The 56,563-nt window shown below is 57.9% G+C and carries 52 protein-coding genes and 4 pseudogenes (2 of these 56 running past the window's edge); 25 read left to right on the forward strand and 31 right to left on the reverse strand.

Annotated features, from left to right (window positions below; all coding sequences use genetic code 11):
* The 4 genes from ACZ1HE_RS09050 to ACZ1HE_RS09065 all read right to left on the reverse strand — a co-directional run.
* Positions 1-170: the 5' portion of a glycosyltransferase family 2 protein gene (locus tag ACZ1HE_RS09050; protein ID WP_472620463.1), read on the reverse strand. 2,212 nt of this gene lie to the left of the window's left edge; 170 of the gene's 2,382 nt are visible here — the first part of the coding sequence; the start codon lies at positions 168-170; its stop codon lies beyond the left edge, outside the window.
* Complete coding sequence (locus ACZ1HE_RS09055) at positions 170-835, reverse strand: sulfotransferase (protein ID WP_472620464.1); 666 nt, start codon at positions 833-835, stop codon at positions 170-172. Before ACZ1HE_RS09055 ends, ACZ1HE_RS09050 begins: the two co-directional genes overlap by 1 nt.
* Positions 832-1,863, reverse strand: coding sequence for a glycosyltransferase family 2 protein (locus ACZ1HE_RS09060; RefSeq protein WP_472620465.1), 1,032 nt, complete (start codon positions 1,861-1,863; stop codon positions 832-834). Before ACZ1HE_RS09060 ends, ACZ1HE_RS09055 begins: the two co-directional genes overlap by 4 nt.
* A 482-nt stretch (positions 1,864-2,345) precedes the next feature.
* Positions 2,346-4,103: an amidohydrolase gene (locus tag ACZ1HE_RS09065; RefSeq protein WP_472620466.1), complete on the reverse strand. Its 1,758-nt coding sequence runs from the start codon at positions 4,101-4,103 to the stop codon at positions 2,346-2,348.
* 511 nt (positions 4,104-4,614) lie between these two features.
* Between ACZ1HE_RS09065 and ACZ1HE_RS09070 the strand changes: the two genes are divergently transcribed.
* The 3 genes and pseudogenes from ACZ1HE_RS09070 to ACZ1HE_RS09080 all read left to right on the forward strand — a co-directional run bounded on the left by ACZ1HE_RS09070 (position 4,615) and on the right by ACZ1HE_RS09080 (position 7,322).
* Positions 4,615-5,523 carry an AAA family ATPase gene (locus ACZ1HE_RS09070; protein WP_472620467.1) on the forward strand — a complete coding sequence of 303 codons (909 nt, stop codon included), beginning with the start codon at positions 4,615-4,617 and terminating at the stop codon, positions 5,521-5,523.
* Positions 5,520-6,074 (forward strand): P-loop nucleotide/nucleoside kinase family protein, encoded by a 555-nt coding sequence (locus ACZ1HE_RS09075; RefSeq protein ID WP_472620468.1) that lies wholly within the window; start codon positions 5,520-5,522, stop codon positions 6,072-6,074. Before ACZ1HE_RS09070 ends, ACZ1HE_RS09075 begins: the two co-directional genes overlap by 4 nt.
* Positions 6,067-7,322: pseudogene (locus tag ACZ1HE_RS09080) on the forward strand (vWA domain-containing protein). The gene ACZ1HE_RS09075 and the pseudogene ACZ1HE_RS09080 overlap by 8 nt, the downstream one beginning before the upstream one ends.
* A 7-nt stretch (positions 7,323-7,329) precedes the next feature.
* Here ACZ1HE_RS09080 and ACZ1HE_RS09085 read toward each other — a convergent pair.
* Positions 7,330-7,833, reverse strand: coding sequence for a hypothetical protein (locus ACZ1HE_RS09085; RefSeq protein WP_472620469.1), 504 nt, complete (start codon positions 7,831-7,833; stop codon positions 7,330-7,332).
* Between the two features lie 301 nt (positions 7,834-8,134).
* Between ACZ1HE_RS09085 and ACZ1HE_RS09090 the strand changes: the two are divergent.
* The 6 genes and pseudogenes from ACZ1HE_RS09090 to ACZ1HE_RS09115 all read left to right on the forward strand — a co-directional run bounded on the left by ACZ1HE_RS09090 (position 8,135) and on the right by ACZ1HE_RS09115 (position 14,557).
* Positions 8,135-9,104 (forward strand): annotated as a pseudogene (locus tag ACZ1HE_RS09090) (XdhC family protein).
* Complete coding sequence (locus ACZ1HE_RS09095) at positions 9,101-10,102, forward strand: molybdopterin-binding protein (protein ID WP_472620470.1); 1,002 nt, start codon at positions 9,101-9,103, stop codon at positions 10,100-10,102. The pseudogene ACZ1HE_RS09090 and the gene ACZ1HE_RS09095 overlap by 4 nt, the downstream one beginning before the upstream one ends.
* Positions 10,103-10,264: 162 nt before the next feature.
* The gene (locus tag ACZ1HE_RS09100) at positions 10,265-10,750 is read left to right on the forward strand and encodes a (2Fe-2S)-binding protein (protein ID WP_108785530.1); all 486 of its coding nucleotides are present in this window, start codon (positions 10,265-10,267) and stop codon (positions 10,748-10,750) included.
* A 104-nt stretch (positions 10,751-10,854) separates the two neighbouring features.
* Positions 10,855-13,218, forward strand: coding sequence for a xanthine dehydrogenase family protein molybdopterin-binding subunit (locus ACZ1HE_RS09105; RefSeq protein ID WP_472620471.1), 2,364 nt, complete (start codon positions 10,855-10,857; stop codon positions 13,216-13,218).
* Positions 13,219-13,316: 98 nt separating this feature from the next.
* Complete coding sequence (locus tag ACZ1HE_RS09110) at positions 13,317-14,105, forward strand: FAD binding domain-containing protein (RefSeq protein WP_472620472.1); 789 nt, start codon at positions 13,317-13,319, stop codon at positions 14,103-14,105.
* Positions 14,106-14,155: 50 nt separating this feature from the next.
* Positions 14,156-14,557, forward strand: coding sequence for a hypothetical protein (locus tag ACZ1HE_RS09115; RefSeq protein ID WP_472620473.1), 402 nt, complete (start codon positions 14,156-14,158; stop codon positions 14,555-14,557).
* Here the strand turns inward: ACZ1HE_RS09115 and ACZ1HE_RS09120 are convergent.
* The 12 genes from ACZ1HE_RS09120 to cobA form a co-directional block, all read right to left on the reverse strand.
* Entirely contained in the window at positions 14,554-15,210 is a 657-nt protein-coding gene (locus ACZ1HE_RS09120; protein ID WP_472620474.1) for a hypothetical protein, read from the reverse strand. The two genes, ACZ1HE_RS09115 and ACZ1HE_RS09120, sit on opposite strands and share 4 nt — an antisense overlap.
* A 15-nt stretch (positions 15,211-15,225) precedes the next feature.
* Positions 15,226-16,626 carry a selenium-binding protein SBP56-related protein gene (locus ACZ1HE_RS09125; RefSeq protein ID WP_472620475.1) on the reverse strand — a complete coding sequence of 467 codons (1,401 nt, stop codon included), beginning with the start codon at positions 16,624-16,626 and terminating at the stop codon, positions 15,226-15,228.
* A gap of 145 nt (positions 16,627-16,771) precedes the next feature.
* Entirely contained in the window at positions 16,772-17,680 is a 909-nt protein-coding gene (locus tag ACZ1HE_RS09130; RefSeq protein ID WP_472620476.1) for a DUF2950 domain-containing protein, read from the reverse strand.
* Positions 17,681-17,683: 3 nt separating this feature from the next.
* Positions 17,684-18,916: a DUF3300 domain-containing protein gene (locus ACZ1HE_RS09135; protein WP_472620477.1), complete on the reverse strand. Its 1,233-nt coding sequence runs from the start codon at positions 18,914-18,916 to the stop codon at positions 17,684-17,686.
* 136 nt (positions 18,917-19,052) lie between these two features.
* Positions 19,053-19,643 carry a translation initiation factor IF-3 gene (infC, locus tag ACZ1HE_RS09140; protein WP_472624421.1) on the reverse strand — a complete coding sequence of 197 codons (591 nt, stop codon included), beginning with the start codon at positions 19,641-19,643 and terminating at the stop codon, positions 19,053-19,055.
* Between the two features lie 71 nt (positions 19,644-19,714).
* Positions 19,715-21,082 (reverse strand): alpha/beta fold hydrolase, encoded by a 1,368-nt coding sequence (locus ACZ1HE_RS09145; protein ID WP_472620478.1) that lies wholly within the window; start codon positions 21,080-21,082, stop codon positions 19,715-19,717.
* A 134-nt stretch (positions 21,083-21,216) separates the two neighbouring features.
* Entirely contained in the window at positions 21,217-22,047 is an 831-nt protein-coding gene (locus tag ACZ1HE_RS09150; protein WP_472620479.1) for a ferredoxin--NADP reductase, read from the reverse strand.
* A gap of 110 nt (positions 22,048-22,157) precedes the next feature.
* Complete coding sequence (locus tag ACZ1HE_RS09155; protein WP_472620480.1) at positions 22,158-22,565, reverse strand: DUF934 domain-containing protein; 408 nt, start codon at positions 22,563-22,565, stop codon at positions 22,158-22,160.
* Positions 22,562-23,323 (reverse strand): phosphoadenylyl-sulfate reductase, encoded by a 762-nt coding sequence (locus tag ACZ1HE_RS09160; RefSeq protein ID WP_472620481.1) that lies wholly within the window; start codon positions 23,321-23,323, stop codon positions 22,562-22,564. The genes ACZ1HE_RS09155 and ACZ1HE_RS09160 overlap by 4 nt, the downstream gene beginning before the upstream one ends.
* Positions 23,313-24,977, reverse strand: a complete 1,665-nt coding sequence (locus ACZ1HE_RS09165) for a nitrite/sulfite reductase (RefSeq protein WP_472620482.1) — start codon at positions 24,975-24,977, stop codon at positions 23,313-23,315. The genes ACZ1HE_RS09160 and ACZ1HE_RS09165 overlap by 11 nt, the downstream gene beginning before the upstream one ends.
* A gap of 63 nt (positions 24,978-25,040) precedes the next feature.
* Entirely contained in the window at positions 25,041-25,355 is a 315-nt protein-coding gene (locus ACZ1HE_RS09170) for a DUF2849 domain-containing protein (protein ID WP_472620483.1), read from the reverse strand.
* A complete protein-coding gene (gene cobA / locus ACZ1HE_RS09175; RefSeq protein ID WP_472620484.1) occupies positions 25,355-26,131 on the reverse strand; it encodes a uroporphyrinogen-III C-methyltransferase in 777 nt (258 codons plus the stop codon). Before cobA ends, ACZ1HE_RS09170 begins: the two co-directional genes overlap by 1 nt.
* 144 nt (positions 26,132-26,275) lie before the next feature.
* Here cobA and ACZ1HE_RS09180 point away from each other — a divergent pair, with 144 nt between their 5' ends.
* A complete protein-coding gene (locus ACZ1HE_RS09180) occupies positions 26,276-26,737 on the forward strand; it encodes an Lrp/AsnC family transcriptional regulator (RefSeq protein ID WP_472620485.1) in 462 nt (153 codons plus the stop codon).
* A gap of 264 nt (positions 26,738-27,001) precedes the next feature.
* On the opposite strand, the gene ACZ1HE_RS09185 is transcribed toward ACZ1HE_RS09180, so the two are convergent.
* The 5 genes from ACZ1HE_RS09185 to ACZ1HE_RS09205 all read right to left on the reverse strand — a co-directional run bounded on the left by ACZ1HE_RS09185 (position 27,002) and on the right by ACZ1HE_RS09205 (position 31,910).
* A complete protein-coding gene (locus ACZ1HE_RS09185; RefSeq protein ID WP_472620486.1) occupies positions 27,002-28,159 on the reverse strand; it encodes an MFS transporter in 1,158 nt (385 codons plus the stop codon).
* Between the two features lie 94 nt (positions 28,160-28,253).
* Entirely contained in the window at positions 28,254-29,363 is a 1,110-nt protein-coding gene (locus ACZ1HE_RS09190; protein WP_472620487.1) for an HlyD family secretion protein, read from the reverse strand.
* A 202-nt stretch (positions 29,364-29,565) separates the two neighbouring features.
* A complete protein-coding gene (gntH, locus tag ACZ1HE_RS09195; protein ID WP_472620488.1) occupies positions 29,566-30,894 on the reverse strand; it encodes a guanitoxin biosynthesis MBL fold metallo-hydrolase GntH in 1,329 nt (442 codons plus the stop codon).
* Positions 30,895-30,961: 67 nt separating this feature from the next.
* Positions 30,962-31,615 carry a DUF3299 domain-containing protein gene (locus ACZ1HE_RS09200; protein ID WP_472620489.1) on the reverse strand — a complete coding sequence of 218 codons (654 nt, stop codon included), beginning with the start codon at positions 31,613-31,615 and terminating at the stop codon, positions 30,962-30,964.
* Between the two features lie 52 nt (positions 31,616-31,667).
* On the reverse strand, positions 31,668-31,910 hold the full coding sequence (locus ACZ1HE_RS09205) for a hypothetical protein (RefSeq protein ID WP_472620490.1): 243 nt from the start codon (positions 31,908-31,910) through the stop codon (positions 31,668-31,670).
* A gap of 145 nt (positions 31,911-32,055) precedes the next feature.
* On the opposite strand from ACZ1HE_RS09205, the gene ACZ1HE_RS09210 reads away from it, so the two are divergent.
* Complete coding sequence (locus tag ACZ1HE_RS09210; protein WP_472620491.1) at positions 32,056-32,424, forward strand: hypothetical protein; 369 nt, start codon at positions 32,056-32,058, stop codon at positions 32,422-32,424.
* Between the two features lie 20 nt (positions 32,425-32,444).
* On the forward strand, positions 32,445-33,344 hold the full coding sequence (locus ACZ1HE_RS09215) for a tetratricopeptide repeat protein (protein WP_472620492.1): 900 nt from the start codon (positions 32,445-32,447) through the stop codon (positions 33,342-33,344).
* 275 nt (positions 33,345-33,619) lie between these two features.
* On the opposite strand, the gene ACZ1HE_RS09220 is transcribed toward ACZ1HE_RS09215, so the two are convergent.
* Positions 33,620-35,266 carry an acetolactate synthase large subunit gene (locus ACZ1HE_RS09220; protein ID WP_472620493.1) on the reverse strand — a complete coding sequence of 549 codons (1,647 nt, stop codon included), beginning with the start codon at positions 35,264-35,266 and terminating at the stop codon, positions 33,620-33,622.
* A gap of 526 nt (positions 35,267-35,792) precedes the next feature.
* Between ACZ1HE_RS09220 and ACZ1HE_RS09225 the strand changes: the two genes are divergently transcribed.
* Together ACZ1HE_RS09225 and ACZ1HE_RS09230 are read left to right on the forward strand one after the other, a co-directional pair.
* Positions 35,793-36,002 carry a DMT family transporter gene (locus ACZ1HE_RS09225; RefSeq protein ID WP_472624423.1) on the forward strand — a complete coding sequence of 70 codons (210 nt, stop codon included), beginning with the start codon at positions 35,793-35,795 and terminating at the stop codon, positions 36,000-36,002.
* Between the two features lie 18 nt (positions 36,003-36,020).
* Positions 36,021-36,653 (forward strand): cysteine hydrolase family protein, encoded by a 633-nt coding sequence (locus tag ACZ1HE_RS09230; RefSeq protein WP_472620494.1) that lies wholly within the window; start codon positions 36,021-36,023, stop codon positions 36,651-36,653.
* 460 nt (positions 36,654-37,113) lie between these two features.
* Here ACZ1HE_RS09230 and ACZ1HE_RS09235 read toward each other — a convergent pair whose 3' ends face one another.
* On the reverse strand, positions 37,114-38,292 hold the full coding sequence (locus ACZ1HE_RS09235; RefSeq protein ID WP_472620495.1) for a cytochrome P450: 1,179 nt from the start codon (positions 38,290-38,292) through the stop codon (positions 37,114-37,116).
* Between the two features lie 60 nt (positions 38,293-38,352).
* Here ACZ1HE_RS09235 and ACZ1HE_RS09240 point away from each other — a divergent pair, with 60 nt between their 5' ends.
* The 5 genes from ACZ1HE_RS09240 (at position 38,353) to ACZ1HE_RS09260 (ending at position 44,880) form a co-directional block, all read left to right on the forward strand.
* A complete protein-coding gene (locus tag ACZ1HE_RS09240) occupies positions 38,353-40,104 on the forward strand; it encodes a sensor histidine kinase (protein ID WP_472620496.1) in 1,752 nt (583 codons plus the stop codon).
* Entirely contained in the window at positions 40,101-41,330 is a 1,230-nt protein-coding gene (locus ACZ1HE_RS09245) for a sigma-54-dependent transcriptional regulator (RefSeq protein ID WP_472620497.1), read from the forward strand. The genes ACZ1HE_RS09240 and ACZ1HE_RS09245 overlap by 4 nt, the downstream gene beginning before the upstream one ends.
* A 380-nt stretch (positions 41,331-41,710) precedes the next feature.
* Entirely contained in the window at positions 41,711-42,712 is a 1,002-nt protein-coding gene (locus tag ACZ1HE_RS09250) for a DctP family TRAP transporter solute-binding subunit (RefSeq protein WP_472620498.1), read from the forward strand.
* 114 nt (positions 42,713-42,826) lie between these two features.
* Entirely contained in the window at positions 42,827-43,504 is a 678-nt protein-coding gene (locus ACZ1HE_RS09255) for a TRAP transporter small permease (protein ID WP_472620499.1), read from the forward strand.
* Positions 43,504-44,880 carry a TRAP transporter large permease gene (locus ACZ1HE_RS09260; protein WP_472620500.1) on the forward strand — a complete coding sequence of 459 codons (1,377 nt, stop codon included), beginning with the start codon at positions 43,504-43,506 and terminating at the stop codon, positions 44,878-44,880. Before ACZ1HE_RS09255 ends, ACZ1HE_RS09260 begins: the two co-directional genes overlap by 1 nt.
* 53 nt (positions 44,881-44,933) lie before the next feature.
* Here the strand turns inward: ACZ1HE_RS09260 and ACZ1HE_RS09265 are convergent, their stop codons facing one another.
* Positions 44,934-45,191: a hypothetical protein gene (locus ACZ1HE_RS09265; RefSeq protein ID WP_472620501.1), complete on the reverse strand. Its 258-nt coding sequence runs from the start codon at positions 45,189-45,191 to the stop codon at positions 44,934-44,936.
* Between the two features lie 133 nt (positions 45,192-45,324).
* The gene (gene tpiA / locus ACZ1HE_RS09270; RefSeq protein WP_472620502.1) at positions 45,325-46,074 is read right to left on the reverse strand and encodes a triose-phosphate isomerase; all 750 of its coding nucleotides are present in this window, start codon (positions 46,072-46,074) and stop codon (positions 45,325-45,327) included.
* Between the two features lie 128 nt (positions 46,075-46,202).
* On the opposite strand from tpiA, the gene ACZ1HE_RS09275 reads away from it, so the two are divergent.
* Positions 46,203-47,147: an isopenicillin N synthase family dioxygenase gene (locus ACZ1HE_RS09275; RefSeq protein WP_472620503.1), complete on the forward strand. Its 945-nt coding sequence runs from the start codon at positions 46,203-46,205 to the stop codon at positions 47,145-47,147.
* Between the two features lie 287 nt (positions 47,148-47,434).
* Here ACZ1HE_RS09275 and ACZ1HE_RS09280 read toward each other — a convergent pair whose 3' ends face one another.
* From ACZ1HE_RS09280 to ACZ1HE_RS09290, 3 genes are all read right to left on the reverse strand, one after another.
* Positions 47,435-47,806 carry a HesB/IscA family protein gene (locus ACZ1HE_RS09280; RefSeq protein ID WP_472620504.1) on the reverse strand — a complete coding sequence of 124 codons (372 nt, stop codon included), beginning with the start codon at positions 47,804-47,806 and terminating at the stop codon, positions 47,435-47,437.
* Between the two features lie 133 nt (positions 47,807-47,939).
* Positions 47,940-49,169 carry a glycerophosphodiester phosphodiesterase family protein gene (locus ACZ1HE_RS09285; protein ID WP_472620505.1) on the reverse strand — a complete coding sequence of 410 codons (1,230 nt, stop codon included), beginning with the start codon at positions 49,167-49,169 and terminating at the stop codon, positions 47,940-47,942.
* A 139-nt stretch (positions 49,170-49,308) separates the two neighbouring features.
* Positions 49,309-49,650: an SUF system Fe-S cluster assembly protein gene (locus ACZ1HE_RS09290; protein ID WP_472620506.1), complete on the reverse strand. Its 342-nt coding sequence runs from the start codon at positions 49,648-49,650 to the stop codon at positions 49,309-49,311.
* 814 nt (positions 49,651-50,464) lie between these two features.
* Here ACZ1HE_RS09290 and ACZ1HE_RS09295 point away from each other — a divergent pair.
* Complete coding sequence (locus ACZ1HE_RS09295; RefSeq protein ID WP_472620507.1) at positions 50,465-51,337, forward strand: alpha/beta fold hydrolase; 873 nt, start codon at positions 50,465-50,467, stop codon at positions 51,335-51,337.
* 58 nt (positions 51,338-51,395) lie between these two features.
* Here the strand turns inward: ACZ1HE_RS09295 and ACZ1HE_RS09300 are convergent, their stop codons facing one another.
* Together ACZ1HE_RS09300 and ACZ1HE_RS09305 are read right to left on the reverse strand one after the other, a co-directional pair.
* Positions 51,396-51,671 (reverse strand): NfeD family protein, encoded by a 276-nt coding sequence (locus tag ACZ1HE_RS09300; RefSeq protein ID WP_472620508.1) that lies wholly within the window; start codon positions 51,669-51,671, stop codon positions 51,396-51,398.
* The gene (locus ACZ1HE_RS09305) at positions 51,671-52,561 is read right to left on the reverse strand and encodes an SPFH domain-containing protein (protein WP_472620509.1); all 891 of its coding nucleotides are present in this window, start codon (positions 52,559-52,561) and stop codon (positions 51,671-51,673) included. The genes ACZ1HE_RS09300 and ACZ1HE_RS09305 overlap by 1 nt, the downstream gene beginning before the upstream one ends.
* Positions 52,562-52,729: 168 nt before the next feature.
* Here ACZ1HE_RS09305 and ACZ1HE_RS09310 point away from each other — a divergent pair, with 168 nt between their 5' ends.
* The 4 genes and pseudogenes from ACZ1HE_RS09310 to lon all read left to right on the forward strand — a co-directional run.
* Positions 52,730-53,641, forward strand: coding sequence for a nucleoside hydrolase (locus tag ACZ1HE_RS09310; RefSeq protein ID WP_472620510.1), 912 nt, complete (start codon positions 52,730-52,732; stop codon positions 53,639-53,641).
* Positions 53,642-53,719: 78 nt separating this feature from the next.
* Positions 53,720-54,849, forward strand: a pseudogene (gene tgt, locus ACZ1HE_RS09315) (tRNA guanosine(34) transglycosylase Tgt).
* A 173-nt stretch (positions 54,850-55,022) separates the two neighbouring features.
* On the forward strand, positions 55,023-55,442 hold the full coding sequence (locus tag ACZ1HE_RS09320; RefSeq protein ID WP_472620511.1) for a DUF6636 domain-containing protein: 420 nt from the start codon (positions 55,023-55,025) through the stop codon (positions 55,440-55,442).
* 272 nt (positions 55,443-55,714) lie between these two features.
* Positions 55,715-56,563: pseudogene (lon, locus tag ACZ1HE_RS09325) on the forward strand (endopeptidase La); it runs 1,564 nt beyond the window's last position.

The following is a 56,563-nucleotide window of genomic DNA, read 5'->3' on the forward strand; positions in this document are numbered from 1 at the left end:
ATGTGGTCGGGACTTGTCACGGCCATGAAAACCTTGGTGTGGCTGACGTTGCCGATTTTTCGAGGATAGAGAACGCCCTTCGACAGCAGTTGATCCCGCTTGGCAGACAGCGTTTTTTGCAGCGCTGCGGCTCCGGCAACTTCAGGGCCGATGTGCAGATAAATTCGCATTAACTGTCCTGTTCGATCATCTGGTCCTGCGCGTCTGCGTCAGCCTTGCGGTTTTCGTTGGTGTTGGCCTTGCCCCACCAGGTAATTTCCATCCCCAAAAAGGCCCCGATCTTGTTGGGCGCGTCAGGGTCAAGGATGTCGTATTCCAGAAAGGCGTCGCTTCCTGCAAAAACCCGGTGACAGAATTTTCGATGCCCTTCGACCCAACGGACAAGTTCGTCATATTCAAACCCGTATCCCGCAGGTAGGCCGGGCACTGAAAATTTTGGCAACCGCCGCCGACCAAGGTTGGACCACCGCAACATGCTGTCGACCAACTTGTCAGCGGGGCGGCTGCTGTAGAGAAACTTTGCACCCGGGTGATGGTCCAGTATTGCACTCAATAAACCCCAGTCGGTTTGGGGCCATTCATTGTGACCGCGCGAGGCAACACTGATCTCGGTAAACGCGTCGAACTCGTCCATGTAGTGCAGCGGATCACCTGTTTTGAAATACCCTCGATACATCGTCCGACCCACAAAATTTCCGGCGATATCGCGGTTTTCCGACTGTCCGCGCCGAATGCGCCAATCCGCCACCTTCAGACCGGATTCCTTGAGAGCCACGCCAAGTGTCGTGGTGCCTGACTTTGGCAAGCCCAAATTAATTACCCGCAAACGGCTCATAACGTAGCCCCCAATTCCAGCAGCAGACGCTCTTCGGCAGGGGGCAGGGTTGACGCCTCACGCAACTGGTGGCGCATTGCCTGATATTCTGGCTTGGCCATTAGTTCGTCGCGTTTGGCGCGGTGCAGGCTCACAGCTTCTTGGTGCAAGGCATTGATCTCAACGTCCTGGCGAAGTGTGTCCATCTCGCGTCTTAGGTCCGGTAGATAACGCTGAATGCTCAGATCCTGCCATGCCGGGTCATTTCGGTCTCGCCAATAGCTGTCGTCGAAATTGCGATGCTCGCGGTTGACGTCGCCGCGATCGTTCTTGACCAGGTAGCTGTCGAGGCTGCGTAGAGCGTAGTGGTTCAGTGTTGCCAGGTCTCGGGAACCGCGGGCCGGAAATTTGCGAATGCGGCGCGGATTGGCCGCGATTTTGAATCGGAACGGCACGTCCCGACCTGATCCATCTGTCCAACTGGGGCGGTTGGCCTGAGCCAGCTTCTTGGGAAAGAAAGGGCGATGCGCGCCATAATACTGCAACGGAAAGTCTTTGCGGGTCAGTGTTTTAACCTCGGCAGCGCTTTCACCGCCCCACATGTCGGGATTATGCGAGCGGGTGAACTGTTCGATCACCGGCCTGTCTTCGAATGTCTCGATCCCATCATTGGCAAAGAACTGAAACGAGACGCTGATGGCCTGTGGGTTTTTGCACGCATCAATCAGTGCGGGGATTGTGCGGTCTCCCACGTGGATGTTCAGAAACTCATCCACGTCCGCGATCCAGACCCAATCGGCCTGTTTCACGATGTCTTCGTGTGCAGCGGCCTTAAGCGCCTCCATCTGGTAATTGCGCCCCTGAGCCGGGTTGGGCAGGTGTCGCACGATACCGCGATCCTGCAAGGCATCGAGTAGCCTGTCAGTCGCATCCGAGCAATCGTTGGAATAAAACAGAAAGTCAGTGACCCCGATCAGACGGTTAAAGGCGATCCATTCCAGCAGAAAGGGCCCTTCGTTTTTGACGCAGGTTACAGCCGTGATTTTCATGTCCGGCGCTCCTCCGGTCGCGATGCCGGTTCATTCTTCGCCACGTCTGCCCCGATCCATACCTTTTGCGCGCCATTCTTTGGGCGTTGATTGTTTCCCAAGTCATGACATTAGTGGGCGAATCCGTCAACATTTCGCAAACTCTTGGCGGGGAAGACAAGACGGTTTTGGCCTTTACGTCACAACGCTGATGGGCATCAGAAAAACCGGCATTGCAGATCTTGGCATGGATCGCAGCGCAGGTCTCGAAAGAGCCCTTTGGGGCTGATGCTGTGGATTGCATCAGCAGCTCCTTTTAGGCGTTACAGACGCTAGCAAACGAGCCGCAGAAAACCCTGTCTCGTGGAAAAGTGTCCACGCGGATCAAAGTGAATCCGAAGTTGGCGATGACTGCCGCCAGTTGATGACTAGCCTGAAAACCCGCCTTGCCGTGCAAATCAAACAAAGACGATCACAACCAAGCGGTTTTCAGGAGCAATCACTCAAGGTTCGGATTGATAGGTGTAGGTTCCACCTTTCATCGTGGCGAGTATTTTCACATTTGCGATCTCTGAGGGCAGAACCGAGAAAAGATCTTTTTCCAGGACAACGAGGTCTGCGTATTTCCCAAACTCCAGACTTCCGACCTTATCCTCCAATCGCGCCTCATAGGCCCCTCCCATGGTTGCTGCGTAGAGGCATTGCTCAAGGGTGATTGCCTGGTAAACCGGCGGAAAGACACGATCATCTTCGGGGTTTGATGGGTCTCTGCGCGTGACGCCTGCTTCGCACAAAGTCAACGCGCCCATCAACTGGGGGTCTGTGCTCGGCACGTCCGCTCCGATGCTGACGGGGGCTCCTGCATCCATCAAAGTCCGGATGCGCTGAAATTGCGCGACGGTGAGATGGCGCCCCATGATCGTCAAAGCACCATCAAGCCCACCACCCCAGGTCGTTGCCCAAATCGGGGTGATGTTTGCAAGGATGTCGTGTTCTATGATGTTTGCGATGTCATCCGGATGCGCAAAAGCAAGGTGTTGCAACGAGTTGCGCGCGTCAGTGTACCCAGCTTTCTTGGAGCTGATGAATGAATTGACTGTTTCCCGGACGGTTTTGCTGCCGTCGACGTGAACAGACACGTCAAGCCCTGCGGCATTCGCCTTTTGCACGATCTCATCGGTCAACTGGGCAGAAACCCCGCGCACTGCTGTCTTCTCAGGCTGATCCTTCCAGGGATCGAGCATGATAGAAGCGTGGCTTGTATGAACGCCTTCCGGGTGAATTTTTATGCCGAGCACCCGGACGTCATCGCTGTCGAACGCCTCTCTTAGTTCCAGCGTATTCGCGACGGCTTCATCTGCGTCGAAGTCATCGCCCTTGACCAGTGTCATCAACATCGTGCGCAGTTTGAGCGAACCCTCATCTGCCTGAGACCGCAGAATGTCTAGGGCAACCTTGTTGTCTTCGTGATGCTTGGACTGAGACTTGATGTTTGGCGTCACAAGTCCCTGGTTGATATAGCTTGTATATCCAAAGCTCGCAGCCAGATCGTAGAGCGTTTGTTGGCTTTCCGGGATCATCGTGTCCGGCTGCCAGGCACCGGATGTTACATATGCTCCCATCCAGGCGAATTCCTTTGCATATCCTGTTGGGGCACCGTCGGCGTCTCTCACCCAATAGATCAGCCCGGGAACCGGATCGGGGGTGTTGGCGTCAACACCGCCCATTTCCATCGCTTTGGAGTTCAGCCATGCGTCGTGAATTGTATAGTCCTGTAAGAAAACAGGCCGGTCGGGAACGACTGCGTCAAGGTCTGCTGCCGTGAACTCCCCACCCATCAAAGTCGCATTCCAACCGATGCCGCGGATATACGCCTCGTCAGGATTGGCGTCTGCATATTCCTTGATCAGCTTGAGGTAATCCTCCTTGGATTGTCCCGAACCAAGCTGGACGCCGAGTTGCGTCCATCCGGAAGCGATTAAATGCTCGTGACCGCTGATGAAGCCCGGAAGCACCATCTTGCCGTCAAGATCCACGACGTTCGTTCCGTCGCCTATCAGAGATCGCACTCCATTGTCTGAACCCACGAAAGAAATCTGTTTGCCAGAAATAGCAAGCGCTTGCGCGGTGGGCCTGGACTCGTCCATCGTGTAAATATTGCCGTTGAGGAATACCGTATCGGCGCTCTGGGCGAGGGTTAACGTCGGTAAGAGGCCAACTGCCGAGATGATAGCCGCCGTCGTTGAAATAATACGGGCCATGAAACTGCTCCTCTGAACCTCGTTGTCACTGAATATTAGGGGGCACTAACGATAGCCCGTCAACGGCAATCATTCTCAGCCACGCGTGAAACTGCAAGTGACCAGAAGAACTTATTGGCACGCCCTCAGGCCGCAGTCACTTCGATGAGATCCTTCGATGCCTCATCCGTACAGGGTTACTCGGGCTAAACGGCGATGCTCCGGGCGCGTGATCATCAAACATTACGACTGGCAGCGATGCGCAGTGAGCAGCCGATGGGGTCGAGCGGACGAATGGTGGCTTTGTCCGCGTCTGGATCGTTCAAACCTGCGCGCTGAATTGTTGCTTTAAGGTGGAAATGCCTGACGTTCGCGGCAGGATTGCGTGACGCGGGGCATTCAGTCAGAGGTCTGTGACGTTCCAAACTTGGACAGCATGCCACTGCGACCTAAGTAGCCTTGAAATGCGACGGCAAGGGTGGTTGACGGCAGGCGCTCGCTCGTGCCCTCTACAACGTCAAGGGGAGAGAGCATGACAGTTCCAAATTCGATCGATGCGGTGCAAGAGATGTTGACCGCTCAAGGCTATGTTTGTGGCAGGGCGTTGGCGACGGTGGTTTTCCTGTCGCTCAAACTTGGGCGGCCGCTGTTTCTGGAAGGCGAAGCGGGCGTTGGTAAGACCGAAATAGCCAAAGCGTTGAGTGCGGCCCTGGGGCGACGCTTGATCCGGTTGCAGTGTTACGAGGGGCTTGATGCCTCGTCTGCGGTTTATGAATGGAACTTTCCGGCACAGATGGTTGCGATCCGTACTGCCGAAGCCTCGGGCGGGGCGGATCGTAAGGCGCTGCAGACCGAGCTTTTTTCTGATGAGTTCCTTGTTGAACGTCCGCTGCTTGAAGCGATGCGCCCCGATGAAAACGGCGCGCCGGTGCTGCTGATTGACGAGTTGGACCGCACCGATGAACCGTTCGAGGCATTTCTGCTTGAAGCACTCAGCGATTTTCAGGTCACGATCCCCGAACTGGGCACCATCAAGGCACCGGAACCGCCGGTGGTGATCCTGACCTCGAACCGCACGCGCGAGGTGCATGATGCCCTCAAACGCCGCTGCCTCTATCACTGGGTCGACTACCCGGATTTCGAACGCGAGGTGGAAATCCTGCACGCTCGCGCGCCCGAGGCGGCAGAAAACTTGTCCCGAGAAATCGTAGCCTTTGTCCAGCAATTGAGGACCGAGGATCTGTTCAAGAAACCTGGCGTGGCGGAAACTATCGATTGGGCAAAGTGCCTGTTGGCGCTGGATGTCATCAACCTGAGCCCTGAGGTGATCGCAGATACATTGGGAGCGATCCTTAAGTACCAGGATGATATCCAAAAGATGCAAGGCTCCGAGGCCAAGCGTATTCTTGATCAAGCCCACGCCAGTCTGGAGCCGGCATGAGCTCTACGCCGCTGGTCATCCACATCTGCGGCTGGCCGGGATCAGGGAAACAGACAATAGGGCAGGCGCTCGCGGCAAAAATCGGGGGGCGGTTGATCGACAATCATCTGATGATTGGCCCCGCCAGTGCAGTCTACGAGCGTGGGCAGTCAGGGCATTTGGAACTCAGACGGCAAGTGCAACGAGCGATATTCGATCACGCGTTGCAGTTGCCTGGGGACGTTGCGATCATCTTCACCAATGCCTTGGCGGATAGGCCGGATGATCACGCGCTTTACTCACCTTTTGCGGAATTTGTCTCAAAGCGTGGTGCGCGAATGGTGGCCGTGACATTGGAAATTTCCGAGCAAGAGAATGTCGCACGGTTGACGGACCCCAAGCGAGTCGGGCGGGGCAAGCTGATGGACACGGGTATTCTGCGCTCTCATCGGGCCAAACTGGAATTGCTTCGACCGGAAGGTGCGATTGACGTGCCTGTGGATGGCCTAACGGCAGAGAAGGTCGCTGACCGGATTGCAGCGCTTTGCGACTGCGAGGTGTCCTGTGGCTGAACAGATCCCACTGGATATCCCTGACAGCCCCAAGCTGGCGCAGAATATCACCCATTTTGCGCGTGCGTTGCGCAAGGCTGGGCTGCCCATCGGGCCGGGGCGGGTGATTGACGCCATTTATGCGGTCGAGGCAGCGGGGTTCACCGAAAAGCGCGATTTCTACTGGACGCTGCACGCCTGTTTCGTGAACAAGCCCGAGCACCGCGAGGTCTTTGCCCAGATCTTTCGCCTCTACTGGCGAGACCCGCGTTATCTGGAGCAGATGATGGCCGCGATGCTGCCCGCCATTCGTGGCGTACAAGAGGATCGCGAGGCCCAAGCCGCCGAGCGCCGCGCCGCCGAGGCATTGCTGGACGGTGTCGAGCGGGACGCGCCGCCACAGGAAGACGGCGGCGAAGAAGAAAGTGAGATCGAGATCGACGCCTCGCGCACGATGTCGGGCGAAGAACGGCTGCGGAGCCTGGATTTCGAGCTGATGAGCACCGATGAGATTGCGCAAGCCAAGCGGATGCTGGCGCAGCTGTCGTTGCCAGTAAAACCGATCCCCTCGCGGCGCGGCATGGCCAGCCTGCGGGGCAGCCGCGTGGATTGGCGGCGCACGCTGCGTGCATCGATGCGTCAGGGGGCGAAATTCACGACATCGCCCGGCTTACCCCGCGGCCACGCTGGCCCAATCTGGTCGTGCTTTGCGATATTTCAGGGTCGATGAGTCAATACAGCCGCGTCATCTTGCATTTTCTGCACGCTGTCAGCAACGCAAAGGGCGCGGGTTGGGCCAAGGTGCATGCCTTTACCTTTGGCACTCGGCTCACCAACATCACCCGCCATCTGGCGCAGCGGGACGTCGATGCAGCACTTAAATCCGCAGGTGCTGAGGCGCAGGATTGGGAAGGCGGTACGCGGATCGGTTCGTGCCTGCATGATTTCAACCGCGATTGGTCGCGGCGGGTCATGGGGCAGGGGGCGGTGGTGCTGTTAATCACAGACGGGCTGGACCGCGACGACCCTGATCAGCTGAGCCTGGAGATGCAGCGCCTGCAGTTGTCATCCCGGCGGTTGATCTGGCTGAATCCGCTGCTGCGGTGGGAGGGTTTTGCCCCAAAAGCGCAAGGTATTGCTGCGATGCTGCCCCATGTGGACAGTTTCCGAGCAGGTCATTCCATCGCGTCGTTGCAAGACTTGGCGCAGGTCATTTCACGTCCTGATGACGTGGGTGAGAAAGCGCGGCTCATGTCCGCGCTTCCATGAGAGATGTCTACTGAAGTTGCTCTTCATTACATTTTGCGGCCGCTTCAATGGCTTTGTACGTGCCTTTGAGGTTCACAACGAAACCATAAGCCTTTTCAGGAAAGACTGTCATGACGTGCTCTTTTGCAACGGCTTCAACCACCGATGGGTCATCAGTCAGTACGTAGCCGCCTGAATAGCCTTTGGTGATATTGCCACGCATTCCGGTTGCTTCGCCGACATAAACCTTGTCACCCAACCCGATCACCACGGCTTGTTTGTCACCTTTCTTGATGTCAGTCTCAGCCTGTGTGAAGACACCGATGTATGCCACCCCTCGGTCGGCGGTCAGGCCCATCTGAACGACATTGCCAAGGTCATCCTTGCTTTCGATCATGCAGGACTTCTTTTCTGTGTCTGCGTAGACGTTCCAGCCTTCGACCGAGCCGTATGGCTCGAACTGTTCAGCGATGGCCGTGGATGTCAAAGACAGAACGGCAGCTGTCGTAAACGCGGCAAGGGATTTGAACATAGGGCACTCCTGTTCGAAAATATGGAAAATTAATCGGCGCCCAAGTCGGGTACTTCACAACTCATGGGCAGTTCGCCAGCAACCTAGATCGCGTTAAGGTATCTTTCAATGTCATTGCATCGAATAAATCCTGTTTCTCAATGCGTGAGAATGCCGCCGTCAGACGCGCAGAAAATTGGGCACATTTGGGGTTCCCCTGCCATTCTGTTTCCTAAGGGCTGCTTTTCTTTGCTCAAATCCTCCTTATGTTGTGCGCAACTTACACGCCCAATGATACACGGCCAGGCCATGAGGAGCCTTCATGGAGAGATTTGACAACAGCCCCGAGACCGCCTTGGACTGGCATCGCAAGGGAATTGGCGCGGCCTTGGCCACCGTGGTTCAAACCTGGGGTAGCGCACCGCGGCGGGTTGGTTCGCAATTGGTGATCGGCGGCGATGGCCGGATCGAAGGTTCGGTATCGGGTGGCTGTGTCGAAGGCGCGGTGATCGTCGAGGCGATCGAAGCCATCGAAGAGGGCGAAGCGCGGCTTTTGGAATTTGGTGTCAGCGACGAGGATGCTTTTGCCGTTGGGCTGGCCTGTGGTGGTACGATCCGGATTTTGATCGAACCGGTTGGAAAAGTGTTGAGCGAAGAGATGCTTGCCGAGATGGTCCAGATCCGGGCCGGGCGTGATGCGGTTGCCTATGAAGTCAATATTGCCACTGGCAAGCGGCGGTTGGTGCCTGATGGTTATGGCGAGCGGATGCGCATGGACCGGTCCGGGTTCGAAGAGGACGGTGAGACGTTTGTGGCAGTGCACAACCCGCCACTGCGCCTGATCGTGGTGGGAGCGGTCCACATCGCACAGGCGCTTGTGCCGATGGCGCGAATTGCAGGATATGATCCGGTGATCGTCGACCCGCGCGAGGCGTTTGCTTCAGACCGGAGGTTTCCGGGCGAGCAGATCCTGCATGACTGGCCAGACGAAGCGGTGGCAAAGCTGGGCCTTGATTCTGCGCACGGCGCTGGTGCTGTTGACACATGATCCGAAACTGGACGATCCAGCGTTGCAGGCGGCTTTGGCTGCGGATGTGTTTTACATCGGCGCGCTTGGGTCGACGCGTACACACGCCAAGCGGGTTGAGCGGATGCAGGCCGTTGGCTTCACCTCCGAACAGATCGGGCGCATTCACGGGCCAGTTGGCCTCGACATCGGGGCGGCGGGACCGTCCGAGATCGCAGTGGCGATCCTCGCACAGATGACAGCCGTGCTGCGGGGCAAGGCATGAAATTCGGACCCGTCCCGCTGGAGCAGGCTCAAGGGGCCATTCTGGCGCATTCGGTGACGACGACGAAACGGAAACTCCGCAAGGGGATCTGGCTAGAGGCCGATCATCTGGCGGAACTGCGCGCCGCCGGGATCAATAAGGTCACGGTTGCCCGGCTGGAACAGGGCGATCTGCACGAGGATGAAGCGGCGGGGCGTTTGGCAGCGGCCTTGGCCAGCGATCTGCAAGCCGCAGGTCTGCGTGTGACAGCCCCTTTCACCGGGCGGGTCAATCTGTTGGCAGATGGGCCGGGTGTGGTCGAACTCGACGTGTCGGCGATCGAGGCGTTCAACCGGGTGCATCCGATGATCACCGTCGCCACAGTGCCACAAATGCAGCAGATGACCAGTGGCGGCATGGTGGCGACGATCAAGGTGATCTCCTACGCTGTCCCTGAGGCGGATGTGACCGCGGCCTGCAATGCGGCGCGTGATGCGGTGCGGTTGATCGCGCCGACGTACAGGACCGCTGGGCTGGTGGTGACTGACATCCCGGGCGGGCCACCCAACGAAAAGGGTATTCAGGCCATCCGGGGCAGGGTCGAGGCCTTGGGGATGGACCTTTGTGATGTACAGATCGTACGGCATCACACGGATGAGCTGGCGCAAGCCGTGGCGCGCGTCGAGGGCGAGATTGCGATGATCTTGACCGGTTCGGCCACGTCGGATGTGAATGACGTGGCCCCCAGTGCGGTGCGCGCGGCTGGCGGTCAGGTGGATCGGTTCGGAATGCCCGTTGATCCCGGCAACCTGTTGTTTTCCGGTCGGATCGGCGCGCGACCGGTCATCGGCCTGCCAGGGTGCGCGCGGTCCCCCGCGCTGAACGGTGCGGATTGGGTTCTCAGCCGTGTGGCGTGTGGAATCACCGTCACGGGCGATGACATTGCTGCGATGGGGGTGGGGGGATTGCTCAAGGAAATCCCGACGCGGCCACAGCCTCGCGCAGGAAAACGCAAGTGACGCTGGGTTGAAACCCAGACAGGCTTGCCCGGTGATAACTCTGCTCTAGGTATAGAAAACTTTCATTTTGACCTAAACCAAACGGTCAAAAATTTTAGTTCTCAAATGCTTGGACCCGTGTTTAACTCTTCCCCAGCTAAAAGCCAAAAAGGGGAGAGACGAATGACACAGGTCACGATGACCGTGAATGGCCGGACTGCCAGCGGTGAGGTCGAAGGCCGCACGCTGCTGTCGAGCTTTCTGCGGGATCACCTGTCACTGACCGGTACACATGTGGGATGCGACACGGCGCAATGCGGTGCTTGCATGGTCCATGTGAACGGCGAGGCGGTGAAATCCTGCAACATGCTGGCGATGGAGGCGAACGGTGCCGAGGTTGCCACGATCGAGGGGCAGGCGGCCCCGGATGGAACGCTGAACACGATCCAGCAGGCGTTCCAGGACCACCACGGCCTTCAGTGCGGATTCTGCACGCCCGGCATGGTGATGTCGGCAGCCGCGCTGCTGAAGGACAACCCCAAGCCGACCGAGGCCGAGGTGCGCGCGCATCTTGAAGGCAACATCTGCCGTTGCACGGGCTACCACAACATCGTCAAGGCGATCATGGCCGCATCCGGTCAGGACGTGGGCGCAATTGCCGCCGAATAAGCAAGACGCGAATTTCCGGCACGGGCGAATTTGAGGAGATGCGCCCGGAGCTATGACCGGTGGGCTATGGTGCCCGACCCGGTATCCAGGGAGGAGAACAAGCTATGCCCAAAGACAGTGGCATCGGAGCCAGTTCAAAGCGCCGCGAAGACGTGCGCTTTTTGACCGGCGAGGGTAATTATACCGACGACATCAACGTACATGGTCAGGCCCATGTGTATTTCCTGCGCTCTGACGTGGCGCATGGAACCATCAACAGCATCGGAACCGAGGCCGCCGCTGGCATGCCCGGCGTCGTGCGCATCTTTACCGGCGCCGATTTCGAAGGCGTGGGCGGCATCCCCTGCGGCTGGCAGGTGACAGACCGCAATGGCGAGCCGATGCAAGAGCCGCCGCACCCGATCCTGGCGCAAGGCAAGGTCCGCCACGTGGGCGATCCGATTGCGGCTGTTGTGGCCGAGACGCTGGAACAGGCGCGCGATGCGGCCGAAGCGATTGAACTCGACATTGCTGAACTGCCCGCAGTTGTGGACATGAAGGCCGCGGCCGCCGAAGGATCGACCAAGGTTCACGACGATCTGACGTCCAACGTCTGTTATGACTGGGTGCTGGGTGAGACTGATGAACAGGTCGTGTCCGACACCTTCGCCAATGCAGCGCATGTGACGACTCTGGATTTGGTGAACAACCGTTTGGTTGCCAACCCGATGGAGCCGCGCGTTGCCGTGGGTGATTACAGCCGTGGCACAGATGAGCACACGCTCTACACCACCTCGCAGAACCCCCATGTGATCCGCCTGCTGATGTGCGCCTTTGTTCTAGGCCTGCCCGAGCACAAGGTTCGCGTTGTGGCCCCGGATGTGGGTGGCGGCTTTGGCACCAAGATCTTCCACTACGCGGAAGAGGCGTTCGTGACCTTTGCGGCCAAGGCCTGCAACCGTCCGGTCAAATGGACAGCCAGCCGGTCCGAGGCGTTCATGTCGGATGCCCATGGTCGCGATCATGTGACCACCATCGAACTGGCGTTGGATGCGGACAACAACTTTGTCGGTCTGCGCACCAATACGCATGCCAACATGGGCGCGTATCTGTCGACCTTCTCCAGCTCGGTTCCGACCTGGTTGCACGGCACGCTGATGGCGGGGAACTACAAGACCCCGATGATTCAGGTGAACGTGAAGGCGATGTTCACCAACACGGTTCCGGTTGACGCCTATCGCGGCGCAGGCCGCCCTGAGGCGACGTTCCAGCTGGAGCGGGTGATCGATAAGGCCGCGCGTGAATTGGGCGCCGACCCAATCGCATTGCGTCGTCAGAACTTCATCACCGAGTTCCCCTATGACACGCCTGTGGCGCTGACCTATGACACCGGCGACTACAATGGCACCATGGATAAGCTGGAAACCGCTGCCGACATCGCAGGCTTTGCCGCACGGCGCGCGGAAAGCGAGGCCAATGGCAAGCTGCGGGGTCTGGGCGTCAACTGCTACATCGAGGCGTGCGGCATCGCGCCGTCGAACATCGTGGGCATGTTGGGTGCGCGTGCGGGTCTGTATGACGCCGCAACTGTGCGGGTGAACGCCACCGGCTCGATCAGCGTGATGGTTGGTGCGCACAGCCACGGTCAGGGACATGAGACTGCGTTCCCGCAAGTCGTGGCCGAGATGATCGGGATTGATGAAAGTCAGGTCGAGATCGTGCATGGTGACACCTCGAAAATCCCGTTTGGCATGGGCACCTATGGCTCGCGTTCGCTGGCGGTCTGTGGATCGGCCATGGTTCGGGCAACCGAGAAGATCATCAACAAGGCCAAGAAGATCGCGGCGCACCTGCTCGAAGCATCTGATGCAGATATAGAGCTGAAGGACGGTCAGTTCACCGTTGCAGGCACCGACAAATCGGTCGCTTGGGGCGATGTCACGCTGACGGCCTATGTCCCCCACAACTTCCCGCTCGAAGACATCGAACCGGGGTTGGAGGAAACCGCGTTCTATGATCCGGCGAACTTCACCTACCCGGCAGGCGCTTATGCCTGTGAGGTCGAAGTTGATCCGGAGACCGGGAAGGTCACCATCGAACGGTTTGCGGCGGCGGACGACTTTGGCAACATCGTCAACCCGATGATCGTGGACGGTCAGGTGCATGGCGGGATCGGTCAGGGCATCGGTCAGGCGCTGCTGGAAAACTGCGTCTATGACGACAACGGCCAGCTGCTGAGCGCATCCTACATGGATTACGCGATGCCGCGTGCTGATGACGTGCCGTTCTACACCGTGGATCATTCCAGCCAGACGCCGTGTACCCACAACCCGTTGGGGGTCAAGGGCTGCGGCGAGGCCGGTGCGATTGGCTCACCGCCTGCGGTGGTGAATGCAGTCATCGACGCGATGCAGTCGGGCGGCAAGGATATCGGTCATATCGATATGCCAGTGTCACCGTCCCGTGTTTGGGCCGCGATGAACGGTTGAGTTGAGAGAGTGGGTGCAAGGGGTCAGCCCCTCGCACCCCTCGGAATTTTTCAGCAAGAAGAAGGGGCGTTTCCCGAGCTTCTTGAAGGAGGACCGAAATGTATAATTTCGACTATGAACAGCCCGGCACGATCGCAGATGCGGTTGCGGCACTTGGGGCTGAAGATGCGCAGGCTTTGGGGGGTGGGCAGACCCTGATCCCCACGATGAAACAGCGGTTGGCATCGCCCAGCAAACTGGTGTCGCTGGCAGCGATTGCCGAGATGAAGGGTGTCTGTGCCGAGGATGGCGCAGTCGTCATTGGCGGTGGAACCACCCATGCCACTGTCGCAGCCGAAGCTGGCGCCCATTACCCCGCACTGGCAGATCTGGCGAGCCATATCGGTGACCCGGCCGTGCGCAACCGTGGCACCATTGGTGGCTCGCTGGCCAACAATGACCCATCGGCGTGCTACCCGGCCGCAGCTTTGGGGTCAGGCGCCACGATCGTTACCAACGCACGCGAGATCGCGGCGGATGACTATTTCCAGGGCATGTTCACAACTGCGCTGAATGAGGGAGAGATCGTAACCTCGGTCAGCTTCCCGATCCCCGAGGCGGCGAACTATCAGAAGTTCGTCCAGCCTGCCTCGCGCTTTGCGCTTGTGGGTGTCTATGTCGCCAAATACGCCGACGGCGCGCGGGTGGCTGTGACCGGTGCGTCCGAGGATGGCGTATTCCGCTGGTCCGAGGCCGAAGAGGCGCTGAACAAGAACTTCAGCGGCGATGCGCTGATGGATTTGAGCATCAACCCCGCCAATATGATTGGGGATCTGCACGGCTCGAAAGAATACCGCGCGCATCTGGTGGCCGTTATGACCAAACGGGCGGTGGCCGCCTGCGGGTAAGCCTTGCCGAAGTTGAAGAAAGCCGCGCGGGAAACTGCGCGGCTTTTGCCATGAGAGAGCGTGCCATGATCACCGAAATCTGGGCCAGTTTTCGCAGGCTCCCCGTGTGGGTACAGATCTGGGTTGGGGTGATCCTGATGCCAGTGAACCTGCTGCCGCTGGCGTTTCTGGGGCAACCGGGCGCGGGGCTGATTGCCGTTTTGGCAATTGGGGGGATGGTTTTGAATCTGCCGATTTTGCTGTTCGAACGGGGTTTTTCGAAAGCTATGGCTTTTCCTCATTTCCTGCTTTGGACACCCCTTTTGGGAGTGATTTCTGGGCAGCTGCAAGGCGGGGTTAGTGGCGGTTATCTTCAGGCTTTGGTTTTGCTTGTGATCGTCGACTTGATCTCTTTGCTGTTTGACTATGTCGATGCCATTAAGTGGTGGCAGGGCGATCGTGGGATCGCCTAGGCGGGCAGGGCGGTATAGATGCCGATGCCGCCCACCAGGATCAAACTGAGGGCCCAGATGGTTTCCAAGTCGAACCAAGTGCGAGACAGGAATTGCAGGCCCAACCAACGATACACAGCCACGGCCAACCCGCCGCCGGCGATGATCATTGCAGCCGTGTGAACTACAGCCACGCCCAGTGTCAGCAGCATATTGCGTCCCATCAAGTCCGCAGCGGCGCGGTGGCCTGCGTCAAGCTCTTCGATCCGGCAAAGGCCAAGGTAGATGGGCACCAGCATAAGGGCGGCACCATGAACCAGCGCCACAAGGAACGACCATAGCGCCAGTTGCGTGGGCGGGATGCGGGACAGAAACCTTGGATGTCTACGCGTGATCAGCAGCCAGAGGCCAAGGGCCACAACGATGATGCCCGCCCCAAGTCGGAGTTGGCGTTCGTAATCTAAAAGAAGCGTCATCAGCGAAAACGGTAGCAGGATCACCAGCATCGCCATGAAATGCCCACCCGCCAACGCTCCTAACGCGCCATAAAGCGCGCGGGGGCGTTGCTCCATTAGGGCCGAGGAGACCGCCAAGGGCCAACCCATACCGGGATTCAGCCCGTGATAAAGCCCGCTCAGAACAACGGCCAGCCACAGGCCAGCCGTTGTACTCATCAGCGTTTCCAATGTTTACACCGACGGGTAGCAGAAGCTGTCGGTCGAGCAGTCTCCGCCCTCGAGCCGGATCTGGTGTGAACGATATCCATCAGGGAACTCGACCCAAAAGTTTTCGTCCAGGGTCAACCCGCCGCCTGCGCCAACGTTGGCCATGACCATCGCAGCACCGCGTTCGCCGGGATAGAACTGATCGTCCCATGTGGAATAGAGCGAGTTGGTCCAATAGACGCGTTTGCCATCGCGGCTGATTTCGACCATCTGCGGGCCATAGCCAAAGTCCTGACCATTGGGATGCTTGGTTTTCTTGACGATACCGCCGATGTCGACCTTGCCCGCCAGTGTTGGGTTCATCGGGTCCGAGACATCGTATTGATGCATCTCGCCGGTGCCCCAGCACGCGACATAGAGGTATTTGTCATCCAGGCTCAGGTCGATGTCAGTGACCAGGGGCGGCACGGCCGAGAACCCTTTGAGCAACTCGGGCAGGTCATCGGGATCGGCCGGTTGCGGGTCGATGGTGATGGTCTTCTTAGCCTCAAACGTGCCATCGTCCTTGCGCCACCAGGTAAAGATGGCGCCTTGCAGGTTGGTTGTGTCGACAACCACGCCACAGAATCCGTATTGTTTGACGGGGTCATGGGCAGGTCGGATTTCCAGAGCCATCTGGTGATTTTCACCTAGGTCGATGGTCTGGACATTCTTGCGCGCGCGCAGGTCCCAGAAATGGATCGAATGACCGTATTTGTTGCTCAGCAGATCTTCGGCGACGATGCCGTTTTCGAACTGCGGAGGCAGGCCCCATTCAGAGCTGACCATGTAGTCGCGCGGAAGGTTCCACCAGAAGTCATAGTGTTTGTCTTGCACACCACGGTCCATTTCATATCGGCCAATGATATCAAACGTTTCGCAGTCCATGATGAAGATGCCTGGCGGGCCGTCAGTGCCGTCAGGTCCACCGCCACCCAGTGTCGAGACATAGATGCCTTCGGGGCCGCAATGGATGGTGTGGGGGCGGGAATAGCCGGTCTTGGCAAAGACCTCTTCGGGTTCGATTATTTTGTGAATCTTCGCCTTTAGCGGCTCCTTGACGTCGATCACATAGATGCGCGACGAACGAATGCCGGGGATGATCAGGTAACGCCGTTCCAGAAACGCGTGACCGGTCAAAGGCGACAGGGCCGAAGAGCAGGCGTTCCAGCCAAAATGATGAAACTCATCGCCCTTGTTTGGCATCATCACCTTGTGAACGATTTTGCCATAGTCGTCCGACTTGGGGTCCACATTCACTACGGCCAACCCATCAGGTTGCGAGAAATCCGGACTGAGCATCAAGGTGAACGCCAGCGTCTCGGGCGGGGCTTCCATCGCGAGTTTGGGCGAGGGGTGAAACGTCGGATCAGGTCTTAAATTCATTTGCGGTCCTCCCATGCAAAATCACCGGGGCGGAACAATGTTCTAAATTTTTGTAGTGGGTCGCAATTTTCTCCCGGCCCGACTATCGTTCACGGGCTGATCGTTTGGGTCAAGTCAAACCTGCATGTCGGGCGTATCTTCGCCGCTACTCCAGAGGTGCCCAATCGGGACCAGGGTCGAATAAGGTCAGGGTGTGCGCGCCTTCCAGCGTGTCCTCGCCCAGGTCGGCCTCGTAGATGGCGCCGTTTTCACCCACCATGAAGCTGGTGATGCCGCTGTTGCCATAGTCTGCAGGTACTGCCAGCATCGCGTGTCCGGCGACCATGTGCCCGTTGATTTGATAATCCATCGCGCCGCCGGGGGCGTTATCGGTCTGCCCGGTCAAGATGCGATAGTAGTAGCCACCAAAAGGCTCGGGCGCTTGGTCTTCTTCGCCATCGTTGTAGCCGTCCAGCGAGGCGAGAGCTATCCGTTCGCCCAGGGGGCTGTCAGCATCAGCCCAAAACAGACCATCGCGGCCTTGTGGCGACGACAAAAGTGCGCTTGCAAACTCCATCACCCCGTCGCCGTCGTGATCGGTCAGCCGGTATTCGGCTTGAATGTCCACATAGGCCTGCAGCATCTCGATGGTTTCAAGCTCGTTTAGGCCGATGCGGCGGGCGTGGGTCTCTTCCTCGCCTGCGACGATGTCAAAGGCCCATCCCACATCCGTCCGTGTTAGCGGGATAGGGAACGGCCAGCCGTCTTCGCCAAGCAAGAGCGTGACTTGCCCTTCGCCAGAAGGAAGGAAACGATAGCCCGCGGCATACATGCCAAGGATCTCCTGACGGTTTGCATTGTCCCGATCCGGGTTGCCGGTCGAGAGCAACTCTTCGGCGTCGTTGCCGAATACAGTCAGCATGGCTTGGGTGTCCTGCGCTGACGCCGCCGTCATCATCGCATCAAGCGCGTCTTGCGGGGTGTCATAGGTCGCCGGGGATTCTGCGGCTTGCAAAGGCAGGGCAAGGATCAAAGCCGTCGAACAAAGAGCGGAGGAAAGCGATTGATATTTCATGGTTTATCTCCTCCGTCCGCCACCGCGCGACGCGTGTCCACGTGCAGCCCCGGCATTAGCCCGCTGGCCAGAAGAGGCACGCCGTTGCATGGCAGCACCCCGGTTACCGTTCCCCTGCGCCTTTGGGGCAGGGCGTGAAGCTTGTTTGGGGCGCGACTGAACCTTGGCCTTGGCCTTTGGTTTCGGAGCGTTCGGCGCCTTGGCCTTGGTTCGATCCACCGCGTCGCGGCGGGCATCGGGGCGTTGAACATCGCGGTCTGCACCGGGTCGCGAAATGTCGGCCGCCCCGGTTTCCTTGGACAGGCGCTGGCGCATTTCGTCACCGCGATCGGGTTTCTTGACCGGCATCGTAGTTGCACCATCACCGCGCCGCTGACCGATCTCGTCACGGGCTTTGTCACGGCGGTCATCGTCAGGCTTCCAGCCGATGTTGTCGCGGTCGCCGATGTTTACATCACCGTCGATATCAATGTCGATGTCCGGGTTGCGGATGATCGGGTTGCCATGCCAGCCGCCGCAATTCCGGCAGCCCCAATAGTCATACCAGTCGTCGTCATCATCAAAAATCTCGGCGATCAGGGCCACCGTGGCAAAGGTGATCACACCTGCAGCAACGGCGTCACCCACGTCCGAGCCATCGTCGACATAGACCGTTTCGGGCTCATACTGCGGGACATAGATGACTTCAGGATCGGTGGGTTGGATGATGATGGTTTCCTCGCCTGCGTCCTGTGTGACCTCCACCGTTTGTTCATCGCCACTGGTCAGCGTGCCGGCATCCTCGGCGATCTTGCGCATGTCCTGAACGGCGGCCATCACGTCATCGTCTTGGGCCAGCATCGCTGTGCCGATGGTTTCGGTCCATTCAACATGCACGGCCATGTCGGTCAGTACATCCGGAAAGGCGGTGGCCAGCACTGCGACGCTTTCATCCCAGCCTTGTGCCTCAATCTGGGCTTCCAAATCGTCAGCGTCCTTGTTGTCCTGCACAAAACGGTCGGCTTTGACCACTTCAAGCGGGAAGGTCGCCGCCACCAGAATCTGAATGAGTAGAGTGTCAGGATAGAGGGCCACTGGGCCGACCAGCTCTTGCAGCTCTTCTTTCGTCAACAGGTTCTGAGTTTCCTGATCTGTCGGCGCCTCAGTCGTGGCCGCGTCTGACGTGTCTTGGGCTATCAGGGGCTGCGTGCCAAATACGGCGCACAACATCGCCGCAGAAATTATGCGGTAGGTCATCCGGTCTCCCCTCCGGCTGTGAATAACGAAAGCCTAGGGGAAAGAGCCTTTGAAACCAAATGGTTTTCTGATGTGAAACGAAAAGCGCCCCGTCGCGGATGCAACGGGGCGCCTGAATTCGATTTCGGTCTGTCGCCTATTTTTGCGGCAGTGGGCCGATCATCATGATCATCTGACGGCCTTCCATCTTCGGCATGTTTTCGATCTTGCCGATTTCCTTGACGTCTGCGGCCACACGTTCCAACAGCTCGCGGCCAAGGTTCTGGTGCGCCATTTCACGACCACGGAAGCGCAGGGTCACTTTGACCTTGTCGCCGTTTTCCAAGAACTTGAACACATTGCGCATCTTCACTTCATAATCATGCGTGTCGGTGTTGGGCCGGAATTTGACCTCTTTCACCTCGATGATCTTCTGTTTCTTGCGCGCTTCGCTTTCGCGTTTCTGCTGTTCATACTTGAACTTGCCAAAGTCCATGATCTTGCAGACCGGAGGGTTGGCATTGGGCGAAATCTCAACAAGGTCCAGACCTGCATCAGCAGCCATTTGCATGGCTCTGGCGGGTTGAACCACACCGACGTTATCGCCATCGGCGCCGATCAGGCGGATTTCGGTGGCACGGATTTTGTCGTTGACGCGTGGGCCTGTGTCGCGTTGCGGCGGCGCGTTGTGTGGTCTGCGGGCTATGGGATCATTCCTTTGGTAATGGCAGATTTTCGATGTCGGAATTTAGACTGCGACGCGCGGCACTGCAAGCGGGATCATCGCGGAAATCGGCCGAAATCATGTATGTTTTTCGGTCATTCAGGGTGCTCTGCCAGGAATTGGCGGAAACTGCGACAGAAACTGTCGTAAGCAGGCGTTCCCGGCAGCAGCATGTGATTGTCGCCGGGCAAGGTTTGAAAGCGTGCGCCCGGGATCAGCGCAGCCAGTCTGCGGCCTTCCTCGACGGGGACGCGCTTGTCCCCTTCGGAATGCAAAACCAGCACCGGAACCTGCACTTGCCGTGCCAGGTCACTGACATCGCAGCGGGCATTCATCTCGTTGATCCGCGCGGCATTTTCCGCCGGAGAGGCCACTCGCTGCAACTCGTCAAAGCTGTCCTTTTGCGCAGGGCTGGCCTTGGGGATCATCATCTCGGTGAACATGTGCCGAAAGGCGGGCGTGACTGAGCCCCAACCGGCACGGATGACCTGTGTTGTGGCCTCGTGAAGGGCTTCTTGGTCGGGGTGGCCGCGCATCAGGCTGCCGCGCGCATAGCCGCCGTACATCACGATGCAGCGCACCCGTTCGGGGTGGGTCACAGCATAACGCACGGCGATGGCGCAGCCCTGCGAGGCGGCAAAGACGGCGAACCGGTCCAGACCCGAGGCCTCGACGACGGTTTCTACGTCCCGGGCCATGGCGTCGTCCGAGATCTCGTCCACCTCCCAATCCGACAGGCCATTGCCGCGTTGGTCGAACCGCACAAAGTGATGGTCGCGGGCCATGTCCTGCAGCAGGGGACCCCAGATCGGACTGAGCCAGTCGTGTTCCAGATGGTTGAGCCAATTGGGCATCTTGAACACCGCTGGACCCGAGCCGACCGAGGCATAGGCCAGTTGCACCCCATTTGGCGTAATGCAGAATTCGATCTGCTGGGTACGGGACAGGGCGGTCTGGTCGTCGAACCGCTCGCGTGCTTTTGGCGTCCACTGCCAGACCCGGATCGGGCGCGAGATGTTCTTGACGTTTTGTGACCCTAGATCGGCAAAGGCGGCGTCCAGGTGACTGTGAACGAGTTGGTGCAGCGCGTCCGAGATGCAGACACCACCCGGTTCCGCCATCTGTTCAAGGCGCGCAGCCACGTTGATATCATCGCCAAACAGATCCCCGTCTTCGTCCAGCACATCGCCAATGTTGATCCCGATGCGATATTGGATGCGGGTGTCGGGCGGATGATCGCCTTCGTGTTTTTCCATGCCGGACTGGATTGCCAAAGCACAGGTGACAGCGGCACGGGGGCTGGAAAATTCGGCCATCATTCCGTCGCCGGTGGTTTTGATGACGCGGCCGTGCACTTCGGCAATCGCGGGGTCGATCAGGGTTTTGCGGTAGGTGCGCTGGCGAGCAAGGATACCATCTTCATCCGCCTCGATTAAGCGGCTGTATCCGGCCATGTCGGCCATCAGGATGGTGGTCAGGCGGCGTTGAATGTCACTGGCCCTGCTAAATCTTCAAAGAATAGGGGCAGTATACATATAAAACGGCCCCGGACGAATATTTCGTTCCGAGGCCGTTTTGATTTCAAGTTGTGAGAGGCTTAGCCAACAAAGGCTTTTTCAACCACAAACTGCTTGGGATCCGAGTTTGCGCCTTCTTCCAAGCCGAACCCTTCGAGGATTTCGGTAATGTCCTTGTTGAAGGCCAGGCTACCGCAGACCATGCCGCGATCGGTTTCCGGGTTGATCGGGTCGATGCCCAGATCCTTGAACACGGTGCCATCGGTCAGCAGATCGGTGATCCGGCCCATCTTGGGGCTCTCTTCGCGGGTGGTGGTCGGATAATAGCGGATCTTGTCGGCAAACCCTTCGCCGATCAATTCTGCCAGCATTTCGTCCTGTTTGATGCTTTCAATCAGCTGACGACCATACTCCAACTCGGCCACTTCGCGGCAGGTGTGGGTGATCACGACCTCGTCGTAGTCCTCATAAGTCTGCGGTTCACGCAGCAGCGACGCAAAAGGCGCAAAGCCGGTGCCAGTGGCAAAGAACCACAGGCGCTTGCCGGGCAGCAGGGCGTCGTGCACCAGCGTGCCGACGGGCTTGGGCCGCAAGATGATCTGATCACCCGCTTTGATGTGTTGCAGTTTCGAGGTCAGCGGTCCTTCTTGCACCTTGATCGAATAGAACTCCAGCTCTTCGTCCCAGGACGGCGAGGCGATGGAATAGGCGCGCAGCAGCGGCTTGCCGTTGTCACCCAAGAGGCCGATCATCACGAACTCTCCCGAGCGGAAGCGCAATGAGGCAGGGCGCGACACCTTGAAAGAGAACAGGCTGTCGGTCCAGTGCTTCACATCAGTGACGGTCTGGGCGTCGGGGAGAACGGGGGCCTTGGTGGTGGGGGCGTCGGTCACGGATTTCATCTCTGTCATCGTTATATCTGCCGGTGCTCTACACCGACAACTCCGTTTAAGCGTTGATCCAAGTCAGGAAAAGGGGGCAATCGGCCCCCTTTGGTTCACAAGCTGGCTATGACGCAGGATTATCCGCGCAGGCGGGCCTGATAGTTGTGGTCTTTCCAGTTCGCGCGGGCCAGCCATTGATCCTCGGGCTGACGGGCGGCCAGGGCATCGTCAATCTCGACCTCGTCAAAGCCGCTGCGGCGCGCCATGGCGTATTGGTCGGCCAGAACATGGCCTTTGGCGCGCAGACGCCCTGTGAAGCCTTTCAGGCGCAGGGTGCGCGCGATGGTAAAGCCGCGTCCATCCGCAAAGGAGGGGAAATCCACTCGCACCATCTTGGCCGCGCCGAGGCGGTCAATCAGTTCGTCGGGGTTGGTGTCGGACGGCACGTCCAGCGCCACCACGTCATTTGCGGCATCGTCCAGGGTGACAAAGCCGTCGGTCCAGTCGTCAGGCTGAAAGCCTTCGTCGCTTACGATCACGTTCATGTCTTTTCTCCTACGCGCACCATCTTGCCGTCGACAAAATGGATGCCGCATTCTTCCTTGTTCTGATCGCGCCAGCGTCCGGCGCGAGGATCTTCTCCGGGTTTGACCTTCGAGGTGCACGGCGCACAGCCGATCGAAGGGTACCCTTGGGCTACCAGCGGATGCCGGGGCAGGCGGTTTTCTTCCATGTAGGCGCGCACATCTTCGGGCGCCCAATGGGCCAGTGGATTGACCTTGATCCGGCCAGTGCCGTCCTCGACCTCGAAAAAGTCGAGCGCGGCGCGGGTGCCCGCCTGAAACCGCTTGCGACCGGTGATCCAGCCATCAAAACCATTCAGGGCGCGCTGCAACGGGATCGTCTTGCGCAGCGTGCAGCAGGCGTCGGTGTCGCTCAGGTTCAGGGCACCGTAAGGGTCCTGCTTGGCTATGTCGTCTTCATGGGCGCGGATGATGCGAACATCTTTCAACCCCAGTCGTTCTGCCACCTCAGCCTGATAAACCAGCGTCTCGGCAAACAGCATCTGAGTATCCACAAACAACACTGGCACCGATTGGTCGATCACCGCCGCCATGTGCAGCAGAACCACCGATTCCGCGCCAAAACTGGACACCAGAGCGATGTTCCCCGCCTGCGTCAGCGCCCCGTGCATGACATCGGTGGCGCTGTGGTGGCGGTAGCGGGTGTTCAGGGCCTCGACCTTTTCGGTCAGGGCATGACGATCCGCTCCCAGTTCCGTCTGGATCTCGTCAAGCGGCATCGGCCTGTGCCTCAGGGTAAAGAGCCGCTTTGAACGGCGCCAAACCAAGGCGACGATAGGCCTGCAGGAACGTCTCATCCTTGCTGTTGCGCAGATCGAGGTAGGCGTAAACCAGACGTTCGACGGCAGGTACGATCTCGTCATACGAGAAGCCGGGGCCAGCACGCTCGCCGATGGAGGCGTTTTCCGAACCGTCGCCACCCAGAGTGATCTGGTAGTTTTCGACGCCAGCCCGGTCCAGGCCCAGGATGCCGATGTGACCCACGTGGTGGTGCCCACAAGCGTTGATGCAGCCCGAAATCTTGACTTTCAGGTGACCGATGTTGTGTTCCAGTTTCAGCTCGTCAAATCGGGTCGCGATGGTTTCGGCAACCGGGATCGAACGGGCCGTGGCCAGCGCACAGTAGTCCATGCCGGGGCAGGCGATGATGTCGCTGATCAGGCCGATATTGGCGGTGGCCAGTTCGTGCTTTTTCAGACGTGCATGGATCGCAGGCAGGTCCGATTTGTGGACATGCGGAAGGATCACGTTCTGCTCGTGGCTGATGCGCAGTTCGTCATAGCCGAACTCCTGCGCCAGATCCGCCATCACGCGCATCTGTTCCGCTGTCGCATCACCCGGTGTGTTGCCGTGCTTCTTGATCGAGATCGTGACGATCGCGTGGTCCGCGTTCTTGTGCGGCGCGATGTTGGTGTCGACCCACGAGCGGAAGACCGGATCATTGGTGTACGCACCTTCGAACGTGGCCACGGATGCCTCGCGGAAGACGGGCAGGGCAAAGTGCGTCTTGATCTCGTCCAACAGCGTCATGTCGACACCTTTGAACTGCGGGCGCACTTGGGCGTAACGCTCGTCCACGCGGGAGCGGATGTCGTCGATGCCGTGCTCGTGCACGGTGATCTTGATACGGGCCTTATACTTGTTGTCGCGGCGGCCGATCTGGTTCCAGACTGAAACGGTGGCTTCCAGATAGGCTAACAGATCGTCGAACGCGATGAATTCGTTCAAGGTTTTGCCGATCATCGGTGTCCGGCCCAGGCCACCACCCACGATGACCTTGGCACCCAGAACGCCCTCACGCTCGACCAGTTGCAGGCCGATGTCATGCGCCTTGATCACGGCGCGGTCATTTTCCGAGCCGGTGATGGCGATCTTGAACTTGCGCGGCATGAACTGGAATTCCGGGTGGTCGGTCGACCACTGGCGCAGCAGCTCGGCATAGGGGCGCGGATCGGCAACCTCATCAGCCGCAGCACCGGCAAAGTGGTCGGCGGTCACGTTGCGGATGGTGTTGCCCGACGTTTGAATGGCGTGCATGCCAACTTCGGCCAGCGCGTCCAGCATATCCGGCACGTCATTCAGCTTGGGCCAGTTGTACTGGATGTTCTGGCGCGTGGTGAAATGGCCGTAACCCTTGTCCCACTTCTCGGCCAACAGGGCCAGCTGGCGCATCTGTGCGCTGTTGAGCGTGCCATAGGGAATGGCAACCCGCAGCATATAGGCGTGCAGCTGCAGATACAGGCCGTTCATCAGGCGGAGCGGCTTGAATTCATCCTCGGTCAGCGAGCCGTCGATGCGGCGTTCGACCTGGGCGCGGAACTGAGCGTTGCGTTCAGCAAGAAAGGCTGTGTCAAACTCGGAGTAGCGATACATGGTTTGCTGTCCTTGTTGCAGCCCCGGACATGGGGCCTTTTGAGGGGAGAGAGAAGGGGCCGATCAGGCCCGGGGCTGCGGAGAGGTTTCCTGCTTGCCGTGCACGTAGTTCGACGGCCCGGTGCGGCGGAAATCCTCTCTAAAGTGGGTGGGTTCGGGGCCGTTGTCGCCGACCACCGCATCGGCCAGATAGGCCCCCACGATCACGTTTGCCTGCCGCGAGGCATCCAGCAGCCGCAGCTGCGCATGTGCCTCGTCGGTGATCAGCTCAGCCTCGGAAATATGGCGCGACCAGCGATCATCGGCGGTTTGATAAATCACGTCACCTTCCAGCAGGTGGTTGGCAGTGACGATCTTGGGGGAAAAGGCACGGGCCATCAGGCAAATTCCTTGTGCAATTGGGTCAGTGCCTGCGCCGCGTCACGGGGCGCGAGGCCATAAAGGGTCAGGGCGGGGCCATCCATTTCGGCGGCCGCCAGATCGGTGGGCAGCTTGTCCAGCGTGGTGGCCAGGACGCGCTGATCAGGGCGCGAGGCGTTTTCGACCAGCGTGACCGGAGTTGCGCGATCGGCACCGTGCATGATCAGACGGCCCTGCACGAACCGGGCTGACTTCTTGCCCATGTAGATCGCGGCAACCTCGCCCGAGCGCGCCAAAGCGGCCCAGTCGTGATCGGCAAAGCCCTTCATGTCGTGGCCGGTCAGGAACCGGACCGAGGAATTGCGGCCACGGCGCGTCAGGCTTTGGCCAATACCGGCCACAGCCGCCGAGGCGGCAGTCAGGCCGGGCACGATGCGCCAAGTGACGCCAGCGGCCTCAACCGCTTCGATCTCTTCGTCCAGGCGACCAAACACGGTGGGGTCGCCGGACTTGAGCCGGACCACACGCGCACCGGTCAGGGCGGTCTCGACCAGCAGCGCGTCGATGTCCGATTGCTTCCACGAGGGGCCAAAGCCTGCCTTGCCCACATCGACCAGACGCGCGGTCTTGCCAGCAAGCGCCAGGATATCGTCGCTGATCAGACGATCGTGCATGACCACATCCGCCATCTCAAACGCGCGCATGGCTTTCAGCGTCAGCAGTTCGGGATCACCTGGACCTGCACCGACAAAGTCGACGTGGCCGTGTGGCTTGTGTTGTGTGGTCGTGGACATTGCTGGTCCCTGTAGTGTGTTTGACTTGGCGTCCAATATAGGAAATATTCCCGCCAATACGCCATATTGGCGATCAAATAAGGACAAAAGTTTTCGGTAGCCGGTAAAGTGGAACGCTGGTTTCGAATGAGAGGGAAAACAGGAATGTCGGTACGAATAGATGACACAGATCGGAAAATTCTGGCTGAGCTGCAACGCGACGCCAGCCAATCACTGGACGAAATCGCCGGTCGCGTAGGGTCATCGAAGACACCCGTGTGGAATCGCATCCGCAAGCTGCGCGGGGCCGGAGTGATTGGCCAGCAGACAGTGCAATTGGATGCCGAGGCGCTTGGATTTGAGGCCTGTTTCTTTGTTCTGATCCGCACTTCAGAACATGAAGCGGACTGGCAGAGAGCGTTTCTCAAGGCCCTGCGCGATCGCCCAGAAGTGCAAGAGGCACACAGGCTTGCCGGGGACATCGATTACATCCTGAAAGTGCGGGTGCAGAACGCGCGGGCCTATGACGCGTTTTATCAGGCGCTGATTTCCGAGGTGCGGGTGCACAACGTCACGGCGCTCTTGTCGATGGAAGAAATCAAGTCGACAACCATGTTGCCACTTTAGATCGGGGAGGGGGCGCTGCCCTTAACCTACTCGAAAGTTGCGCTTTCAGTTGCGGTCGAGAAATGCTTGCCTCAAGTGCGAACGTTGCCTCGGCCCGTAGCCGACATTCTTTGAATTGTGGAGAGCGTCCGCTTAAGATCAACTCAACCTCGCCTGACCGACAACCGAAGCCAAGAGTGAGGAGCGGGTACTCGTTACACATAAAAAATTGGTCACCTAAAGACGGTAATTTTCAACCAATTTCCCAGCGGCATTGGTACTTTCTCATGAAACTTTCATCCGACTTGCCAACGCAAAGGCCAACGCTGCCAGCGCCGCAAGGACAAGAAACGACAGTCGCATACCTATTCCCTGGGCAACGAAGCCAATGATCGGCGGGCCGAGCAACATGCCGCCGTACCCAAGAGTGGCAACGCTTGCAATGGCAGGACCTGCTGGAATTTGCGGGTCAGCCGCAGCACGCGAAAACACAAGCGGCATTACGATGGCATATCCAACTCCCATTAGGGCAAAACCAATCAACGCAGCATGAAAGGACCCACCAAAGATCGCGGCCATAAGCCCAGTAAATGCAATACCCGCACTAGCGCGCGTTGTCGTGACGGGGCCCAAACCCTCAACAATTCTTCCGCCAGCTAGTCTTGTAAGCACCATCATGACGCAAAAAACCGCGTAACCGAGAGCGGCCTGCGCCTCATCCGCTTCTGTCACAAGACGCAAGAAAACCGCACTCCAGTCAGCCATTGCACCTTCCCCCATCGAGATCGAAAAGGCGATGAGGCCGACCAACAGAAGCGAACGGGATGGCAGAAACAGAGATGGCGTTTTGCGGGATGTGGACTTCGCAGGGGCGGTTGGAGCCTTGGCCTTGGCCATGACCCGGACAGTAAAGACACCTCCCGTCACGGCGACGACAAGGAAATGCCAAAACGGATTAACTTCGAGGCTGGCAGCAATAAATCCGCTGGCAGCTCCGATCCCAGCCCCAAGGCTGAACATGGCGTGGAAAGTCGACATGGTGCTACGGCCAAGGCGATCCTCGACCTGTGCGCCCCACCCATTCATTGCCACGTCCATGGCACCATGGAACGCACCGAAGAAGAACAAGCCTACCCCAAGTGCCAGTCCCGTTGGAGCCATCGCTAGTAGCACCAGAGAAGGCGCATAAAACCAAGAGCACAGAACAGTCAGCCGCTCCGCACCCCAGCGTTCGGACAGCCCACCGGCCAAAGGAAAGGACACGATGGCCCCACTGGCCAGCGCCAGAAGCAAGGTGCCCAGGACTGACGGCTCTAAGGCAAAATCCTCCTTGAATGCCGGAACGCGTGAAGCCCAGGAACCAAACAACAACCCATTAAGAACGAATGCAGCAACAACAGCCCGCCAATTCGCATCCTTGAACAATCTGAGAGGTTCAGACATTCAATACCTCAGCTGATTAGTACGAACATCAACATAGTGAACTGACCACGGATCGCTTCTTTCAGCTGAACCCTTTCCCAATTCGAACCTAGACCTAAAGAAAGTTCATCATCTTTGCGATCCAGAAAAGAACGTTGGCAAGTACCGCAATGGCTCCAGCATCCTCGGTAATCACCAGCCCTGTGCCAGAGGTGCCCAGATGCAGGTAAGACGATGGCAAGTGATTTGGGATCTCCATTCTGACAATGTACCTGGCGCCGCCGCTGATCTCCCGGATAGAGGGAAGGCCGTTTCGGGGTGCAAATTCGCCTTCCGAAGTGCCAATGGGGATCGCTGAAATCGGCACCGCGATCTCTTGCCCTGGCATTGTGCGCAGAGCGATCCGGATTTCGTCCCCAACGGAAACTTTGGCGCGGCTGGATTGGGGAAGCGACGCTACAAAAACCCTGTCGTAAACTGAGATGAAGCTCATCGCGCCCCCTGCTGGAGAAACCCTGTCGCCGACTCTGAGCGCCAGCGCAGTGACCTCGCCATCCGATGGTGCAAGCACTGTTGTCTGCTTTAGCGCCCAACGGGCCTTTGCGAGTCTTTCGGACGCTTCGACGATACCGACATCCACGTTGTCAACCTGCGCCGCAATGCGGGTTTCCAAGCTGGCCTTTCTGGCCTCAGCCCCGCGAATGCCAGCCGAGAGCTGGTCTATTGTGGACACCGCTTCTTGCATCTGAAAGCCTGTTGAGGCACCGCGTTCTTCCAGCCGGACGATGTCATCCCGTCGCTGAATACCGAACGCCAATTGCACCTTCAGACCTTCAATCTCAGCCTCGACTGCTGCCAGATCGGACTGAAGCTGCTGCGCTGCTGCCTTGGCGGCTTCCAGCCCAGCTTCGGCAATGGCGACATCGGCGCGCTGAGTTTCGGAGTCGATTGAAAATAGCACGTCGCCCTCGCGTACGGGCTCGTTCGGCTGGACGGCGATGCTTGTGACAGTTCCCCCCACATTCGGCTTGACCTGGATCACCGCCCCCTGAACCGAGACCGCGCCCGTGGGCGTCGTATGGTTCAGCGCGCCGATCACGACCAGCGCAATGAGCAGGGCTATGCCGTAAATCACCGATTTCCAGAACCCGCTCCAAGGCAGCAGTTTCAGTTTAGAAAAGACCAGCCAGACGACACCGAAATAGGCACCAAGCACGATAAGCATGTCGAATTTCCTGTGAAAAGATGGGGGCAGACTGTTAGGTCAGAGCGAACGGAGCCCCGTTAAGGGCTCCATTCTGATCGTGGGTCGGGTTTAGAACTTGCCCATTTCCTTTAGGATCGCACGGTTGCGTTCGCGGTGTTCCCACGCAGCGCCCATGCTGTTCTTGAGCGTTTCTGGCATCATCTCCATGGGCACAACGAGATCACCTTCGACGGGCCAAACCGGGAGAAGCTCGGGCTTGTAACCTTCCGGGTAGTAAAGATCCGGGTCGATCTCGGTTGCGCGAGATCTCTGGGTTCTGGATGTCCTCTCGAGCATGCGGCGGTGCGGGCACCACCAATTGACCATTTGTGAAATCAAACTGCGGCGCGCGCACGTTGGGGAACTCGGGCAGGATACCTTCGCGTACCCAGATCTGATCCTTCGTGACGTTCACAACGATCCCATCCGGTGCGCCAAAGTGGAACGGCCCTTTCCAGTGTTCGCGGATCTCGGCCACTGACTCCTCCAGGAGATACTTGTCGTAGCTCATATGGGTCGTCATGAACAAACGCGGTTGGATGAGATTGGCCACATATCCGGCCGCGTAGGTCGGCGTATGGTGAGTGTCGATTGTGTACCGTGCGAGGAAAGGCGGAACACCCTGAACACCCGAGTTGATCTCGACCACTTCCTGCTGCTGTTCTGTGATGTAGACGTCACACCCCTTGGCGTACTCCACATCAAGCATGTTGGGGCGACCATCGCCAGTCCAGACGAAACACAGGTCGTTCCAGTCAAGACGATAGGCCGTAGCACCATCCTTGGCGTGGCTGCGTTGCCAGTGACGGACAGTCACGCCGTTCTCGTCGTAGATGATCCCACCATTATCTGCGAAATCGAACTCATTGACCTCAATGTCCCACCCGGTGCCTGCGGGGAAAACGCTGAACGCGTCCCGATGCCACGCGGTCATCATTTTCATCCCTTCAACCATGGCCGCCGTGCCGTATTCAGGGGTGCGCCCGGAAGGGCCGTGGACGCGCAGCGGCTCATGCCAGCCACCATTCCAAGTGCGGAACATCCAGAGATAGGGAAGTGCACCAAAGTGGTCCACATGAAGGTGCGTGATGAATACGTTTGTCAGCTCGTTAAGGGCCACACGCGCAGCCTGATAGTTGGCGACAGAGCCTTCTCCGATGTCAAAGATGAAGTTGTCGCCATTGCCAAGCTCGACAAACACAGAGGTGTTCATCTGACCGGGACGCAGTAGCGGCGCGGTCCCCATGAAGGTGATGCGCATTTCTTCGGGCTGCACTTCCTCTGTTCCGGGGAACCAGTTTGCCGCGCTTTGTAGCCAAGGATGTGGAGAGATGCCTTCGAACAACAGGCCCTCTTTCCAGCGTCCATTCGGAACACCGCCAGATAGTGCTGCCTGAATATCCTCGGGCGACGAAGGTTCGCTCATATCGGGTATCTGCTGGGCTTGGGCCAAGCCGGAAATCGATAGGGATGCCAGGGCCGCGATGCCTATGGCTTTTAGGTTCTTCATGATGTGCCTCCTGATCGTTGGCGGTTGTTCTCTGGCGATGGAAGTGATCCAAAGACTGCTGATTAAGTTATTGATACTGAGCAATGTTGAGGGCGTTCATCGTATAGCTGGAAGCCACCATCCGCTGCCCGTCGGAGTAACCAACCAGCTCACTGTGGGTCTCTGCATTCAAGGTCCCATCGATCCAGACCGGGTCGTAGAGACCGCGCAGGGGATAGCCTTCGGGATACTTGACGTGGATTAACTGATTGGCAGGGGGAGGCGGGGTATGGATGCATGCTCCGGCGGTGGGAACGAGCAGAAACTCGGTAACCAAAGTTCCATCGAACTGAAGCGGAACGATGTATCCCGGTACGCGCACATGTTGGCCAAGAACCTCGGGGTTCGGAGCTGCGAACTGCTGCGCGTGTTCCTGAAAAACCCTTTCGCGTTCCTGAAGGTACCAATCCGGATCAAGACCTTCCGCCTCGAGTTCAATCCGGATCGTCGCGGCCTGCGCCTTCATGAATTCAGAGGCGGTCTCGGCTTCCTTGACTTCGATCCGATAAAGCTTGGCAAGCGCGTTGGACTGACGGAACGGGAGGCTGTCAAACGGATTGGCCCCAACAGCCACATTGGGCAGAAGGGCCTTCCATCCGATGTCGCGGGGGTCTGAGGCCTGAGCCACGCTGACGCCAAAGATGTAAAAAATGGTGGCAAGCCAAAGCTGATACCGTTTCATCTAAATCTCCATTTCGTTTGGGCATCTCCAGGAGGGCAACTTGTCCAGTTCATCATGCGCTTCCGCTGTCTTGCCGTGGTTGGTGCAAACGGGACACCAGCCGACGAAGTTCCTGCGCCGTTTCCTTACGAATCCGGGTCCATTCGCTTCGTTCGGCCTCGGAAGCATGGAGTGCCTCTTCAAATTGGCAGGCGGTGTCAAAGTCGGCCAACGCTTCCTTCACCGCGCCGTGAACCTGGGCCAATTTACGTATTTCTTCGGCAATATCCGGTAGCTCTGTTTCAAGTTCTGACATTGACTTTCAACCAACCCCGAATAGGTTCAACTCTGTATTCACATGTTGGAATTCTTGACTGGATCAAAGTGAGTTACCGTAAGGCAGGGGTAAGTTGGCTTCAGCGTCTGACAAGTTAATATATATAAATCAGGAGCTTGGGGATTTGAGCGACGTGGACGTCACGGCTGCACTCGCACGGATTGTCTCAAGTGAAGGTTTTATCGCCTCACCCCGTTTACAGGAGTTTTTAACCTATGTTGTGACCGAAACTCTGGCCGGACGAGGGGAGCAGATACTGGGTAAGTCCATTGCGGTTGATGTCTACGGGCGTCAAATTGGCAGCGAGGCTGGCGTAAGTCTTGTTCGGGTTGAAGCTCGGCGTCTCAGACGGCTTCTGGCTGAATATTACGAAGGTGCAGGAACTGACGACCCAATACGATTTGTAATTGATCCAGGCGGCTACAAACCACGTTTTGAAGTTGCGGCCCCCCAAAAAATATTCCAAATTCACCCCTCGAAACCAAACCGTTGATGTCTAGCAGGCGGCTTGGCTTGGGCGGACTGGCCGTGGCGCTCGTGCTAATCGAGTCACTTTGGGGGGCGTTTTCGTTCTGGTCAGATCAAGCGTCTCAGGAAGAGGTCGATCTTGAACGGGTCGCACTACGAGAGCATTCCGCCCTAAGCCTTCAGGCGGTCAATCTCGTTGAACAAGCTCAGGGCATGATGTTCCCTGTCTTCGACTTTGAACGGCAGCGTCTGGCGTATGGAATGTTTCGTCACGCGATTTCTTTGGATGACACCTTTTATGGCGGTTATGCAGGCGCCAGTCAGACGATGGTTGTGCTTGGTATATTTAATCCAGATCGGGACGCATCTGAACAGCAATTGTCTGAGGCGAAAGCCCTCGCTGAAAAAGCTGTTGATCTAGCCCATTCCAACGCTTGGGCGATTGCAGCAGAGGCGCAAAGTTTGGCAGGATTGCGCTCCTTTCCAGAAGCTCTGAGGATGGCGAAACTGGCAAGTGATATCGCTCCGCATGACGGGCACGTTCTGGATTTGGTGGGTGTGACCGCTATCCTGGCAAACGACCCCGAGCTGGCTGCCCTGGTTTCAGATCCTGACCGGCCTCGCACGGGAGCCGGGCGGTTTGGATCGCGAAACATCTGGGGGGTATCTCAGATGATGCTTGGAAACTACGAAAACGCTATCGAAGCTTTCAACGGGGCTGCCGCCGTGGGCGCGCCAGTCAGTGCTCCTTCTCTGTTGTTTCAGGCAGTCTCGCACGATCAGATGGGCGAGGCTGACAAGGCAGCGGCACTTTTGGCCGAAATGGGGGCAACCTGGCCGGATTTTCCGGCTGCCTTCGTTGTGGATGTGATGTTTCATGATGAAACCAGCCTGAAACGCGAGATTTTTCGGTTGCTCGGTGTCGGTGATAAGCTGTCGCCATAGCTATGCTATTGACCGCTGCCGATTTTTCGGGACAGCCATCGTGGCAAACTTGACGGTTTGTTCCAAACAACTTCAATTGCAACCTTGTCCGAAAAGCGGACGACGATGCGCGGCGCAGCGAAGTTCTGGCTTCCGGCCAGATTGACTAAGGCAAGTTATGGCCCATCCTTGCCATTGACCAAGTCACCGCACTGCTGCGGTGCAACCCGCCAGAGCCGCCATTCGCTGCGGTAAAACAGTCTATAGCAGTAGCGCCAAACAGAGCGGTGGTTTTTTCAACACTTCGCACTCAGTTCCTTGATTTTGATGTTCAGGATTTTGTCGTTCTCGCTGTAATCGACGGGGCAATCGATAAGATGCACACCTTCTGTGGATAGGCACTTGTCAAGTGTTTCACCGAGTGAAGCTGCACTTTCGATCCTGTGTCCGGTCGCCCCGTAGCTTTCGGCATACTTCACGAAATCCGGATTGCCATAGGTGAGGCCCCAATCCTCAAAGCCCATATTGGCTTGCTTCCAACGGATCATGCCATAGCTGTCGTCGCGCAGTACAAGAACAGTCAGGTTAAGCCCAAGGCGTACCGCGGTCTCCATCTCTTGACTGTTCATCATGAATCCGCCGTCTCCGCAGATCGCCATGACTTTGCGGTCGGGATACAGGATCGCCGACATCATCGCCGATGGAAGGCCCGCACCCATAGTTGCAAGCGCGTTGTCCAGCAGCACGGTGTTCGGCTTAGCCGCTTCGTAATTACGCGCAAACCAGATTTTGTAGACCCCGTTATCGAGGGCGATGATCCCGTCGTCAGGCAAGACGTCCCGAACGACCTTGACCAGATGAGGTGGGAAGATGGGGTAGCGCGTATCGTTTGACAAACTGTTGTCATGCGCCTTTTGAGCCGCCTTCGCGCGGTACATCGCATCGAATTTCCACTCTGGCGAGACAACGAGCTCTTCCTTCATTTGCCAGATGGCATTGCCAATATCGCCAATGACTTCGACCTGAGGGAAATAAACGGGATCGACATTGGCGGTATTCATCGAGATATGCACGACTCTCGCGCCGCCTTGCTCCATGAAAAACGGAGGTTTCTCGATGACATCGTGGCCGACATTGAGAATGAGGTCCGCTTGGCCGATGGCGCGGTGTACAAAATCATCCGCCGACAGCGCTGCGCATCCCATGAATTCCGCGCGATTCTCGTTCACCACCCCTTTGCCCAGCTGAGTTGTCACGAACGGGATGCCAGACTTCTCGATGAACTGCGTTAGCATGCGGCCCGTTGTGGTGCGGTTTGCGCCGCCGCCGAGCACCAAAATAGGTGATTTGGCCTCTTCAAGCATCTTTACCGCTGCTCGAATGGCCTTTGCTTCGGCGACCGGGCGGCGGGCAACACTGGCTCTGATAGGAGCAGCGTCTGTCTGCTCAGCTGCTACGTCCTCAGGAAACTCGATATGCGTCGCACCGGGTTTTTCTTCCTCAGCAAGACGCATGGCTTCGCGCACGCGGGTGGCAATATTGTCGGCACCGGCGAGTTGATGTGTGAACTTCGTGAGTGGGCCCATCATGTCGACAACATCGAGGATCTGGAAACGGCCTTGCTTGGAATGCTTGATTGGCTTTTGCCCCGTCACCATGAGCATCGGCATCCCACCCAGTTGCGCGTAGGCCGCTGTGGTCACGAGATTGGTGGCTCCGGGACCTAGAGTAGCCATGCAAACCCCAGCTTTACCCGTGTGTCTACCATAGGTGGCGGCCATGAATCCTGCACCCTGTTCGTGCCGCGTCAAAACAAGTTTGATCTTTCGCGATCTCGAAAGGCTGTCCAGCATGTCGAGATTTTCTTCACCAGGCACGGCGAAGATGTACTCCACACCTTCTTCTTCCAAACACTGCACAAATAGGTCAGATGCTTTTGTCATTAAAAAAGAACTACTTCGCTGCTCTATTATCGAGTGCTTCGTGCACCTGACTTTGATCGAGTATAGCCGTTCGTGTAGCGACTTGAACAGCTGAAGTGCGAACTTTAATCAGGCAGGCGCCAGAGCGCAGCCGATAGTGGTCTTGAGCCGACATCTGGACCTGTACGCGAATGCCGTTGGCGTAGCACGCATTGCTGCCATTCACTGTTCCCGCTCGATTTCGGCAATGTCAAATGTCTGGATCGTGGACAAAGTCGACCTTGACACTCAGCGACTGAAGGTCCGCTTTCAATTCTTTTGTGGACTGGCAAATTGACAATTCGCGTTCCTACGACTACCCGATAGCCCATAGCCTGCCGGGACGTCCCGGCCGTGAAAGGGCATCAGTCAGGACGACCTGCAAGCAGTGGAGGTCAACATGGCTTGGATTTTTCTTCTCATCGCAGGTGGACTGGAAGTCGTTTGGGCAACGGGGCTCAAGAAGCTCGGCATCGGTTTTTCTTGAACGCTCGGCGCTCTGACGCTCATCGCGATGATCACTAGCCTCGTTGCTCTCTACGCTGCGATGACCCGACTGCCGCTTGGTATCGCCTATCCGATCTGGACCGGTATCAGCTCCGTTGGGTCGGTGCTGGTTGGCGTGATGGCCCTTAACCATAATCTTGGCATCGCCGGTATTGCTGGTTTGATTTTTCTGGTTGTCGGGATGTTTCTGCTCGGCTCAGATGCCCATTAAGACGAAAGGACATGAACAATGACGTCAAAAACCAAAACAGCGAGAAATCTGATCGAAGGTCGGCCCGCGCTCATTGTGATCGACATTCAGAAAAGCACCTTCATCGACGATAGCGAAGTGCGGTCCATCGACAACATGCCGGGCTACAAGGATCGAATGATCGCTGCACGTGAACTGGTCGATGCGGCGCACGAGCACAATGTGCCGGTCATTTTCATTCAAGAAATTCACCGGTCCGACCTCATTGATTTTGGTCGCGAATTGGACGGGGATGAGGACGTGCATTGTCTTGAAGACGACCCGCGCACAGATGTTGCCAAAGAGGAAATGGGATTCCAACGCGGTGACTACATCATTCCAAAGCGACGCTACTCGGCGTTTTTCGGGACGGATCTGGAAATCTTACTGCGGGGGTTGAAGGTCGACACGCTTCTGCTGTGTGGCGGGCTGACCGATGTTTGCGTCCACTACACGTTCGTGGATGGCCACCAATCCGACTACTTCTGCCGCGTCGTGGAGGACTGTGTCGGCGGTTCATCAGTTGAGGCGCATGGGGCGGCACTCAAAGCGATGGAATACTTACAGACTGGGGCTGTTCAGGACCGGGCAACTGTGATCGATGCGATTTCAAAGTACCAGCAGACGAATTGACTGCCCCGAGCATTCCCTGCGGACACCAATGCTAAACCGGACATGCGTCTCGCTGCAGCAGCGCCGAAGTCTGGGCTCTGTGCAGCCCTTCGCTGCAACGAAAGTCAAAGAGGGCAAGGGGCCGACAGCGCCATCTATGTATCCCAAATAGGATTTGTTTGAAGGTGTGGTTGTTGCCTTGACGCTCAGCAATATGCGAGAGTGCCAAAGCATTTGACCCAGTCTGACAAGTGCGAGATTGTGCCGACCTAAAGTGCAATCAACGACTTGGTAGCTCCCCCGTCACCTGCGGTGACTCCGACGAAATTTATCTGGCCAGATGAAGTAACGGATCCTTAACCATGCCACGTCAACTTAGGCGTTGCGGTGCAGGCGGGGACGCCGATGACCGGGCCGGGTGAAAGGCCCCAGCCCTTGTTGGGGCGAAGATCCTTGGGTTCGGTTTCGTATCTTATGAGCCTCAAGCCGTGACCATTAATCGGGTGAGACCGTGGAAATGGTAGCTATTGGTGTATTCCGGTGGCCTGGTCAGATGTAGATCGGGGCAACGCTGAAACAGAATCGGCAGGGCGATGCGCAACTCCAGGCGCGCGAGCGGCGCGCCGACACAGAAATGCAAACCGCCGCCAAAGCTGGTGTTGGTCTGAATATGGCGGGTGGGATCAAAGCGATCTGGTTTTGCCCAAACCGCCGGGTCGCGGTTTGCAGACCCTAGCAGAAGCGCCACCTGATCGCCGCGATTGAAATCATGCCCATAGAGCTGCATGTCCTCATAGGCGTAACGTGTGAACATGTGCAGAGGTGGATCGTAACGCAGGATTTCCTCGACCGTTTCGTCTAGGGTATCGCCGAAGAGCGCGTTGACCGAACTGGTTTCAAGCAACGTCTTCACGCCGTTTGAAAGGGCATGCACCGTCGCCTCATGCCCGGCGTTCAACAACAGGATGCAGGTGCCGATCAACTCGTCGGTGTTCAGCTTCTCGCCTTCTTCCTCGGCTGCGATCAGCCGGGTGATCAGATCATCACGGGGGTCACTGCGGCGTTCACCGATGTAACCGCGCAGGAAATCCGCAAACTCGGTTGAAGCTGCTGCTGCGGCGTCCTCGGTCTCACGTGTGCGGCTGGCTTGATACATCGCAACCATGGCGTGAGACCAATTGAGTAGATCCGGTGCCATGGCTTCGGGCACGCCCAACAGTCGGCAAATCGTGATCACCGGCACCTGGGTGCAATAGGCGTCAAGCAGGTCAAAAGGGCCGTCGGGGAATTGATCGATCAGGTGGTGACACAGGGTCTCGATGTCTGGTGCCAGCGAGCTGATCGCGCGCGAGGTAAAGGCGCGCAAAACCAGCGCGCGCAATCGCGTGTGGCGGGGTGGTTCCGCTTCGAGCAATGAGGTCGCCTCGATCGCGAGCCAGGGGGCCAGATGCGCCGGGCCGGGCTTGGCCATTTCGGGCGGAACCTCGCGGCCAAAGCGACGGTCACGCAGGATGCTTTGAACTGCATCATGGGTAAAGGCGGCAGGCATGTCGTAGTCTGCCCAAAATTGCAGATCCCCATCGGCGCGGGCTGCGCGATAGAAGGCATAAGGATCTTGGACAAATTCCGGTTCCGTCGGGTTCTGGTGCAAGGTCTTCATATCCCGGGTGTGCCGCGCGCCTCTGGTCAATGCAAGAGCAGCTTTGCTAAGACTAGGGACATGAAGGGATATTGGCGTCAGCGCAGCTGGATAATCGTTGGGTTCTTTGGCGTGGTGGCGACCCTTGCCGCGGGCGTCTGGACCTATGGCTATCGTCAGGCGCTTGATCAATTGGGGCTTAGGGCTGAGGCCGATCTGGCGTTGGCCAGTGACCGGTTAAGCACGCAGTTGCAGATTTATCAGGAACTTGCGGTGCTGACGGCGACGCATCCTGGGTTGCGCGGCCTCGACAACAGCCCCGAGATGCAGGCCCAGGCCAATACGCTGATGGTGGCAATTGCCGACAAGACCGGGGCTTTGGATGTGGCTTTTGCCGACCGCAACGGCCGAGTGGTGGCTGCTGCACAAGGGTTGGCGGGGCAGGACTTGTCGAGGACGCCCTATTTCGAACGCGCACTACAGGGCGCGCTTGGCACCCATCACGAGGTCATGCCCCAGACCGGGCGACGCGCCTATTTCTATGCCGCTCCCGCGTTTGAGCCGGACGGTCCGGTGCGCGGCGTGCTGATCGTGGTCGCCGATCTGGAGGATGTGGAACAGACATGGCGCGGCTCGCTGCCGCCGGTGTTCTTCACTGATGATGCTGGAGAGGTATTTATCTCGAACCGGCCCGAGCTGCTGTTTTGGCAGCGCGAGGCGGGGCAGATCGGTCTGGGCCCGGCCACGGGCGATGCGCCTGCTTTTGCGTCCATTGATGTGGGCGAGCATGAGATCTGGCAGCTCAACTGGGGGCCACATGTGCCGCGCGCCGGTCTGCACACCACCGTCAGCCTGCCGCAGATTGGCATGACGGGCGAAATCATCGTGGATGTTGCACCCGCGGCCCGGATCGCAGGACTTCAGGCAGCCGCTTTGGCGGCCTTGTGCTTGGCCTTTGGCGCGCTGCTGTTTCTGGCCTCGGAACGGCGCCGGGCGTTGGCCCCGGCCAATGCTGATCTGGAAAGCCGCGTCGCAGATCGGACGCAGGTTCTGCAAGACACCAACGTGCAACTGCGCCGCGAAGTGACAGAGCGTGAAGAGGCCGAAGCGGCGCTCAAACGCGCGCAGGCGGATCTGGTGCAGGCAGGTAAGCTCAGCGCTCTTGGGCAGATGTCGGCGGGCATCAGCCATGAGCTCAATCAGCCGCTGATGGCGATCCAGCAGTTTGCCGACAATGGTGCGGCCTTTCTGGACCGGGGGCGGTCTGAGAAAGCGGGTGAAAATCTGGGTCGCATTTCGGACATGGCCGCGAGGATGGCCCGGATCATCAAGAACCTGCGCGCCTTTGCCCGCAATGAAAGCGAACCGATGGGCAAGGTTGATCTTGTGCACGTGATTGACACGGCCGTCGAACTGACGGCCACGCATCTCAAGGCAGAAGGTGTCACGCTGCATTGGTCCCGCCCAGTGACGCCGGTTTATGCCTGGGGTGGTGAAGTGCGGTTGGGGCAGGTGTTCGTCAACCTGATCACCAACGCGGTGGACGCCATGGCGGATGTCGAACGCAAGCAGATCGAGATCACGGTTCACAGCGGCGATCGGCTGCAAGTTACCGTATCTGACACTGGGCCGGGTATCGAGGAGCCGGAAAAGATCTTTGATCCGTTCTATTCCACCAAGGCGGTTGGCAGTTCCGAGGGGATGGGATTGGGGCTTTCGATCTCATACGGGTTGGTGCAGAGCTTTGGCGGCAATATCCGCGGGGCCAACACAGACCAGGGCGCGGTGTTTACAGTGGAACTGGAGCCTTTTGGCAAGGAGCAGGCGGCATGACGCGCAGGGTCTTACTGGTCGACGATGATGCCGCCGTGCGTGAGGCGCTGTCGCAGACGCTTGAGCTGGCAGATTATGACACGCTGACGGCGGGGTCATTTGTGGCCGCCAAGGATCACATCCGACCCGATTTCGATGGGGTGATCCTGTCGGACATCCGCATGCCGGGGCGGGACGGGTTTCATCTGCTCGATTACACGCAAGAGGTAGACGCCGAACTGCCGGTGATACTTCTGACCGGAGAAGGGGATATTCCCATGGCGGTCAAGGCTATGGGGCAGGGGGCGTTCGGGTTCCTCGAAAAACCCTGCGCCAGTGTGGATCTGCTGGCGGTGCTGGAGCGGGCCAGCCGCACGCGGGCGCTGGTGCTGGAAAACCGGGCGTTGAAACTTCAGCTGGAGACCGGCGACCCGGCAGCGCGGATGCTCTTTGGTACCTCGTCGCAGTCCGAAGAGCTGCGTGCGCGTGTGCGATCGGTGGCGCGCACGGGGGCCGAGGTGCTGGTAACCGGACCAGCAGGCAGTGGCATTTCCAAGGTGGCCGAGGTGGTGCACCTGATGTCGCTCGCCGGTCAGGGCCCATTTGTCAAACGTCTCGCCGCTGGGCTAAGCGCGCAGGAGTTTGCACGGCTGTGCGACGAGGCTTCGGGTGGGTCTTTGTTCCTCGATGAAGTTTCGGCCATGCCCGAGGCGACGCAATACGCCGCGCTTGAGCTGATCGAGCAGGGGGCTGGCACGCGCATTTTGGCCGGGACTACTGCGGATCTGGGCGCTTTGGTGGCGCAGGGCGCGTTCAATGCCGATCTTTTCTATCGTCTGGATGTGATGCGGGTGCGCATCCCGTCACTGGCCGAGCGGCCAGAGGATATCCCGGTATTGTTCCGGCATTACGTTGCACAGGCCGCTGAGCAGTCGGGCATCGATGCGCCTGAGATCACGCCCGATCATCTGGCTTCTCTCATGGCCCAAGACTGGCCAGGCAATGCACGATCTCTTATGTCGGCGGCGATGCGGTTTGTATTGGGTATGCCCGAGGATGTGGCGCAGGCCGCAGAGCTGGGTTTGGCGGAACAATTGGCGCAGGTGGAACGCGCACTGCTGGTGTCGGCTTTGGGGCGCAACAACGGCAAGGCGTCCGAGGCGGCCAAGGTGCTGAAACTGCCGCGCAAGACGTTTTATGACAAGCTCACCCGTTATGGCATTAGACCCGAAGACTACCGTCGGTAGAGGGGAGCGCTCCCGCGTATGCGGATCGCATCAAAGATGTGGCCGAGCAGACTTGGCTAACATCACTTGAACAAGGCAATCCGATCCCTGTCGGGCCCCGTTTGTGACACCGTGATTCGCAAAAGTGATTCGTTTGGGTGTGCGGTTTTTCGCACAATAGATAGGTGCGATGTGCGGAATTTCGCACACAGGTTGACCGCGACACTTCAGGCTGCAATCGGGGTGGCATGAAGTATATTGATAATAAACGATTTATTCAGAAATCTCGCCAAGTTCAGACAAATCGTTGAGCCAATCACTGTGAGTCGGTTCACTTCCCTCAGCACGCCGAACTCCGGCGTTTGCCAATCTGGTTCAGATATTCTGTAGGGAGAGAGCAGATGAAATTTCTAGCAACCGCCGCAACGGCACTGGCCTTGAGCGTCACCGCCACCGCAGGCTTTGCCGCTTGTGATGATGGCGAGATCGTCGTCAAATTTGCCCACGTCACCAACACCGACAAGCACCCCAAGGGGATCGCTGCCTCGCTGCTGGAGCAGCGCGTAAATGACGAGATGAACGGCACCATGTGCATGGAGGTCTATCCGAACTCCACGCTCTACAACGACAACAAAGTGCTCGAAGCCATGTTGCAGGGCGACGTGCAGCTTGCCGCGCCATCGCTGTCGAAGTTTGAAAAGTTCACCAAGCAGTTCCGCCTGTTCGACCTGCCGTTCATGTTCAAGAACATCGAAGCCGTGGATGCGTTCCAATCCTCGGATGACGGTCAGGCCATGCTCGACAGCATGCAGCGCCGCGGTCTGCAGGGACTGGCGTTCTGGCACAACGGCATGAAGCAGATGTCGGCCAACAAGCCGCTGGTCGCGCCGACCGATGCAAACGGCCTAAAGTTCCGGGTTCAGTCGTCGGACGTTCTGGTGGCCCAGATGGAAGCCATCGGTGGTTCGCCGCAGAAGATGGCCTTCTCGGAAGTGTATGGCGCGCTGCAGCAGGGCGTAGTGGACGGGCAGGAGAACACCTGGTCGAACATCTACGGCAAGAAGTTCTTTGAGGTTCAGGACGGTGTGACCGAAACCAACCACGGCATCATCGACTATCTGGTCGTGACTTCGGTCGATTGGCTGGACAGCCTGGATCCTGCCGTGCGTGATCAGTTCACCACCATCCTGAGCGAAGTCACAGAGACCCGCAACAGCGAAGCCTTTGCCGTAAACGAAGGGGCCAAGCAGGCAATCATTGATGCAGGCGGCACCATCCGTCAGCTGGACGCCACGCAGCGTCAGGCCTGGGTCGACACAATGAAGCCGGTTTGGGAAAAATTTGCAGGCGATGTGGGTCAGGACAAGATCGACGCAGCACAGGCGATCAACGCCGGTTTCTGATCTCATCAGATAGCGCCGCGTTCGAAGCTGGGGAGTGTTGGATGCGCGCGCGGGCGGGCCGGTTGATCGGCCCGCCTCAAACCCAAAAATCCAAAACAAAATGAGGACAGTGAGATGTCTGGTCAGACCACCGGGTCACCCGGGTTTGTCGACCGGCTTGAGGAGACCGTGATTGCGGCGCTTCTAGGGCTGATGACGATTATCACCTTCGCAAACGTCGTTGCGCGCTTTGCTTTCAACTCGAACATTCTGTGGGCGCTGGAAGCGACGGTGTTTCTGTTCGCCTGGCTGGTTCTGCTGGGGGCCTCTTACGCGGTCAAGAAACACGCACACCTTGGTGTCGACGCGATTGTGAACATGCTGGCTCCGGCTGCCCGACGCGCACTGGCGCTGATTGCCGTGGCCGCCTGTCTGATCTTCTCGCTGCTGATGCTGAAAGGCGCCTATGACTATTGGGCCGTCTTTGCGGATTTGCCGCCCACTTCGGGCCGTTGGTTCCCGACCGGGTTCGACATGAAGGCGCGTAGCCAGTCGTTCTATGAGGTGCAGGACGTGCCGATGATCGGAATGCTGCGGTTTCTCGAGGATCTGATCAACTACGGCGACGCCTATGAAAAGATGCCCAAAGTGGTGCCTTATCTGGTGTTGCCATTGTCGATGCTGCTGCTGGTCTATCGCTTTGCGCAAGCCGCGATGCAGATCTTTCGTGGCGAAACCGACCGGCTGGTCGCCAGCCACGAAGTAGAGGACGAGCTTGAAGCCGTCCGTGCTCAGCAAGGGGAGCATGAGTGATGGACGTCGTTCTTCTATTTTCGATGGTGATCGGCCTGTTGCTGATCGGTGTGCCGATTGCCGTTTCTCTGGGCCTGAGTTCCACCCTGTTCCTGCTGGTCTATTCCGACAGTTCGCTGGCCTCGGTCGCGGGTACTCTGTTCGAGGCGTTCGAGGGTCACTTCACCCTACTGGCGATTCCCTTCTTCATCCTGGCCTCGTCCTTCATGACGACGGGCGGTGTGGCACGGCGGATCATCCGCTTCTCGATCGCCTGTGTGGGCCATCTTCCCGGTGGTCTGGCAATTGCAGGCGTCTTTGCTTGTATGCTCTTTGCGGCTTTGTCCGGGTCTTCGTCGGCGACCGTTGTGGCCATCGGATCCATCGTGATCGCAGGCATGCGGCAGGTGGGGTATACCAAGGAATTTGCAGCAGGCGTCATTTGTAACGCCGGTACGCTCGGCATCTTGATCCCGCCGTCCATCGTGATGGTTGTCTATGCCGCCGCGGTCGAGGTGTCGGTAGGTCGCATGTTCCTGGCGGGCATCATTCCGGGCCTGATGGCGGGCATCATGCTGATGGTGACGATCTATGTCATGGCCAAGGTCAAGAATCTGCCCAAGGGCGAATGGCAGGGCTGGGGCGAGATTTTCCAGTCGGCGCGTGACGCCGGGTGGGGTCTGTTCCTGATCGTGATCATCCTGGGTGGCATCTATGGTGGTATCTTTACCCCGACCGAGGCTGCTGCGGTGGCGGCTGTTTATGCCTTCTTCATCGCGTGTTTTGTCTACAAGGACATGGGTCCGCTGTCGAATGGCGAGGAAGAAGCCAAAACGCCTCTTCTGAAAAAGCCAATTGCATTGGTCACGGCCTTCTTCCACGCGGATACCAAGCACACGCTGTTCGAGGCAGGTAAGCTGACCGTCACGCTGCTGTTCGTCATCGCCAATGCTTTGATCCTCAAGCACGTGCTGACCGACGAGCAGATCCCGCAGCATATCGCCAACGCGATGCTGTCGGCGGGCTTTGGTCCGGTGATGTTCCTGGTGGTGGTGAACGTGATCCTGCTGATCGGTGGTCAGTTCATGGAGCCCTCGGGCCTGTTGGTGATCGTCGCGCCACTGGTGTTCCCGATTGCCATCGAACTGGGCATCGACCCGATCCATCTGGGCATCATCATGGTGGTGAACATGGAGATTGGGATGATCACGCCGCCGGTTGGTCTGAACCTCTTCGTGACGTCCGGTGTCGCAGGTATGCCAATGATGAGCGTTGTGCGGGCGGCCCTGCCGTTCCTGGCGGTGCTCTTCGTCTTCCTGATCATGATCACCTACATCCCATGGCTCAGCACGGTCATTCCGAACGCGGTGATGGGGCCTGAGATCATAACGAAGTAGAGGCAGATGTTGTCTTCAAAGGCGCCGGGGATTCCTCGGCGCCTTTTTGTTGCTCAGCCGTATTTGCGCGTGGCTTCGAGTTCCAACGCATAGCGCGTCTGAAGATCGGCGAGCGTCTTCATTTCTGCCTTGCGCTCGTTTGGGTCGGTCAGTGTCTGAAGGCGGGCGCGCGATTGGCTGATTTTCTCGTTCAGCACGACGGCCTGAGGTTTCGCCTGATGTTCCGTCATAATGCGGTTGAGCACAGCGTCCTTACCAAGATGCGCATCTGTCAGCGGTTTGCTAGGCCCCGGGCAGATTGTCCAGCTCACCCCGCCGGGCGGAGTTTGCTACAATTCGGTCGATCAGTGTTTCAAGCGGATGGTCCATGTCTGATGTCTCCAACGATCACATCAAACATGGTGTCTGTTTCGCTTCATTCCAGAGGTGATGCTCGTCAGCTCCTCAGGATGTCTCAAGAGCGGTAATAATTGGCGAGAAATCTGCGGCTTTCAGGCTGGCACCGCCGACCAGAGCGCCGTCCACATTGGGGACGGCAAAGATCTCGACCGCATTGCTGGGCTTGACCGAGCCGCCGTAGAGCAGGCGGATTGAGCGGCCCACGCCTTCGCCAAAGCGGCGTTCCAGACGGGCGCGGATGAAATCATGCACTTCGCCGATCTGTTCCAGCGTGGGCACTTTACCGGTGCCGATGGCCCAGATCGGTTCATAGGCGATCACGGTGTTTTCTCCTGTCGCGAGATCCGGGATCGAGCCGGACATCTGACCTGCGATAATGTCGAGGGTGTTGGCAGCTTCACGCTGCGCCAGGCTCTCGCCCAGGCAGATCACGGCCGTCAACCCGGCGTCGATAGCGGCTTTGGCTTTGGCACGGACATCTTCGTTGCGCTCGTCATGGTCGTCGCGCCGTTCCGAATGGCCCACGATAACTGCGGTGGCACCGGCATCAACCAACATACCGGCGCTGATGTCGCCTGTGTGTGCACCCGCCGCTTGCGCGTGACAGTCTTGTCCACCTACCGAAAGGACGGTTCCATTTGTGGCGTGTGAAGCGCGATGAAGCAACGTGGCCGGTGGGCAGATCAGGATATCGACAGAGGCGTCAGAGTGAGCCTTTGCCAAGGCGGCCAACTCGCTCAACCCCGCCTCAAGGCCATTCATTTTCCAGTTGCCCGCTGCCAGTTTACGCCGCATGTGATGACCTCGTCTTGGTTCATTTTTTCTATCCCGCCTCCGATAGCATCGCCACGGCGATGTGACAATTCCGGTTGCTCGGCTTGAGGGGGCACGATACAGGCCTTCTTGGTTAGGGGAGGCAGTGCATGCTTGAGAATCTGGACCTGCAGCTTTTGGTTGCGCGAAACCCAAGTGAAATGCACAGGCTCAGATGCGCTGTGCGGGATGTTGGCTTTTTGACGGTGACAAACACCGGAATTAGCGCAGATCGAGTTGGCGAAGTTATCGAAACCTACCGCAGTTTCTTTCAGCAACCGGATGCAATGAAGCGGTCGGTGGATATGGCGCGCACAGGGTCCAACAGGGGATGGGGCGCAAGCAAATCCGAACAGGTCGATCCCAATGCAAACCCTGACTACAAGCAAGTTTTTGATTGCGGGTACGAATTACCTCTGGATCATCCGTTCAAACGTGACAACTTGAGTGTTTATGCGCCGAACCTCTGGCCCGAGGGACTTGAAGACTTTCGAACCGAAATTCTGGCGTATTTTGGTCAGGCGTCTGAGGTGGCCATGAATGTGCTGAGAGCCATAGCTTTCGCCATCGGTCGGGACGAAGCTGCATTTGACAGGGCATTTGATCCACCGATGGCGCTTCTTCGCGGTAATTACTATCCCAAGCGTCCCAGCTGGGCAGGCGCACGTGACTTCGGGATCGCTGCGCATACGGACTATGGCTGCCTGACTCTGTTGGCAACAGACGGAGTGCCGGGGCTTGAGGTCAAGATGCCCAATGGAACTTGGCAAGGTATAACCGTCCACCCTGGAACATTCGTGATCAACTTTGGTGAGATGCTCGAGTTCTGGACAGAGGGGCAGGTCAAAGCAACGCAGCACCGAGTGATTGGAAGCCACGAGGAACGTGTGTCCGTTCCGCTGTTTTTCAATCCATCCTATAACACCAATGTCGCCCCTCCGGGATCTGGGCAGGTGATTACTGCGGGCGAACACCTGACACGTCGGTATGATGAGACTTATGTGCATTTACAGGAAAAGCGTGCACCGTCCAGGCAGGCCGTGTCGCAGGTGTAACTCAAGGCCCACCAATCCATAGTTGAGCATACTGATCACAAAAACTTTGAGATCACTCTGGTTTCCAGAGTGATGAGGGCCAAAAACTGACCGCCTTTTTGCAATAGATGTTGCTGGTTGGTTAGTTTTGCACTGGTACCCTGCACTTGGACACCAATCGGCAGAGTTTTGTTCTGACGGGATAGTTGACCCACTCAAGCAGTTCGGTCGCTTGCGCATCGCGCAGCGAAAGAGGCAACAGAACCCAGTTTTCCGGTTGTTGGCTGGTTACCAAATCAGAAGGTGTTTCAGGCGCCCTGTTGCAGCTCGTTGGCGTCCTTAAACTTAATCGACTCGCCACATCCGCAGGCATCCTCAACATTGGGATTGTTGAACTTAAAACCAGCTTCAAGCAACGAAACCTCATAGTCGATCTGGGTTCCGAACAAGAACATCTGAGCCATTGGGGCAATCATGACACGGGCACCATCCTGTTCGACAACCTCGTCGTTGGGATCGCTCTCGTTTACGTATTCCATGGTGTATTCCATGCCTGCGCAACCGCCTTTCTTGACGCCAATCCGCAAGCCTTTGTGGCCATCTTTTGCCATGAGCTTGGCAATTTGTTCCGCCGCCTTGGGCGTCATTGTAATTGCCTGTTTGCCGGGAATGCCGAACATGAAAATCTCCATCGCGCGTTGTCTGTAACTTAAGGCGCGGCCCCCGCAGTCTCAAGGGGTATGTACAACACAAAAAAGGAACCGTTCCCTTTGGGCAGGAACGGTTCCGGCTATGAGGCTGATGTTTGTAGAGTCAGAGGCCCATGCAGTTCGCGTAGTACGTCACAGTTGCAGGCCAGTCCGAGAACACGCCTTCGACGCCAACGTCCTGAGCCAACACATCAAGAACCTGGAAATACATGCCGTCATTTTCAGTCAGATCCATGACTGACTGAAAATACCACCCACCTCCGTTGGCCAATGGGCCCGAACGCTCCAGTGTCCAGGTGATTAGTTTCAAATCAGCTGCTTTGGCGGCCATGGCCCATGCAGACGGCACGATTCTGTTGTTCTCTACGGTCAGCAGCATCCACATCGGCGGAGCGATGTAGTTGACACCCTTGGCTTTCAGCTCGGCAAAGTCGTGAGGGAAGGTTGCCGGGTTGGTGTGATCGAAACCTTCGATGTCATAGGAGTTGTCCAGGAAAACCGCTTGTTTGCCGAACTCCGGCTCGTTCTCGATCCAATAGAGTACATCTTCAAGGTTGAAGGATTGTGCCCAGACATCCGAAGCGGGGATGCCCGCCGCCTTGTATTCGTCAATAAGCTTTTGCGCATAGTCGGCCTGACTGAACCCGTCATGTGGCATGTCAACAGAAGGGTACTTTAGTTCTGGTGTAAACTTGGCGCCCAGATCCCGGAATAGCGCGATGGATTCGGCGTGCGTCATGCTGCGCGCGCCATCTATGTAAAGCGTACTCCGCCAAGGTGCGACGCCACCCTGATAGGCCTCTGCGGTTCGGGCGGTTTTGTCTGCACTGTCCATCTTGGGCTTGAGTGTGCGGAACTGCTCCAACGTCAGCTCGGACGTTCGGCATTCAGCAGCGGCAGGAGTGTCACCGGACGCCGGAGTAAAAGGTACATTGCACGTATCGGCAAGGTCACTGACCAGAATGTTGGTGGTGGTGTGCAGATCGTTTTGGGCGTGGCGACAGACCAGTTCGTGATCCTTTGTGAATGTCACATCGCATTCCAGAATGCCTGCGCCCATTCGGGCCGCCGCCACATTCGATTCCACTGTGTGCTCGGGATAAAGCAAAGGCGCACCCCGGTGGCCGATCGAAAACAGGCTGCGTTTGGGTGTCTGACCTTCGCAAGACTGCAGTTTGGATTTCAGCGCACCCTCAGGCAGCTTGTCGATCAGATAGGCGGGGCGGTCGCCAAAGGACAGAGCAGGTTCGGCCGTATTGGATTGGTTGCCACCTACAGCAAAGGCAAGCGTGGGGCACAGCATCAGTACTGTGCTGGCCAAGGTAAAGCGCATGGGAATTCTCCGACGTTGTTAGCTATTCGGAGTGTTGCGCGGCAACTGTAACATTGATCGGTCGTTTTGGTAACGAAGCAGCAAATCTTTTGTGACGCTTCGCAAAGCCCTGTGGATAAGTCCATGTAAAAACAGGGGCTTACATGAATCCCAGTTCCAGGCGGGCTTCGTCCGACATCATTTCCATGCCCCAGGGTGGCTCCCAGGTGAGTTCGACATCAACCTGTTTGACACCGGGAAGCGGGTCAACGGCATCGGCAACCCAGCCGGGCATTTCACCAGCAACGGGACAACCGGGGGCGGTCAGAGACATGATCACCCGAACCTCGTTTTCCTCGTTTATTTCAATTGTGTAGATCAGACCCAGCTCATAGATATTGACCGGGATTTCCGGGTCATAGACGCTCCTGCACGCATCCACCACGGCGTCATACAGCGGGTGATTGACAGAGGACGGCGCAATCAGCGGCGCGCCTTCCATGGGTTCGGTCGAGATGGGTCATCAGGGCCTCGATCTGCTTCCTGAGTGATTATATAGGGAAAGCGCAATGTGGCGTCCAGAGGTCGCGTGTTCATGCCGCAGGCGCAAAAGGATCGCGGCTGAGGGGGCTGTGACATCCGTGCACTACGCGTGCACCAAGCGTGCACCGCTGAAATGCGCCGCAGTGCAGCAGGTGTCCGGCCTGTACTGGGGCATCTAAGAAATTCGCCAAAGCCCTTTGCATCTAGACGGTCTTGCCCGAATTGTTTGGTCTTGGAATGACTTGCCCAATGCGCGGGCGGGTTTTGGTACGGAAGAACATCAGGAGAAGGCGTGGGCGACGAACTGGGCGCGTTGGTGGCGGGTGCGGTCGCTAGTGGGGCGTTGGCTATGTGATCATGCGGGCCTGACCGTGCCAGACGTATGATGGTGATTGAATGGGTGATCTGTGACGCCGCGAAATAGTGTGGCGGGGAGGGCTTTGAATGGTCAAACTTCGGGGTATTCACCCCAGGTCCCGGGGGCAGCAAACACCTCTAAGGCGGTCGATATCTCAGCTACGAGTGCTCTTGATCGTGTCCAACCGCAATTTCCGCCTGCGTTTCGAAGGCGGAAACCTCTAGATTGAACACGTCCCCTGTATTTGCGCTTTGTTGGTAATGCAGGTCTTAAGCCGTTGAATTTCAGTAATTTGACATTTGCACGCATCCGCGTCCTGTTGCGCCTGTAGGATAACGAACGGCTTCGAAAGTGGTCTACTGTTTGCGGGCAACACAAATGCCAATCGAAACTGGCACAAAGACAGGGTAGACCCATGAACTGGACGACACATGCAGTTGGCGCGGCGGTCCTGAGCGCTCAGATGACCGTCGCTTTCGCCGACACAGCCGAGATCAACGGTGCAAACCTATATTATGAAACGCTTGGATCGGGACCGGCGGTCTTGATGATGCACGGTGGTCTGGGGCTAAGCCATGATTACCTGCGTCCTTATTTTGACAAGCTGTCCGAGACGCATACTGTGGTTTACTATGACCACTTCGGCAATGGACGGTCCGACAAACCCGATGACTATGCTTCGATGACGTTTGAGCGCCTGACCTCGGATGCGGCGGCGTTGATGACGACATTGGGGCACGACACATTTACGCTGATTGGCCATTCTTATGGCGGATTTATCGCGCAGGAATTTGCGGCCAGTCACGCAGAACGGCTGGATGGGCTTGTGTTGATCGACACTGTGCTGGCCTTCGACTATCAGCCGACGGTTTCCGGTAGCGACGAACAAATGGCGGCCTTTGGCAAGCTCTTCTCGCAGCCGATGGCAGACAACGCGGATTGGCAGGCCACCTGGAACCCTGTGGTGCAGATGTATTTCCACGAGTGGGATCCCGAAGTCGGCGCGGATCTGGATGCGCGAACCGTCTATGAGTATCGGGCTTGGAATGCAGCGGGGGCTTTGCTGGGAGGGTTCAACACGTTGGAAAAACTGCCCGGCATTTCGACGCCAACTTTGGTTGCCTCAGGTCGTCATGACGGGATCACGCCACCCGAGCCCGGCGCCGAACGCATTGCATCCGTGATGCCGAATGCCGAAGTCGCCATTTTTGAAAGCTCTGGCCATTATCCGTTTATTGAAGAGCAAGAGGCGTTCTTTGATAGGCTGACGCAATGGCTTGCGCGCTAGGCAACACTCACGAAAAAGGCCGCCCAAGGAGGGCGGCCTTTCTTAGGTGCGCGGGGGGTCACCCGTTGATGTCATCCTCGAAGTGTTTCACCTGACCGGTGCGCAGGGCAAAGCTGCGGCGCAGGATGAGCCAGGCGGCCAGCGACAGGGCGGCGAAGATCAAGGCCAGAACGGGCAGGGTCCAAGCTATGGGTACGATCAGCAGCATGAGGCCAGTGATCGCAGCGCCAATGGCGAAGCCCAGGAAGATGAAGCCGGGGGCTAGAACCTCGACAATGGCCAGTACCAGCGCGGCGGCCATCCAGACCCACCAGACGGACCAGAGATCAGCCATCATTTGCCTCCTTTCAGCATCTTGAAGGCGTCGCCAAAGGCCTCGATCGCGTTCGCGGGCAGGACGATGGTTTGTTTGCCGCTGCCGTTGCCGAGCGCATTGAGCGATTCAACCTGCTTCAGGGCGACCTGATACTGCGCCGCCTCGATGCCGTTTTCGGCGATGGCCTTGGCAACAACCTCGGTGGCATAGGCTTCGGCCTCGGCCTGAATGCGGCGGGCTTTGGCGGTTTGCTCGGCGGCATAAAGCTCGGCGTCGGCCTGCAATTCGACCGAGCGTTTCATGCCCTCGGCCTCGGTCACCTGCGCACGGCGGGCGCGTTCGGCATTGAGCTGTTGCAGCATGGCGTCGCGGGTGGCCTGATCCAGGTTCACGTCGAGGATCTCGGCGCGCGTCACTTCGATGCCCCAGTCGTCAACAGCGGTTTCGACCGAGTGCTGGATCTGACCGATCAGTTGGGCACGGTTGGATTGCACCTCGTCGAGGTCCATTTTACCGATCTCGGCACGCACGATGCCGGCCACGGTGGTGGCAATGGCGCCATCGACGTCGCGGATGCGGTAGACGGTCTTTTCCGGCTCAAGAATGCGGTAGAAGACCGAGGTATCGATCTGCACCAGCACGTTGTCCTTGGTGATAGCGTCTTGCGTTGCATTGGGCAGCTGGCGCTCCAGGATCGAGATCTTGTGGCGGGCCACGTCCAGAAACGGCACGATGAAGTTGATGCCCGGCCCAAGCACCGAATGCAGGCGGCCGAACCGTTCGACCACGTATTTTTCCGACTGAGGCACGATCTTGATGCCTTTGAGGATGACCACCACGATAAAGATGGCACCCAGAACCAGAACGATGTTCTGTGTGATCAGGCCAAGGATCTGTTCTTCTGTCATTTACTGCTCCTTATTTCATTTGTGTACAATTGTATACATTTAGGGGTTGAGTTGCCCGTTTTCAAGACAGGTATGAGGAGAAGGCAGGAGGCTGACAAGGGGAAATGGCGGTGTTGGGGCCTCTCGGATGGGCTGGCGCGGCGGTCGAGATCGGCGTAAAGGGCAGGCATGAAACTGATCATTGATACGGATCCGGGCATCGACGATGCCATGGCGATTGCCTATGCCCATGCGGCCCCAGAGATCGAACTCTTGGGGCTGACCACCGTGTTTGGCAACACGCATGTGGCGCAATCCAGCCGGAACGCGCGCTATCTGTTGAACCTGTTGGGGGCCGACCTGCCGGTAGCGACGGGGGCGGCGCTGCCCTATGGCGCGAGCAGCTATGAGCCGTCGGCCTATGTGCACGGGGACGAAGGGTTCGGGGATTTGACGGACATCCCCCAAATTGGCGCGGATCATCCCTTGTCTGCGGCCGAGTATCTGGTGGACATGGCACGTGCGCATCGCGGCGAGCTGTCGGTCTGTGCCATCGGGCCATTGACGAACATTGCCGATGCGATCCAGCTGGACCCTGAGTTCCTGAGCAATCTGGCGCAGTTGGTGATCATGGGTGGGGCGGTGTTTTGCCCGGGCAACATCACCAAACATGCCGAGGCGAATATTTATCACGACGCACGGGCGGCGGCAGAGGTTCTGGGGGCAGAGGGCAACATCGTATTGGTGGGGTTGGATGTGACCCTGCAGACGCTCTACCAAGCGCAGGATTTTGCAGGGCTGGCACAGGCTTCGGCCAAGACGGGCGGGTTCTTGCGCGAAATTTCCCGGTTCTATCTGGAGTTCTATCAGAACGTCGCAGGCGAAGACGGGTGCGGATTGCATGATTCCACCGCTGTTATTGCCTGCACCCATCCGCATCTGTTCGAGATGGTGGAAACAGGCGTGCGGGTCGAGCTTATTGGTGAAGCGGTAGGGGCGACGCGCGCAGTGAACACCGGATCCAGAGTGCGGGTGTGCCGGGGCATTGATGGCAAGGCTGTTGTGAACCTGTTTACAGGGCAGGTAGCCAGCCTGCCTTGACGGCTTGCATTGGTTAGGACGATGGGGCAAACCCTGCAGGCTGAGCGTATCTGCCTGCAAGAGCCCCAAGGACGTAACATGACCGAGCGTTTTTCATTCGATTTGAAGGCCACAGATGGCAAGGCCCGGACCGGCGTGATCAACACGCCGCGCGGCGAAATCCGTACGCCTGCTTTCATGCCGGTGGGCACGGCCGCGACGGTCAAGGCGATGATGCCCGAGAGTGTGCGCGCAACCGGGGCGGATATTCTGCTGGGCAATACCTATCACCTGATGCTGCGTCCTACGGCGGAGCGCATTGACCGCCTTGGTGGCTTGCATAAGTTCATGAACTGGGAGCGGCCGATCCTGACGGACTCGGGTGGGTTTCAGGTGATGTCGCTGGCGGGGCTGCGCAAGCTGACCGAAAAAGGCGTGACCTTCAAGAGCCACATTGATGGCTCCAAGCATGAACTGACGCCGGAACGCTCGATGGAGATCCAGAAGCTTTTGGGCAGTGACATCGTGATGTGTTTTGACGAATGCCCCGCGCTGCCCGCAGATCGGGACCGGATTGCGGAAAGCATGCGCTTGTCGATGCGCTGGGCGGAGCGGTCGAAGGAAGCATTCGGCGATCGGCCGGGGCATGCGCTGTTTGGGATCATGCAGGGGGACTTGAACCTGATCTGCGTGAGGAGAGCGCCGAGGCGCTTAAGACGGTTGGTTTTGATGGCTATGCGGTTGGCGGTCTGGCTGTGGGTGAAGGGCAGGAGGCAATGTTTGATTGCCTGGATTATGCGCCCGGATACCTGCCTGAGGACAAGCCGCGCTATTTGATGGGCGTGGGCAAACCCGATGACATCGTGGGCGCTGTTGCGCGTGGCATCGATATGATGGACTGCGTGTTGCCGTCGCGCTCGGGGCGGACAGGGCAGGTGTTTACCCGCCACGGTGTGGTGAATATCAAAAACGCGCGCCACGCGGACGATCCGCGCCCGCTTGATGAGGCATGCAGCTGCCCCGCGTGTTCGAATTATTCACGCGCCTATCTGCATCATGTGTACCGCTCGAACGAGATGATCTCGGGGATGCTGCTGACCTGGCACAACCTGCATTATTTTCAGGAGATCATGGCCGGAATGCGCGACGCGATTGGGGCCGGTATGTTTGAGGCCTGGCAGGCTGAGTTCCATGCGCAGCGGGCGCAAGGGGATATCGAGCCGATCTGATTTTGGAGCTTTGTCCCGGCGCTTGGGCTTGCGGGTGCATTTTTGGATAACCTTTGGCCGAACTGAGTGAGAATCTGCATTTTCGGTGCAGTGAAACGCCCCCAGGATGACAGGTTGGGTGCTTCGTGATACCTTTGATTTCATAGCTTATTGTTATTGGAAGGGGGATTTCGATGTTGCGGCGCGTAGGTTTGATCGCTGTTTTGAATTTGGGTTTTGGTGCTGCCGAAAGCATCGCGGATATTTGGACTTTTGAAACGCCGTCTGAGAACATTCAATGTTCAGTAGGACAGGAAGCCAACTTTGCAGACATTTATTGCACGATCATCGAGCACCGCAGCGCACCAGCGCAACCCAGACCGCAAAACTGCAATTCTGGGTGGGGTCACAGTTTTTCAATGAATGACAGAGGGCGTGTTTTGATGCTGTGTGGCCCGGTGGATCGAAATCGGGATGGGTATTCACGTGCGGAGTACGGACAGACCGGAGAATTCGGCGATATCACATGTCATTCCTCTCGCAAGGGGTTGGAATGCTGGAACCTGGATGGGCACGGATTTTTCCTATCACGCGCGGTTCAGCGCGTATATTGAAACCAGTCGGCGGTGCGCCGCTCGTGCAAACACGTCGCCCCGCCCGCCGTCCCGCACAACGTTCCGATTGCGATGCGATCATTGAAAATTCACCATTGCAGGATTCCTGCCTTGCAGCCCGTTCCGCGGCAGGTCATTGTCTTGGTCACGAATTGAACCGTGAGGTTGAAATGGGGGGCAGGTTGCCCCACCTATTCAGTCCATGACCGGAGATGGCCGAGTGTTGCCTGCAACAGGGACCGGTGCCGTCTTGCCAACGATAAGGAAAGAGCATGCAAGAGCCTCTCAACTCCTCATACCCCGTTCTGCCGCTGCGCGACATTGTCGTGTTCCCGCATATGATCGTGCCCCTGTTTGTGGGTCGCGAGAAGTCGGTGCGCGCGCTGGAAGAGGTGATGCAGGATGACAAGCAGATCCTGCTGTCGAGCCAGATCGACCCGTCGGTCGATGAGCCGGACACGGACGGAATTTTCAAGGCCGGCGTGCTGGCCAATGTGCTGCAGCTGCTGAAACTGCCCGATGGCACCGTCAAGGTGCTGGTCGAAGGGCAGGCACGGGTGCGGATCACCGAATTTCTGGAAAACGATAACTTCTTCGAGGCGCGTGCCGAATATCTGACCGAGATGCCGGGTGACGTGACCACCACCGAGGCTCTGTTGCGCTCGGTCGGTGATGAGTTCGAGCGCTATGCCAAAGTGCGCAAGAACATCCCCGAAGAGGCGCTGGCGGCTGTGGGTGAAGCCACTGAACCGGCGAAACTGGCCGATCTGGTGTCGGGCCACCTGGGCCTGGAGGTCGAGCAGAAGCAGGAACTGCTGGAAACGCTGTCGGTCAGCGAGCGGCTGGAGAAGGTCTATGGCCTGATGCAGGGCGAGATGAGCGTTCTGCAGGTCGAGAAAAAGATCAAAACCCGCGTCAAATCCCAGATGGAGAAGACGCAGCGTGAATATTACCTGAATGAGCAGATGAAGGCCATTCAGAAGGAGCTGGGTGATGGCGAGGACGGCGGCAACGAGGTTGCCGAGCTGGAAGCCAAGATCGCCGAGACCAAGCTGAGCAAAGAGGCCCGTGAAAAGGCCGATGCCGAGCTGAAAAAGCTCAAGAACATGTCGCCCATGTCG

The sequence above is a fragment of the Falsiruegeria sp. JB4-1 genome (assembly GCF_055693495.1).

Coding starts and splice junctions, on each gene's coding strand:
- ACZ1HE_RS09055 (WP_472620464.1), bottom strand. CDS start 835: ATGAGCCGTTTGCGGGTAATTAATTTGGGCTTGCCAAAGTCAGGCACC.
- ACZ1HE_RS09060 (WP_472620465.1), bottom strand. CDS start 1,863: ATGAAAATCACGGCTGTAACCTGCGTCAAAAACGAAGGGCCCTTTCTG.
- ACZ1HE_RS09065 (WP_472620466.1), bottom strand. CDS start 4,103: ATGGCCCGTATTATTTCAACGACGGCGGCTATCATCTCGGCAGTTGGC.
- ACZ1HE_RS09070 (WP_472620467.1), top strand. CDS start 4,615: ATGACAGTTCCAAATTCGATCGATGCGGTGCAAGAGATGTTGACCGCT.
- ACZ1HE_RS09075 (WP_472620468.1), top strand. CDS start 5,520: ATGAGCTCTACGCCGCTGGTCATCCACATCTGCGGCTGGCCGGGATCA.
- ACZ1HE_RS09085 (WP_472620469.1), bottom strand. CDS start 7,833: ATGTTCAAATCCCTTGCCGCGTTTACGACAGCTGCCGTTCTGTCTTTG.
- ACZ1HE_RS09095 (WP_472620470.1), top strand. CDS start 9,101: ATGAAATTCGGACCCGTCCCGCTGGAGCAGGCTCAAGGGGCCATTCTG.
- ACZ1HE_RS09100 (WP_108785530.1), top strand. CDS start 10,265: ATGACACAGGTCACGATGACCGTGAATGGCCGGACTGCCAGCGGTGAG.
- ACZ1HE_RS09105 (WP_472620471.1), top strand. CDS start 10,855: ATGCCCAAAGACAGTGGCATCGGAGCCAGTTCAAAGCGCCGCGAAGAC.
- ACZ1HE_RS09110 (WP_472620472.1), top strand. CDS start 13,317: ATGTATAATTTCGACTATGAACAGCCCGGCACGATCGCAGATGCGGTT.
- ACZ1HE_RS09115 (WP_472620473.1), top strand. CDS start 14,156: ATGAGAGAGCGTGCCATGATCACCGAAATCTGGGCCAGTTTTCGCAGG.
- ACZ1HE_RS09120 (WP_472620474.1), bottom strand. CDS start 15,210: ATGAGTACAACGGCTGGCCTGTGGCTGGCCGTTGTTCTGAGCGGGCTT.
- ACZ1HE_RS09125 (WP_472620475.1), bottom strand. CDS start 16,626: ATGAATTTAAGACCTGATCCGACGTTTCACCCCTCGCCCAAACTCGCG.
- ACZ1HE_RS09130 (WP_472620476.1), bottom strand. CDS start 17,680: ATGAAATATCAATCGCTTTCCTCCGCTCTTTGTTCGACGGCTTTGATC.
- ACZ1HE_RS09135 (WP_472620477.1), bottom strand. CDS start 18,916: ATGACCTACCGCATAATTTCTGCGGCGATGTTGTGCGCCGTATTTGGC.
- ACZ1HE_RS09145 (WP_472620478.1), bottom strand. CDS start 21,082: ATGGCCGACATGGCCGGATACAGCCGCTTAATCGAGGCGGATGAAGAT.
- ACZ1HE_RS09150 (WP_472620479.1), bottom strand. CDS start 22,047: ATGACAGAGATGAAATCCGTGACCGACGCCCCCACCACCAAGGCCCCC.
- ACZ1HE_RS09155 (WP_472620480.1), bottom strand. CDS start 22,565: ATGAACGTGATCGTAAGCGACGAAGGCTTTCAGCCTGACGACTGGACC.
- ACZ1HE_RS09160 (WP_472620481.1), bottom strand. CDS start 23,323: ATGCCGCTTGACGAGATCCAGACGGAACTGGGAGCGGATCGTCATGCC.
- ACZ1HE_RS09165 (WP_472620482.1), bottom strand. CDS start 24,977: ATGTATCGCTACTCCGAGTTTGACACAGCCTTTCTTGCTGAACGCAAC.
- ACZ1HE_RS09170 (WP_472620483.1), bottom strand. CDS start 25,355: ATGGCCCGTGCCTTTTCCCCCAAGATCGTCACTGCCAACCACCTGCTG.
- cobA (WP_472620484.1), bottom strand. CDS start 26,131: ATGTCCACGACCACACAACACAAGCCACACGGCCACGTCGACTTTGTC.
- ACZ1HE_RS09180 (WP_472620485.1), top strand. CDS start 26,276: ATGTCGGTACGAATAGATGACACAGATCGGAAAATTCTGGCTGAGCTG.
- ACZ1HE_RS09185 (WP_472620486.1), bottom strand. CDS start 28,159: ATGTCTGAACCTCTCAGATTGTTCAAGGATGCGAATTGGCGGGCTGTT.
- ACZ1HE_RS09190 (WP_472620487.1), bottom strand. CDS start 29,363: ATGCTTATCGTGCTTGGTGCCTATTTCGGTGTCGTCTGGCTGGTCTTT.
- gntH (WP_472620488.1), bottom strand. CDS start 30,894: ATGAAGAACCTAAAAGCCATAGGCATCGCGGCCCTGGCATCCCTATCG.
- ACZ1HE_RS09200 (WP_472620489.1), bottom strand. CDS start 31,615: ATGAAACGGTATCAGCTTTGGCTTGCCACCATTTTTTACATCTTTGGC.
- ACZ1HE_RS09205 (WP_472620490.1), bottom strand. CDS start 31,910: ATGTCAGAACTTGAAACAGAGCTACCGGATATTGCCGAAGAAATACGT.
- ACZ1HE_RS09220 (WP_472620493.1), bottom strand. CDS start 35,266: ATGACAAAAGCATCTGACCTATTTGTGCAGTGTTTGGAAGAAGAAGGT.
- ACZ1HE_RS09230 (WP_472620494.1), top strand. CDS start 36,021: ATGACGTCAAAAACCAAAACAGCGAGAAATCTGATCGAAGGTCGGCCC.
- ACZ1HE_RS09235 (WP_472620495.1), bottom strand. CDS start 38,292: ATGAAGACCTTGCACCAGAACCCGACGGAACCGGAATTTGTCCAAGAT.
- ACZ1HE_RS09240 (WP_472620496.1), top strand. CDS start 38,353: ATGAAGGGATATTGGCGTCAGCGCAGCTGGATAATCGTTGGGTTCTTT.
- ACZ1HE_RS09245 (WP_472620497.1), top strand. CDS start 40,101: ATGACGCGCAGGGTCTTACTGGTCGACGATGATGCCGCCGTGCGTGAG.
- ACZ1HE_RS09250 (WP_472620498.1), top strand. CDS start 41,711: ATGAAATTTCTAGCAACCGCCGCAACGGCACTGGCCTTGAGCGTCACC.
- ACZ1HE_RS09255 (WP_472620499.1), top strand. CDS start 42,827: ATGTCTGGTCAGACCACCGGGTCACCCGGGTTTGTCGACCGGCTTGAG.
- ACZ1HE_RS09260 (WP_472620500.1), top strand. CDS start 43,504: ATGGACGTCGTTCTTCTATTTTCGATGGTGATCGGCCTGTTGCTGATC.
- tpiA (WP_472620502.1), bottom strand. CDS start 46,074: ATGCGGCGTAAACTGGCAGCGGGCAACTGGAAAATGAATGGCCTTGAG.
- ACZ1HE_RS09275 (WP_472620503.1), top strand. CDS start 46,203: ATGCTTGAGAATCTGGACCTGCAGCTTTTGGTTGCGCGAAACCCAAGT.
- ACZ1HE_RS09280 (WP_472620504.1), bottom strand. CDS start 47,806: ATGTTCGGCATTCCCGGCAAACAGGCAATTACAATGACGCCCAAGGCG.
- ACZ1HE_RS09285 (WP_472620505.1), bottom strand. CDS start 49,169: ATGCGCTTTACCTTGGCCAGCACAGTACTGATGCTGTGCCCCACGCTT.
- ACZ1HE_RS09290 (WP_472620506.1), bottom strand. CDS start 49,650: ATGGAAGGCGCGCCGCTGATTGCGCCGTCCTCTGTCAATCACCCGCTG.
- ACZ1HE_RS09295 (WP_472620507.1), top strand. CDS start 50,465: ATGAACTGGACGACACATGCAGTTGGCGCGGCGGTCCTGAGCGCTCAG.
- ACZ1HE_RS09300 (WP_472620508.1), bottom strand. CDS start 51,671: ATGGCTGATCTCTGGTCCGTCTGGTGGGTCTGGATGGCCGCCGCGCTG.
- ACZ1HE_RS09305 (WP_472620509.1), bottom strand. CDS start 52,561: ATGACAGAAGAACAGATCCTTGGCCTGATCACACAGAACATCGTTCTG.
- ACZ1HE_RS09310 (WP_472620510.1), top strand. CDS start 52,730: ATGAAACTGATCATTGATACGGATCCGGGCATCGACGATGCCATGGCG.
- ACZ1HE_RS09320 (WP_472620511.1), top strand. CDS start 55,023: ATGTTGCGGCGCGTAGGTTTGATCGCTGTTTTGAATTTGGGTTTTGGT.